The 53610-nt window shown below is 37.1% G+C and carries 48 protein-coding genes and 2 tRNA genes; 13 read left to right on the forward strand and 37 right to left on the reverse strand.

The genetic code is table 11. From position 1 onward, the window contains the following. Positions 1 to 129 precede the first annotated feature (129 nt). On the forward strand, positions 130 to 972 hold the full coding sequence (nadC, locus tag O2942_10655) for a carboxylating nicotinate-nucleotide diphosphorylase (GenBank protein MDA0782709.1): 843 nt from the start codon (positions 130 to 132) through the stop codon (positions 970 to 972). Here the strand turns inward: nadC and O2942_10660 are convergent. After that, complete coding sequence (locus O2942_10660; GenBank protein ID MDA0782710.1) at positions 969 to 1268, reverse strand: helix-turn-helix transcriptional regulator; 300 nt, start codon at positions 1266 to 1268, stop codon at positions 969 to 971. The two genes, nadC and O2942_10660, sit on opposite strands and share 4 nt — an antisense overlap. A 163-nt stretch (positions 1269 to 1431) precedes the next feature. Between O2942_10660 and rpe the strand changes: the two genes are divergently transcribed. Further along, complete coding sequence (rpe, locus tag O2942_10665; protein ID MDA0782711.1) at positions 1432 to 2091, forward strand: ribulose-phosphate 3-epimerase; 660 nt, start codon at positions 1432 to 1434, stop codon at positions 2089 to 2091. 65 nt (positions 2092 to 2156) lie between these two features. On the opposite strand, the gene O2942_10670 is transcribed toward rpe, so the two are convergent. Beyond that, entirely contained in the window at positions 2157 to 2363 is a 207-nt protein-coding gene (locus tag O2942_10670) for a SlyX family protein (GenBank protein ID MDA0782712.1), read from the reverse strand. Positions 2364 to 2366: 3 nt separating this feature from the next. Beyond that, entirely contained in the window at positions 2367 to 3470 is a 1104-nt protein-coding gene (locus O2942_10675) for a glycosyltransferase (GenBank protein MDA0782713.1), read from the reverse strand. A gap of 180 nt (positions 3471 to 3650) precedes the next feature. Here O2942_10675 and O2942_10680 point away from each other — a divergent pair. Beyond that, positions 3651 to 3727 (forward strand) — tRNA-Asp (locus O2942_10680). Here the strand turns inward: O2942_10680 and O2942_10685 are convergent. The 17 genes from O2942_10685 to metE form a co-directional block, all read right to left on the reverse strand. Continuing rightward, on the reverse strand, positions 3716 to 5206 hold the full coding sequence (locus O2942_10685) for a recombinase family protein (protein MDA0782714.1): 1491 nt from the start codon (positions 5204 to 5206) through the stop codon (positions 3716 to 3718). The two genes, O2942_10680 and O2942_10685, sit on opposite strands and share 12 nt — an antisense overlap. A gap of 11 nt (positions 5207 to 5217) precedes the next feature. Beyond that, complete coding sequence (locus O2942_10690; protein MDA0782715.1) at positions 5218 to 5532, reverse strand: HigA family addiction module antitoxin; 315 nt, start codon at positions 5530 to 5532, stop codon at positions 5218 to 5220. 27 nt (positions 5533 to 5559) lie between these two features. Continuing rightward, a complete protein-coding gene (locus O2942_10695) occupies positions 5560 to 5841 on the reverse strand; it encodes a type II toxin-antitoxin system RelE/ParE family toxin (GenBank protein ID MDA0782716.1) in 282 nt (93 codons plus the stop codon). 58 nt (positions 5842 to 5899) lie between these two features. Further along, positions 5900 to 7042, reverse strand: coding sequence for a hypothetical protein (locus O2942_10700; protein ID MDA0782717.1), 1143 nt, complete (start codon positions 7040 to 7042; stop codon positions 5900 to 5902). Positions 7043 to 7111: 69 nt separating this feature from the next. Next, a complete protein-coding gene (locus tag O2942_10705) occupies positions 7112 to 8251 on the reverse strand; it encodes a hypothetical protein (GenBank protein ID MDA0782718.1) in 1140 nt (379 codons plus the stop codon). A 195-nt stretch (positions 8252 to 8446) separates the two neighbouring features. Continuing rightward, positions 8447 to 11005 carry a hypothetical protein gene (locus O2942_10710; protein ID MDA0782719.1) on the reverse strand — a complete coding sequence of 853 codons (2559 nt, stop codon included), beginning with the start codon at positions 11003 to 11005 and terminating at the stop codon, positions 8447 to 8449. Between the two features lie 279 nt (positions 11006 to 11284). Further along, positions 11285 to 12592, reverse strand: coding sequence for a hypothetical protein (locus O2942_10715; GenBank protein ID MDA0782720.1), 1308 nt, complete (start codon positions 12590 to 12592; stop codon positions 11285 to 11287). Then, positions 12585 to 13772, reverse strand: a complete 1188-nt coding sequence (locus tag O2942_10720; protein MDA0782721.1) for a hypothetical protein — start codon at positions 13770 to 13772, stop codon at positions 12585 to 12587. Before O2942_10720 ends, O2942_10715 begins: the two co-directional genes overlap by 8 nt. Positions 13773 to 14219: 447 nt before the next feature. Further along, complete coding sequence (locus O2942_10725) at positions 14220 to 15938, reverse strand: hypothetical protein (GenBank protein ID MDA0782722.1); 1719 nt, start codon at positions 15936 to 15938, stop codon at positions 14220 to 14222. A gap of 327 nt (positions 15939 to 16265) precedes the next feature. After that, positions 16266 to 17264, reverse strand: a complete 999-nt coding sequence (locus O2942_10730) for a hypothetical protein (protein MDA0782723.1) — start codon at positions 17262 to 17264, stop codon at positions 16266 to 16268. Positions 17265 to 17533: 269 nt separating this feature from the next. Beyond that, a complete protein-coding gene (locus tag O2942_10735; GenBank protein MDA0782724.1) occupies positions 17534 to 18349 on the reverse strand; it encodes a hypothetical protein in 816 nt (271 codons plus the stop codon). 8 nt (positions 18350 to 18357) lie between these two features. Beyond that, positions 18358 to 19311, reverse strand: a complete 954-nt coding sequence (locus O2942_10740) for a DUF488 domain-containing protein (GenBank protein ID MDA0782725.1) — start codon at positions 19309 to 19311, stop codon at positions 18358 to 18360. A gap of 180 nt (positions 19312 to 19491) precedes the next feature. Further along, complete coding sequence (gene fliS / locus O2942_10745; protein MDA0782726.1) at positions 19492 to 19986, reverse strand: flagellar export chaperone FliS; 495 nt, start codon at positions 19984 to 19986, stop codon at positions 19492 to 19494. A gap of 12 nt (positions 19987 to 19998) precedes the next feature. Continuing rightward, positions 19999 to 23526 (reverse strand): flagellar filament capping protein FliD, encoded by a 3528-nt coding sequence (gene fliD, locus O2942_10750; protein ID MDA0782727.1) that lies wholly within the window; start codon positions 23524 to 23526, stop codon positions 19999 to 20001. Between the two features lie 120 nt (positions 23527 to 23646). Then, positions 23647 to 26946, reverse strand: a complete 3300-nt coding sequence (locus O2942_10755; GenBank protein MDA0782728.1) for a flagellin — start codon at positions 26944 to 26946, stop codon at positions 23647 to 23649. 159 nt (positions 26947 to 27105) lie between these two features. Then, positions 27106 to 28083 (reverse strand): KpsF/GutQ family sugar-phosphate isomerase, encoded by a 978-nt coding sequence (locus O2942_10760; GenBank protein MDA0782729.1) that lies wholly within the window; start codon positions 28081 to 28083, stop codon positions 27106 to 27108. A gap of 117 nt (positions 28084 to 28200) precedes the next feature. Next, on the reverse strand, positions 28201 to 30522 hold the full coding sequence (gene metE / locus O2942_10765) for a 5-methyltetrahydropteroyltriglutamate--homocysteine S-methyltransferase (GenBank protein ID MDA0782730.1): 2322 nt from the start codon (positions 30520 to 30522) through the stop codon (positions 28201 to 28203). Positions 30523 to 31106: 584 nt separating this feature from the next. Here metE and O2942_10770 point away from each other — a divergent pair. Together O2942_10770 and O2942_10775 are read left to right on the forward strand one after the other, a co-directional pair. Beyond that, complete coding sequence (locus O2942_10770) at positions 31107 to 32930, forward strand: ribonucleoside-diphosphate reductase subunit alpha (protein ID MDA0782731.1); 1824 nt, start codon at positions 31107 to 31109, stop codon at positions 32928 to 32930. 27 nt (positions 32931 to 32957) lie between these two features. Beyond that, entirely contained in the window at positions 32958 to 33968 is a 1011-nt protein-coding gene (locus O2942_10775) for a ribonucleotide-diphosphate reductase subunit beta (protein MDA0782732.1), read from the forward strand. Between the two features lie 118 nt (positions 33969 to 34086). Here O2942_10775 and O2942_10780 read toward each other — a convergent pair whose 3' ends face one another. Further along, a complete protein-coding gene (locus O2942_10780) occupies positions 34087 to 35391 on the reverse strand; it encodes a citrate synthase (protein MDA0782733.1) in 1305 nt (434 codons plus the stop codon). Between the two features lie 322 nt (positions 35392 to 35713). Between O2942_10780 and O2942_10785 the strand changes: the two genes are divergently transcribed. Then, positions 35714 to 36477 (forward strand): IS5 family transposase gene (locus O2942_10785; protein MDA0782734.1). Its coding sequence is split into 2 segments (ribosomal slippage): positions 35714 to 36056 and positions 36056 to 36477, totalling 765 coding nucleotides; the frame shifts between segments, so codons are not numbered across the junction. Between the two features lie 51 nt (positions 36478 to 36528). On the opposite strand, the gene O2942_10790 is transcribed toward O2942_10785, so the two are convergent. The 3 genes from O2942_10790 to guaB form a co-directional block, all read right to left on the reverse strand. Beyond that, the gene (locus O2942_10790; protein ID MDA0782735.1) at positions 36529 to 36984 is read right to left on the reverse strand and encodes a polymer-forming cytoskeletal protein; all 456 of its coding nucleotides are present in this window, start codon (positions 36982 to 36984) and stop codon (positions 36529 to 36531) included. 28 nt (positions 36985 to 37012) lie between these two features. Continuing rightward, entirely contained in the window at positions 37013 to 38134 is a 1122-nt protein-coding gene (locus O2942_10795; GenBank protein MDA0782736.1) for a M23 family metallopeptidase, read from the reverse strand. A 162-nt stretch (positions 38135 to 38296) separates the two neighbouring features. Next, entirely contained in the window at positions 38297 to 39769 is a 1473-nt protein-coding gene (guaB, locus tag O2942_10800; protein ID MDA0782737.1) for an IMP dehydrogenase, read from the reverse strand. Between the two features lie 322 nt (positions 39770 to 40091). Between guaB and O2942_10805 the strand changes: the two genes are divergently transcribed. Then, positions 40092 to 40589, forward strand: coding sequence for a hypothetical protein (locus tag O2942_10805; protein ID MDA0782738.1), 498 nt, complete (start codon positions 40092 to 40094; stop codon positions 40587 to 40589). On the opposite strand, the gene O2942_10810 is transcribed toward O2942_10805, so the two are convergent. Beyond that, complete coding sequence (locus O2942_10810) at positions 40580 to 41287, reverse strand: SprT family zinc-dependent metalloprotease (protein ID MDA0782739.1); 708 nt, start codon at positions 41285 to 41287, stop codon at positions 40580 to 40582. The genes O2942_10805 and O2942_10810 overlap by 10 nt on opposite strands. A 69-nt stretch (positions 41288 to 41356) precedes the next feature. Between O2942_10810 and O2942_10815 the strand changes: the two genes are divergently transcribed. The 6 genes from O2942_10815 (at position 41357) to O2942_10840 (ending at position 45453) form a co-directional block, all read left to right on the forward strand. Next, complete coding sequence (locus O2942_10815) at positions 41357 to 41668, forward strand: divalent-cation tolerance protein CutA (GenBank protein MDA0782740.1); 312 nt, start codon at positions 41357 to 41359, stop codon at positions 41666 to 41668. Positions 41669 to 41803: 135 nt separating this feature from the next. Further along, entirely contained in the window at positions 41804 to 42373 is a 570-nt protein-coding gene (locus tag O2942_10820) for a hypothetical protein (GenBank protein MDA0782741.1), read from the forward strand. Then, on the forward strand, positions 42358 to 42585 hold the full coding sequence (locus tag O2942_10825; protein ID MDA0782742.1) for a hypothetical protein: 228 nt from the start codon (positions 42358 to 42360) through the stop codon (positions 42583 to 42585). Before O2942_10820 ends, O2942_10825 begins: the two co-directional genes overlap by 16 nt. A 105-nt stretch (positions 42586 to 42690) precedes the next feature. Then, positions 42691 to 42764 (forward strand) — tRNA-Gln (locus O2942_10830). Positions 42765 to 44088: 1324 nt separating this feature from the next. After that, on the forward strand, positions 44089 to 44241 hold the full coding sequence (locus tag O2942_10835; protein MDA0782743.1) for a hypothetical protein: 153 nt from the start codon (positions 44089 to 44091) through the stop codon (positions 44239 to 44241). 1086 nt (positions 44242 to 45327) lie between these two features. Beyond that, on the forward strand, positions 45328 to 45453 hold the full coding sequence (locus O2942_10840) for a hypothetical protein (protein MDA0782744.1): 126 nt from the start codon (positions 45328 to 45330) through the stop codon (positions 45451 to 45453). A gap of 1517 nt (positions 45454 to 46970) precedes the next feature. Here the strand turns inward: O2942_10840 and O2942_10845 are convergent. From O2942_10845 to O2942_10900, 12 genes are all read right to left on the reverse strand, one after another. Beyond that, a complete protein-coding gene (locus O2942_10845; GenBank protein ID MDA0782745.1) occupies positions 46971 to 47912 on the reverse strand; it encodes a tetratricopeptide repeat protein in 942 nt (313 codons plus the stop codon). Further along, a complete protein-coding gene (locus O2942_10850; GenBank protein ID MDA0782746.1) occupies positions 47905 to 48537 on the reverse strand; it encodes a hypothetical protein in 633 nt (210 codons plus the stop codon). The genes O2942_10845 and O2942_10850 overlap by 8 nt, the downstream gene beginning before the upstream one ends. Positions 48538 to 48574: 37 nt before the next feature. Further along, complete coding sequence (locus tag O2942_10855) at positions 48575 to 49432, reverse strand: hypothetical protein (protein MDA0782747.1); 858 nt, start codon at positions 49430 to 49432, stop codon at positions 48575 to 48577. 70 nt (positions 49433 to 49502) lie between these two features. Further along, positions 49503 to 50117, reverse strand: coding sequence for a hypothetical protein (locus O2942_10860; GenBank protein MDA0782748.1), 615 nt, complete (start codon positions 50115 to 50117; stop codon positions 49503 to 49505). A gap of 14 nt (positions 50118 to 50131) precedes the next feature. After that, the gene (locus O2942_10865; protein ID MDA0782749.1) at positions 50132 to 50884 is read right to left on the reverse strand and encodes a hypothetical protein; all 753 of its coding nucleotides are present in this window, start codon (positions 50882 to 50884) and stop codon (positions 50132 to 50134) included. 16 nt (positions 50885 to 50900) lie between these two features. Then, a complete protein-coding gene (locus O2942_10870) occupies positions 50901 to 51083 on the reverse strand; it encodes a hypothetical protein (GenBank protein ID MDA0782750.1) in 183 nt (60 codons plus the stop codon). 1 nt (position 51084) lies between these two features. Beyond that, positions 51085 to 51900, reverse strand: a complete 816-nt coding sequence (locus O2942_10875) for a hypothetical protein (GenBank protein MDA0782751.1) — start codon at positions 51898 to 51900, stop codon at positions 51085 to 51087. A gap of 88 nt (positions 51901 to 51988) precedes the next feature. Continuing rightward, on the reverse strand, positions 51989 to 52501 hold the full coding sequence (locus O2942_10880; protein ID MDA0782752.1) for a toxin-activating lysine-acyltransferase: 513 nt from the start codon (positions 52499 to 52501) through the stop codon (positions 51989 to 51991). A 98-nt stretch (positions 52502 to 52599) separates the two neighbouring features. Then, positions 52600 to 52860: a helix-turn-helix transcriptional regulator gene (locus O2942_10885; protein ID MDA0782753.1), complete on the reverse strand. Its 261-nt coding sequence runs from the start codon at positions 52858 to 52860 to the stop codon at positions 52600 to 52602. 3 nt (positions 52861 to 52863) lie between these two features. Beyond that, complete coding sequence (locus O2942_10890; GenBank protein ID MDA0782754.1) at positions 52864 to 53025, reverse strand: hypothetical protein; 162 nt, start codon at positions 53023 to 53025, stop codon at positions 52864 to 52866. Between the two features lie 8 nt (positions 53026 to 53033). Continuing rightward, positions 53034 to 53309, reverse strand: a complete 276-nt coding sequence (locus O2942_10895; protein MDA0782755.1) for a hypothetical protein — start codon at positions 53307 to 53309, stop codon at positions 53034 to 53036. Further along, positions 53306 to 53542: a hypothetical protein gene (locus tag O2942_10900; GenBank protein MDA0782756.1), complete on the reverse strand. Its 237-nt coding sequence runs from the start codon at positions 53540 to 53542 to the stop codon at positions 53306 to 53308. Before O2942_10900 ends, O2942_10895 begins: the two co-directional genes overlap by 4 nt. Positions 53543 to 53610 lie beyond the last annotated feature (68 nt).

Raw genomic sequence — 53610 nt, forward strand, 5'->3', positions numbered from 1 at the left:
GGCGAAATACTTTATAAAAATAATTAAGTAAACTTATTATTTTTATTTCGTATTTTCGGGTAATGACGAGCTTTATTTGCATTATGCAGAGGTCTTAAAAACTTTTTTCAGTAACAAATTTTATTTAAAATGCAACCGGACACAAAAGAAATTAACAGGATAATATCCATGTCGCTATCCGAAGATATCGGAAAAGGCGACATTACATCAAAAATCACTGTTCCTGAAGATAAAAACACAAAATTCGTAATCCGTGCAAGGGAAAAAATGGTGGTATGCGGAATACCGATAGCCATGGAGGTATTTAAAACTCTTTCAAACAAAATAGAACTTCAAAGCCGATATAATGACGGCGATATCATAAAACAGGGCGATATAATCCTGCAAGGAGAAGGTAACGCCATAAAAATACTTGAAGCCGAAAGGGTAGCACTAAACCTTTTACGCCAAATGTGCGGAACGGCAACGCTAACACGTAAGTTCGTCGACTTAACAAAAGGAACTAAAGCAAAAATACTCGATACCAGAAAAACCATACCGGGGCTACGCTCTATTCAAAAATATGCCGTCACCAAAGGAGGCGGTTATAACCATAGATTCTGCCTTGATGATGCCATACTGATAAAAGATAACCATATTAGCGTATGTGGCTCTGTTCAAAATACTTTGAATAAGGCGAAACAGAACCGCCCTGACAGCATGAAAATACAAATAGAATGCGATACTATAAAGCAGGTAATCGAGGCTCTTGAAAATGGTGCGGATATTATCCTGCTTGACAACATGGATAATGAAACCCTCGCAAGAGCGGTGAAAATAACGGCAGGAAAAATTCCCTTAGAAGCATCAGGCAATGTAAGCCTAAAAACAGTAAGAGGCATAGCAGAAACAGGCGTAGACTTCATATCGGTCGGAGCTATAACTAACTCACCTACAAGTGTCGATATAGGACTTGATATGGATTTTGACTAGGAGAAAACCACCTCTTCATTACCCTCAAATGCAGAAGAAGCCGCCGTATAATCATCGCTATAGAAATAATCAATGCTGATACCCATTACACTTGAAAGCATGAACAGGTCACTTGCAGGAACAGCTTCAAGCCCGTTCTCATATTCTGCTATAGTTTCTTCAGATATGCCCGTCAAACGTGCAAGTTCGGATCTTTTTATGTCCATTTTTGTACGTAACCTATATAGCTTTGAGGCTATAACCTTGTCTTCAGGACTGACTAGACCGTCAACATTCAGTATTTCGTTATTTACCATGATTATTCTCCTAGAGTGTAAGTTCAATATAATCGAAAGCATATTAATACATTCAGAATATTAACAAATCGTTAACGAACAATATAAAAACTAAAAAAATATTAATGACTGGAAAAATTTCTCAAAATCATCTACATTAATTAAAAAAAAATTAGGGTTTTAAATGCAGCAAAATACAAAAATAGCCCCCTCAATTCTTTCCGCTGATTTTTCAGAACTCGGAAAAGCCGTTGCGGACGTAACAAATGCAGGGGCGGATTATATCCATATTGATGTGATGGACGGTCATTTTGTACCTAATATAACTATAGGGGCATGTGTTGTTAAGGACTTAAGAAAAACAAGCGATTTACCGTTCGATGTTCACTTGATGATAGAAAATCCCGATAATTACATTGAAGAGTTTGCACAAGCAGGTTCGGATATAATAACGGTTCATCAGGAGGCTTGTATCCATCTTGACAGAACCGTACAGTTAATAAAGTCATTCGGCAAAAAAGCAGGCGTATCATTAGTTCCGACTACACCTCCTGACGTTCTTGATTATATATTACCTGAGCTTGACCTTGTTTTAGTTATGTCGGTTAACCCTGGCTTCGGCGGACAAAAATTCCTTCACTCCCAACTGGAGAAAATAAGGATAATCCGCCAAAAAATCGACGCTACAGGCAAACAGATAGATTTACAAGTCGATGGCGGCATTAATACGGAAACCGCAAAGTTAGTAGTTCAAGCCGGAGCCGATGTGTTAGTTGCCGGCTCCGCAACTTTTGCAGGCGGCTCGGAAAAATATAAAGATAATATAAAAACCCTGCGTGGTTAACTAAAACAAACTACTCTCCCCTTGAGGGAGAGTTAAAACACGAAGTGTTTTACAAGGAGTACAATTTAATAATGCGGTGGCGGCGACTCCTCATCTATACTTCTTATCCCCGAATCACCGCCATGCTCTTTTATTTTAGATTCAAGTTTTTGCAGTTTTTCCTTTAGCATATTTATTTCCTTTTGCTGAATATATATTTCAACACTTAACTTCTCAATGTCACTTGCCTGATGGGCTGCCATTTCCTGTAGTTCGATAATTTCATCTTCCATTACTTAAAAAACCTTTTTGATTGCATTTATATATTCGGGTAAAACATTCTCAGGAGAAAATTTTTCTACCGTTAGCGATACTTTTTTATAATCCCATTTTTTTTGCAGAGCCTTATCAATTAAAGATACAAGTTCTTCATCATTTTCATAATCTGCTAAATAGCCGTTCTCACCGTTTATGATTATCTCCGAAGGTCCGACAGGGCAATCAACCGCAACGGCAGGAGTTCCACAAGCAATAGCTTCGGCAACAACCATTCCGAACCCTTCATAACGTGAGGTCAGCACAAGCAGCTTCGCTTTTTGCATATATGGCACGACATTATCCCTCGCCCCTTCAAATATAACCCTATTTTTTATTCCAAGCTCTTCGGACATATATTTTAAAGAGTCAATCAACTCACCCTCACCGATTACTCTTAATTTAACATCTTTATCTTTTATTTTGGAAAACACATTTAACATCCGTTCAGGATTTTTTTGTTCGGCAAGCCTTCCTACAAAAACAATTTCATTTTGTTTATGTTCCGCTATTTCAAGACCGAAAAATTTCTTTGATAACGCAGGATATGCAACATTCAACTTTTCTTTATTTATTGCAAAAACCTCAACCAACTCATTCACCATACCCGTTGACTGAGCTATAATATGGTCGGCACGGTTTAAAAAGGTTTTATATATTTTCTTATGGATTACCGCTGTGGAGAATCTTTTATTATTTTCTAAATGCGATGAGATACTTATTGCATTAACACCTATAATTTTTGCATTAACCCCAAACAAACACCTGATAAAAACAGCAACAGAAGTAAACTCCTTTCCCCATACTAACAGATTTTCTGCCCTCCTAGCTTTAATATATTTTCGCAAAGCAATTATCGACTGCACTAAATACCTGATTTTACCTAAAGCTCCCTTCCCTCGCTTTACATTCAAGAAGGTTACGTTAATTCTTTCATCAATATTATATGGGGACTCGCACCTCTGTCCGATTACAACTAATTCGGATTTATATCCTTTATCGACCAAACCGTTAGCCATCATCACGGCAGCATGCACCAAACCGCTATGGTTTAACGTATGAATAAAAATATGAATGGTTTTCATAATAATTACATTTATATAATAAAATATCTCATACCCCTTACCGCAGAGGGGAACTATATATGCATTTTTGTTCAAAATCCATTACCAACACAAAAAAAATGCATATAGTATGCTTTAATACTTGATTTGTTGCCAAAGATAATTTATATCTGCCTCTCCCCACGTAAGAATTTCTTATACGGGGGTGTAGCTCAGCTGGTTAGAGCGCTGCCCTGTCACGGCAGAGGTCGCGGGTTCGAATCCCGTCACTCCCGCCATTCCTTGTTTTTGGCTATATTTAGCAGTTCATCAAACGGTTTTCTCAAGGAATAACAAAGGATTCCATCTTTAATTTGCAGGTTCGCAAGTACAAAAGACATAAGTTTGCGTTTTTGCTCTATTTGCGAACTTTCAAAAACTTCATAAGAGTTAGAACATAGTGCCAGCAACGATTTAAGGGTAATTTGGAATACCTTATCATCTTCAACATGCCCGTCTATTTTATTGCTGATTTCATGCTGCCTTTGCTGAAGCTCCTGCATTTTTTTGTCGTATATGTCTTGTGTAATACTCTGCACTTCATCACGAAGCAGTAAATCAAGTAACCTAGATTTTTGGCGTTCAATGTCTTTATATTCTTTTGTTAGGGCTTCAAACTCGCTTAACTGATAATCAGCATGTCCTTCGCAAATTTGCTTTATTCCTGCTTTCATTTCTTCTAGTAAAGCTGGCGGTATATACAAAGCCTTAAAAATGCCCTTAATGGTTTGCAATGCCTGCTCTTCTTTGATAGGCTTGCAATCACATTCGCCTTTTGATTTTGTCGGTCTTAAATAAACATGCCCTTTCTTTTCATAGCTTGAGAACGAACAACCGCATTTAGCACACGAAACCATACCACGAAATAAAAACGGCTTAGCAGCATATTTAAAGGGCATTTTATTAGCCTTTGCAAGCACAGCTTGGCATTTATGGAATATAACTTCATCAATAAGCCTAGGATAAGGGTGCGTTACTTCAATGCCTCTTGGTTTTGAAATGCCAATATAAAACTTATTGTTTACAATGTTATGTATCTGCGACTTACTAATCTTACCTTTTTGCACTGTTTTATTACGCAATCCCCAACCTTCAGCCATTTTTGTTATATCGCCAAGTGAATAAGTACCAGTTGAGTATTCTTGAAAGATTTTTTTAATGAAAAAACAACATTCTTCATCAATTTTAACATCACTTTTGCCATGCTCATTTTTATAGTTCTTATAGCCAAGTGGTGCTTTTGTGATGATTTCGCCTTTTTTAATCTTGTGGTCAATGCTACGTTTCACATGCTCTTTCATTACATCGATGTTAACTTGAGCAAAAACAATGCCCATATTAAACATCGCCTTTTCCATCGAACCACTTTCTTTTGATATAATAGAGTTATCGCCAACAATATGAATTTCCATCATATCATTTTCGATAAGGCGACTTATTTCAGGATAGTGGTTAAAATTACGCATTAAGCGGTCTATCTTATCAATGGTAAGTACAACACGCTTTCCGCTTTTCTTACTTGCAGCTCCAACATATTCAAGCATATGTTTAAATTGTTTTCGCTCGCCAACAGTTGAGCTTTCAGTAACCTGATATGTTTTTGCAATGTCATAGCCTAAACGCTCGCAATACGCCTTTAGCTTGACTGTTTGTGCATCTATTGAATGACCTGTTTCCTGGTCTTTGCTAGAAACACGAGAAAATATTACTGCTTTCATTTTGTTACTACTTATATATGTGTATGATTATCAGTGTTATATTGATAAGGCTGGATTTGTTCTATTTTGTTTTTAAGTTTGCGTTTAGCTTCCCTTGTGTCATATAAAATTTGCAAACGTTGGAAGAAGCCTTCAGACATGCCGAAAAACTTACATAAACGCAAGTCGGTATCTGCTGTAATATCACGAGTGCCGTTAACTATTGCGTGGATACGGTTAGCAGGCACGCCGATAGATTTTGCCAGTGCGTTTTGGCTCATGTTCAATTCGTCTAAAAACTCATATTTTAATATATCGCCAGGGTGCGGATTTTTTAATTTTGCCATTTTACAACCTTCCTTTATTTTACATTTTCAGTGATAATCAACAATTTCAACTTCTGTTACTTCGCCATCATCCCAAACAAAACATATACGCCATTGATTGTTAATTCTTATGCTCATTTGTCCTTTTCTATTGCCCTGCAAGCCTTCTAAATTATTGCCCGGAGGGTTCTTCAAGTCATCAATTGCCATTGCAGAATCAATAATACTTAGCTTTCTTAATGCCCTGTCCTGAATATTAGAAGGAAACTTCTTTGACCTTGTTTCATTCCATATTTTTTCAGTTTCTTTACACTTGAATGATTTAATCATTTATCATTACCTTTTTACTTTATCATATTACGTTATACGTATCAAGTATAATTAGTTATTATTTCTTTGTAGTTATCGGGATATATAAGTCCCTTTCAAGTGCTTCATATACATTTCTTTTAGATTTTAGGATATTTCCCCAAAATTGTTCATATAAAAAATGTACTTTTGAAATTTTAATGATTCTGTTATCCGAACCAGAAGGTTTTATATCATATTCAGAAAAAAAACTTCTAACTTTCCTATCACAAGTTAGTCCATCATCGTAGTTCGTATATAATACATTTTTAAATAAACCCTTGTTATTCAGTGAGTTTTTTAAATCAAGAGTCTGATTATTAAACTCGTCAAATGCATACCCTAAGAAATATACATAATTTGCTTCTTTTAAGAATTTTATAGCATCTACATTTATTTCATCAGACTTATTAACGCCTATTATTTTAATTTCATTTCCTTTAGATTTTTGGAATATTTTTAGTGCTAGTCGTTCTTCTATGTCAAATCTTTGACATTCATAGTTCTCGTCAATTGGATTACCATTATCATCTCTTTGAACAACCTTGCCATAAACGTGAACTATGTTTTCTTTAAAGAAAGTATTAAACAAATAATCCCTTATATCAGCAAATTTACTCGGTTGAAAATATCTCCATAAAGCTTGTTCAAAGGATAAGTCATAATTAAATGTTACAATAGATATATTTTTCAATTCTTCTTTTATTTCATCCGTATCTTTACAATGAACTACTATCTTATGATGTATAAACTTTACCCAGTTACTTGCTGGAAAATAATTTTTATTAAATCGAGGCTCTAAGCATTCATTATGTCGCTCGCTAAATCCATTTTCACCACCATATTTACGACCCCTTCTCCACCACTTTGCTAAGTCACCATTTTTTTCGAAAGCTTCTATACCTTGGCTATACAATATAACAGCCTCTATAAGCTTCTTAGCTATTTGCTCTTTATCTGGATGGTTGTGTAAATAATAGTCTATATTTAATGGGTTGTATGATTTTATATCGATTAAAAATTCAAGTGCATCATTAAAATCGGCTTCATTATAACTTGAATGTTTTTGTTCTATAATATCTTTTAACTTTTCCATAGCCTCAACCAACTCATTACCAAGCGGATAACCAAAATGAGAACTTGCACCAGCACCGAGTACAAAACAGAACTTGTCATTTGCCATAATCACTACAACCTTATAATTTACATTCTTAAGCCAAAACATAATCAATAACCTTGTTTTAATAAACTCTTAAATCTCATAGTCCTTCAACTTCAAAGGCTCAAACTTATCAATAGCCTTGCCGATATTAGCAAGGGCAGTAAATTTAGTCTTATTTGACAACTGCAAGCTATCTATATCCTTTTTTAACCGTTGCCATGTTTTTACATCCGCATTTTTTTCTATTAAACTTCTTGCACCCCTTATTCCCAATTCTTGCACCATTTTTATCGCTCCGAAAAGTTGCATGGTTTTTGCAGGCTTATAACCTGTCTGGCTTTGAATTTGTCGGTATGTATCAGCTACATCATCATTTGCCATAAGTGGAATTTTCAAATCATGCCAGATAATTTGCCAGTAATGCTGTAAAACTTTCTTGGATACATCCCTGTCAAACAGGCGTGAAAATGTCAGTTTCTTTTCAATGCCGAGTTTTTCAAAAACCTGCTTAATCTTTTGCCTGTTACCAAGCCTAACTTCCATACGCAACACATCAAATTGTTTAGAAAACTTACGCCCTGAAAATAAATCAGATTGCATAAAACTATCTTTTTCAATAGCACGTTTTTCACTTGTTTTTGCTTGCTGTAAATCTTTTATTTTATCGTAAAAAGCAATTTCAAAACTATTTGTATGATAGCGGATTGCCTGCCCGTTATTACGATAGTCTGAAGCTGCCAAATCAAGCTTTTTGTTGAGGTCAATCTTGTGCAACTCGTTAATAATCATAGAACAATTTGAATAATCTATAAGCGGTATGTTTTTTGAATAATGAATTGCTGATATTTCAGAATCTGCCAACCTTTCATAATCGGTATGAACTCCCATGCTTTCAAGCCTTTTTAGTAAAGTTTGAATGACATTATCAAAATCAGTATCAATTAATTCATCGAAATTGTTACCAAGTATCAGCTTTGGGGCTGAAAATTCAATACGAAGCATTATAGCGAAACCGCCTTGACGCATACGTTTGGTAAGAGTCAGGCGTGGTTTATATATACCGTTTTTGGCATCGGTGTTTGTCGGGTTCTGATAGCAAGAAAAATTAGCACGTCCGCCAAGTTTATAATATGGAGGCTTAAATAACCCAATCGCTGAAGGTGCGAATCTGTCATAATCTAAAATCTGGAACTGGCTTTCATTCATAGTTATTACTATCGTATCCAACATGTTGCTTACTCGTTACATCTTTAAGTTTGTTCATTACGGCTTTTTCGATAGCAAAACTGCTTGTCTTATTTATCGGGTGATAAATATTCATCTCAATGTTATTTATCAGCTTTGTCGGATAGGTAAGACGGTAAAGTTGTCGTTTTTCGATTTTTGTTGTCGTAGTTATGAAAAGTTATTATCTTGAGCTTTCAACTAAGATCGTCCTACTGGACTCTTTTTTTGAGATTCTTGCGAATGATATGCTTGCTTTACTGAGCCACTTTTAGATTCTTCTATACCTGATTTTGTTAGGCTCATTCCAATATCTTTTGCCTGTTCTAAAGCATCTTTACGTGCTTCTTTTTTAGGATTAGGAGTTGACTCATTCCTTTGACTAGATTTGTCTTTAGATGTTGCAAAAGACAATTCATCCTTGTTTTTGTTAACTGATGCTCCTTTGTCGACACCTTTAAATTGTGATAGTTGATCATCTTCTTTTACCTTTATATCAATTCCGTATCTCTCACTCTTTTGAGCTAATAGTTCTTTTAAAGGCTCAGAAAGGCTTACACTTATTGCTGTATCCATAATATTTTTTTTGTCGTCTTCATTTAATTTGACTTTAAGTTCCATATTTAGTTTTAAGTTTTCAACAGTTCCAATACTATCACCAAATTTCTCGCCTTTTTCATCGACTGTAAAAACATTCCTATCCTTTAGTTCCTTCTTTTCATCATCTTCAATTTTAACTTTCTCGACACTGCCAGCATCTTTTTTTCTAATAGTGCTAATTTCCATTTGTTCTTCAGATACCCCAGCTTTTGTAAGGTCTTCTTGAAAAGTTTTTGCCCATTTTCCATTCTCATCAATAGGAATACCTCTATCTACATAACTTGATTCACCTTTATCATTTTCATCAATTTCTTCAAATGTCGCATAACTTCCTGTAGTAAGTCTTTTTAAAGCACTTTCTGGTGTTAATTTATCTTTAGGTATAGCCACCATAATTGCATCTGGTTTTTTACCTGATTCCATTAGTTGTGTTACAGCTAGATCAATATTGTTTAGACGCGTTTCATCTGAGGTTATAACCGCTACTTTACCAGATGCGTCAATAGCATCTTTAGTGCCTGCGGTGTGACGCATTGTTTTTTGGTCAATAAATATTGCATCATGCTTACCATCGTTTAATTCTTTTTTTTCTGGTTTTTTGTCGTTTAATTTCTCTCTAGAATGGCGTTCGGAAGCATAATATGTAGCTCTTGTTTGATCTGATGATTGCCTTTTAAACGATAAGTCAAAGGTGCCATCGTCTTGTTTGCTTATTTTAGTCGGAGCCTGATTTGCTATTGTTTTATCAACACCGGGACCATGTCCAAATGTATCTTTATTATCTGTTAAGAGGATAGGAATATCGGAGTTTTTAATAAAATCTGTTAACCCATCGGATTTTGACATATCAACAGGTTCAAAATTCTGGTCAGACTCCTTTTTTTTATAGTTTACACGTCCAAACACAATAGCTTTAACATTATCTAATAAACCAGCTTCTTGTGATTGCTTCAGCATCTTTGCCATATCATCAGGAGAATCAATCGATTCAATTGCCAGTATTGAAGGTTTGTCAAGATGAAACGGTATTTGTGTTCCAGCTGTTAAAGCCATTCTGGAAAGTTCTGTTGCATGTATAGGAAGCTCTTGTTTTGAAATGTTATCAAGTTCGTTTTTTACGCCTTCTTTTTGTACATTTGGTTGTTTTAAACCTTTGTAGGTCGTTTCACTATCTGGGTTAGTCAGCGTTTCTGTAACATCACTTATTCCCTTGTCTGCTGTTGTCTCAGCAGGGTTGCCGTAATATGTTCTTGCAATGCCTCTTTGTTCTATGAAGTTAGTAATAACTGAGCCATCACTGAATCCAACTAAAGCAACATCATCTCTTTTTGGCAGACCGTGCTTTTTTCCTGTGGAATCGCTGTATTTAGCTTGATCAAGAGTTTCTTTGCCAGAAATTTTCGTATTTTCATCATCACCACGAGGATAAAAAAAATCATTTGGAAGCTCTTTGCCTTCATTTCGTTTTTCTTTCTTCCAAGCTTCGGTTATTTTCTTTTCTGTAGCTTTGGGATCGTTATCATACTCATTTAGTACATTCGCAACATCAAAAGCACCGCCCCCACCGTTCGCAACTATCATTCCATTGGTTTTAGGGTCATTAAGTGCATTTATAATTGCTCTGGCACGCTCTTCAACAGTGTTAGAGCGCCCATTTCCGTCAATCGGTGGGTGCATACTATCGTCTGTACGATAAAGATTAAAGCCTTCTCCATTAATCGTTTTTTTATACTCTTTATTTTGACCTGCCTTTTTATCGTCTTTTTCTTTAGGTGTATCAAATTTTGATGTCACTACTCCCCAATGAGAAGGGGCTATAACTGCAACATTTGAACCTTTCTCAGGTTCGTCCTTGTTGCTGGTTAAAGGTTTCATACTAAAAGTTTCTTCGTCCAATGAGCTAACTTGTGATGATTCCTGAGGTTTAACAAGGTCTTGGTAATAAGAATTTTGTTCTTTCATTTGTCGTTGTGTTGCCTTGAACAACTTACTCATAGATGAGGTGGAAAAGGTGGGGCGGTCTGGCTTTATTCCTAAAAAACGTTCTGGTGTGGATAATGATGTACTAGATTTATTCTTATCATATTTTTGAGTTCCTGCTAGATTAGAGAGAATCTTAGCAAATTCGGTAATGGCTCCCAGTGGGAATCTTGGTGGCATAGTCGCAGGCTCCTTAACTTCCTTAATGACCTGTTAGTGTAACATAGAGCTGTATTTTTAACAAGGTTAAAAAACCTATATAACCCCAACTATGTTTAAGGTTGAAGCAAAAAAGCCTTAATTTGGGGTTTATCGGTTTTATAAGTGTAAGCGATGAGACAAGCTAAAATACTAACGAAAGCATTGATTGATGACCTATGCCTTAAATGTTTAAGGTTAAAGTCTGTTTTCATCACACCAACGTTCGTTTCTATAATAAACCGTTTTCGAAGTAGTGTTTTATCGATAAACGGCATCAAGTTGTTTTTCATATTTCTTCGGATTCCCGTGATTAAATGTAGTCTGCCATTTATAATCTTTATCAGGGGTATATTTGCAAACATGCCCTGTGGCAATATGGGCTTTAAGATGTAGCGATAATTCGGGATTTTCTTTGCCAATGTTTTTAAGTGCCGTTCTGATGGCATTTGAAACTGCATCTAACACCTTTTTATTACTATTGCTAAACTTACGGCTCTTGCCTTTGTTATTGCTGTTTTTTCTTATAAATTCTTCTATTTGATTTTTTTGTATTTTTAGCTGATTTGCCTTTTCAGTCATCCCTTTACTTTTAGCTTCTTCAATTTGTTTATCTATAGTTTTCAAACTATTCTTTAAATCTTGCAGTCCTTTGTGGTCAAGAATTTCAATAGTATTATCAGAAAATGAACTTAAACACTCTTTCTGCAGTTCCTCTTCCGTCATGGTTTCATAATCTTCATTAGGTAATTCTGATTTATCAACAATAGCCTGTAAACTGCTTGCTTTAATGTCTTTATTCGGATTATTAAGCAGCTCTGCAATATAATAACAACCTTTGGTATGTTTTACCCAAACTTGTTTACCATAAAAGCTAACTTGCCAGTTTTCGCCTTCTTTATTAAACACGTTCCTAGAAGTTATATCCTCTTTGTAAATAGATGTCATTGCATCATAGAAAATTCCAAAACTTCCGTTCTTATCAATATAAATAACATTATCAATTACAACGCATGGAAGGGGTGCTTTACTGCCAATTTCATTGATTGATATTATCACAGGTTTGACGGCGTTTTTATATTCTTTGTTATTTATTATCTTGGTTTCATCTTCTAAGTAAACCGCCAGAAAAACAGTATATCCGCTTCCATCTATTAAGCATCTGCCTATTTTATAGAACATATCAGGAATTAAAGTTGTAGCTTCATCATGTGATTGCATGACTTGAGATAATGAATTGCAAAAAGCCAGAAGATTAAACTTGTGCGGTCTTACTTCGCTTGCATCAAGCTCAACCAATCCGATATTTTCTTTCTTATCGCAATCTACGATATATACAAGTGTGTTATCATGTTTGCGTATCGACTCAACAGGCATATAGCAATTTTCTTCACAACCACTACAAAAAACATTATCAACCGCATTTGCCGACTTGGTTATAAATGGCTGGTTACAAAGAAAAGTCCACAGCCTTTTTTCAACCTGCTTTTCAAACAACAAGTTATTTGTCAAATATGGATTATTTACATTACGCATTAAATCGCAAAACAAAGAAGAAATATCAGGCAACTTTTAATTCCTGTTTTTGCGTAACAATGCTTTCAATTCCCCAATCAATAATCATCTGCCTCAAAAGCAAGTCATTTTCATCATTATAGTTAAGCCTGCTTATACTATCTTTACTAATAGTAAACTCTTTGGTTTTAAAGCCTCTGCGATTATTTGCCTCTAAGGTTGCAACTATAGTTATCTGGTCAATGCAATCAGATGATAAATTAATGTCTTGCCGATTCTTTTTAATGTCATCAATCATTGCCTGCACTGATTCTTTAGGGCAATGCTCTGTAACATCAATTTTACGAAGTTTTGTATTAAATCTTAAAGATTGTATCATCACTTTTTTTATTTTGGAATCAGCAGGAACGACAAATTCAAATGCAGGGCTTTTTATTATATCAATATTATAAGAAGTTTCTTCAATTTCTGGTATGTCATCAATACCTAAAACTTTATCTAAAAATATTTTCTTCAATTTTGTATCGGTTTTTTTCTGTCCGTCAAAATAAGAATCAAGAGTTTCACTTGTTGCATCATAAACAAAAATTACTTCAAACGCTGGATTTGTAACCCTTTTAGCAAATACGCCTTTTTCCCAAGATAATTCAGATTTAGAATAATCTTCAGGATAGCAAAAGTAATAATGCAGGTTGCCTTGTGTATAATGGTCTGCTTTACAGGATTTGCCACGTCCTTCAGTTTTTCTAAAATATTGGCTGATTCCAGATTCCAACTCTTTAGTTTTTTTCTCATAATTTGGCTGATTGGCAGGTCTTACATTTTGAATTTTTCGCCAGTATGTTTTCTTTAAGTAATCAGTGCAAGCAAATCTATGTGCATCTTCAAATAATTTACGATGAGTTATAAAAACGTAAAACACCTTCTCATAAAATCCGTTCATCTTTTCAAAAACTGGTTGCAAGTCCAATCCTGCATAGTTGGCACTTTGCAATATTTTCTTAAAACCGCCCTCATAAGACATTTGAAAAATACTTTGAAAGTCACTATCAATCATTTTTCGACAGTGGTCATCTTCAATAGAAGTGATGGCGTTAAATAAAGGCTCTATCTTTGTTGCAGTGAGTTTCTCAAAATCAACATCATGTTCGATAGTATTATCATTCATGTATTGTTTTAGCATATAGTTTGGTGCAAGCCTCAAAAAATCCCTAATGGAATAAATACGACTCATTCTTACATCCTTCTCTTAAATTACTGTTTTGATAGGGTATTATACAACTGAAGGTTTATTGTTACAACTCATTAATAAGATGCTTAATAAATTTTCTACATGAATGATTAATATTTATGAAGTGCTACAATTCATAAGTCTGAAATTGATTTACTTGAGTACTAAATAGCAATATTTCACTCTTAAATCTGGTTCGCAAACCGTCAAGTTTGTCCCGCCAATCCCCCGTTTTACACAGTCCCAACAAGTCCAAAAAAGCTAGACTTTACAACGATTTTCTGGTAACGATTGTCCGTTTAGGTTTAATCACGTCCAGTCGCATCTGGGGGTACTAGGGGGTATCACTGGGGGTATCTGGATACAAAATTCAGGGAGATACCCTACTATTTTTCGGGTACATTAACGGGTACAAATCTCTTTGGATTAATAATTTAGCAAAGCAACGCCTCACGGCTTTAGGTCTACAGCCTCAACTTCAACAGTATCCTTAATTTCAAATTTATTTATCCTAAGTTTATTTAATTCGCTTTCAGATCCTATTTTTCTAACGGCAGCTTCTGTATTTGTTACTATCAGATTATATTTTTCTTGCTCATGGGAGTTTGTAACCCTTCTAAATTGTAGGCACGCTCTGATGTAATTAGTAAGATCATTACTTTTTTTAGATTTAAATAAGTTATAGTAGTCTTCTTCACTTGAATTCGCCAACACTTCCACATCGTCCATACTCCAGCCACTTGTTGAAATAAGGCGTTCAAGAACTTCTATAAGTGTTTTTTGAGGACGTTTTTTTCTATATTCTTCTGCAAACCTATCAAGCATTTTTTGATCTTCCACACGATGTCTAAATGTATAGTGGTTGATGTTAAAATACTCGGGATCGTTATTTGATGATATAGCCAGCTCAATAAGTTCATCAGCTTTTTTATCCGCACCTAAGTCCCTAAGTAGCTTAATCGATGCCGATAAGTTTGATTGCGATATATGTTTCGCATGATTTTTGACAGCCTCATACATTTTTTTAACAACCTCTTCATGGTTATCATCAAAACTATAGTGATATAGATTCCAGGCATCGGTAAGAGATTTATCTTTTTTGTTAATTATTATATTATCGTCGTATTTCTTGATTTCTTTAGTTATATTTTCCTCTATAAAATATCCACGCTCTACAGAGTTTGCTATTTCGATGTCTAGCTCATCTGAATTGCTATATCCGTAATCCTCAAGGATACTTCTCCACTGAATAATCTTCTTTTCTTCGGGTGTATCTTCAATTTGCTTTTCCTTATTACCCATCTGTTTAATAATCATGAAAGATATAAAGTCTACGTTTTGCTTCTTTATAAAATCAACCTCAGGAAATTTATCGCTTTTTTTATACAAAGCATATGTAAAAAGAACTAAAGACGAAAGTGCATTATGCTTTGTTTCTTCTTCTTTGTTTTCTAAAAATGGCTTTAAATCTTTGGCTAGTTGCTGAATTTTCTTTAATATTCTTATATTTGTGATGCCTAGTTTACAGCATCGCTCTTGTAGCTTTTCTGAATATTGTTCGTTAGTTTTGCTAAAAACAATTTCAGCAGACTCTTGAGCGGTTGGTAGGAAGTTAAATTCCTTATCGATAACCTTCTCTTTGTATGTATCGTATTTTGCTTTTGCATCATCAGATAACCCTTCATCATTAAAAATAAGAACTATTTTGCATAATTTTTGTTCTTTTAATTCAGATATTAAGCCCAACACATCTTGTGCATCAAGACGCATACGTTCAAAATCATCAAAACAAATTATTGCCTTTTTTACAGATAGAAATGACAACGCTCGGCTCATCAAAGCATCAGCCCTAATAACCTTACTAACATCTTCTATAAATGGAATACAATTTTTCACAAACGTTTTTAATTCTGGCTTTTCACCAATTAGTTTTTTATCTATGCTTTTCTCAAAAATAGCAAACTTGAGTGCATCAAGCGAATTAACTCCAAACAGTGAAACATACGCATATCTATCAAGTGCTATTTCACTCTTTTTTTGTGCTTCTTTTAGATAAGTTTCCCAAGCGTAAGTTTTACCGACTCCCCAAGCTCCACGAATGGCAATCACCTCTGGAGTATCAGATTTTAAAAAACGATAAATTTGCTCTTCTATTATTTTGATAGACATGAAAAATCCCTGCAAGTTACAAAGATACATATGTGTATGAAATAGTGGTTTTGCAAGTGATTAATATTTATTTATCAACTTGTATCGTGGCTAAAAGCGAAAGATAAATATATTTCATATTGATTATCACCGATGGTATGCACTTGTAACAGGCAGAGCCGAAAGAGATATTTCGACAGATTTAAAAGGAGCTTTAAAAACTCAAAAAGTAAACCATGTAAATAGATTAGATGAAGAAGACCTACCAGAATTTTTACAAAAGTTATCAAGATATGACACCGATAACGAAGGCGACCTTCAGTTATATAGGTTTGCGGACAAGTAGCTTTACAATAGCTGATTTATAGTAGGAAAATCAGTGTTAGCGACAGCCGAAAGCCTTCTTATGTTAAGACGTAATATTTTTAGAAACCGGTCTATGTTATCTTCATTAGTATTTGTAGAGGTGACTAATGTTGCATTCACACCGAGTGAAACTATATTGTCAATACGAGTTTTTTGATAGTCGCCTGATTTTTCCAGATCATTAATGTCAAACTTCGAGAAGTCAACCAAATGTATGTAATCTTTTTGCAGCAGGTCTCTCATATGTTCCTGAGGTTTTGCCGTAACAAAAATCCACATATCTATATTATTGTTCTCAAATTGAGATAAGGCTTTATCCATCGGTAAATTACGTATTTCTATTTTGTTACTAGCAATTTTAGTGTGTTGAGTAATAAATTTAATAAGCTTACCGGACAGCAATTGCGATCCCCCGCTATTTTCGCCTACATTAATTATGAGTTTGCGCCCTTCTGTAAAATGTGATGCAATGTCAAATCTGGCAAGTTTTTCAATTTTTTCGGGTTTATACAAAAACCCGTATTTGGTTAGCCTTAAATCAGGCGGAAAAGAGTATTTTGCCGATGAATACATAAAGAAAACCTTCTCTAGGAATAAAGGCGATCCTTCCGGTATAATCTTTAGTTGCTCCTTTTTTTCAGGCGGCAGGTTATTAATAACATCATATTGTGCTATACCGAATGAATTAACGTTGTTGATTACCTCATTTATACTATTATAAGATCCGCTTGTTTCGTGATTCTTAATGTTAGAGCCAATTGCGTTGAAAGCACCGAAGCTATAATAAAACCCGTCTTTATTACCGGTAAAGAAATCAATATTTTTCGGTACGGGTATAACTTTAGATACAGGTTTGGGTATCGATTTGTTATAATTATTTATTATTAAAAAGAATGAAGCAATTAATAATCCGCATAATATAGTTATTATTACGGTAGAAAATAGTCCGAGCCTAAATGTTAAAGAATCTTTTTGTGTCATAATAACTTCCGATTGTATCTATAAGTTGCAAATTGATAAATAAATACGTGCGTTATATATATTATCTTATGTAGCACTTCAAGATGTTTTAAATGTTATTTTAAGGAAGCGCTCAATAATCATACAATTTATAATGCTAAATTTATTTCAGCATCTGCTTTGTCATGTTAGAGGCACCAAAATAAGTTCAAGCGTGGCGAAAACTATGTTTAGGAAGCATTGCCTCAATTTACTGAGGGCGTGTTGTATTGAGATATTGAAAGTGTATGTTATAATATAAAAGAGTCTTGCTTTTCTATTGGTGGATAAAAAACACCAATAATTACAAAAGGATTTCTGGCTTTTCGTATATGCCATTTGTAGGTTGTGCCAAGAAAAAGATATAGATCTTTTTTGGTAGTGAACTCTTCCATATATCGTTGTTCAACTTTCTCCAGAGCTTCCTGTTCTCCGTATTTTTTAACACAATTCAAGTAAAGTTGACCAATCTCCCAGTCTTCAATCATTAATGTACTAGACTTTCCTTTTTCATCACGAAACTCATAGTAAAACCTATATGGCAGCTCAGGCATAGCTATAAATTCTTCGGACTCATCTTCAAATAGGTTTGCCTGCTTAAAACTATCCAAAACAGCCTTTAATTTTGCTCCGGAATCTTTCTGAGGAGCCTTTTTAACTCTAAACTTATCTATACTCGTAGGCTTAAATACCGCCAAAGACCTTGTATCATTATGAGCATCACTAATTAATTCAGATAAATCAGTTTTTATTTCTGCTTTATCAAGAATTAATCGTTTTCTAGCCTCCCAGTTTCGCTCACGTGAAACCTCTTCTTGTATAGATATAGTATCACGATTAACTTTATAACTCTCAGGTCTTGGGTCGGCTTTGTTTCTTTCAATATCAGCTTCTATCCACTGATATTTTTTATATTGCTTATCGCCTTCTAACAAGCGGAATGGTATAGGATAGAGACGTATCCACGAACCATCCTCACGAAAACCAGCTGTACAAGCAAGCTCTCTATATTTTCCTGAAAGTGCAGGATATGTTTTTACTGCAATAAGAACTCTTTCTCTTGGCATTAGTTTCCTTAAATATGCTCGACAGGATATTCCCAATCTTCCATTTTAACTAATTTTTTAGCAACACGACCACGGTGACATTGACATGGATCCGCCTCAAAGCAGGTAATTGCCACACGCTTATGCCTATCAATTAGTGAACACAATTTTATCAAAGCATCTTGGTTTTCTTTAAGTGTTGTTTTTTCGTACTCATAAAATAATCGGTCATAATCTGATTGGGTTTTAAGTTGTTGGCGTTTTTCTGAAACGATACCCAATTCGGGTATATGAACATACTCAATTCCTAACTTCTTTAGGCTATCGCTTAGTGTAGACTTTGAAAAACCATATTTGCGGCTTAATGGATTCCGCCTCACATCACAAAGCAGCTTAATATTATTACTTATTAATCTATTAAGATAATTTTCAAAGCTCTGACCTTCGTAACCGATTGTAAAAAAACATGGCTCTGCTTGACAAGGGCGTTTTTCTTCAATTTTTTCTATTTCTTCTTTACTCATCAGTCGATTAGCTATTTCACTATTGATAGCATAATAAGGATAATCGCGGTACACTTCTTTAATCAGAGAATTTCCTGATAAATGTTCATAGTACTTTTTGAATAATACAATTTTTTGTGCATCATCTTTTTTAAGCTGTTTTATATAACCACTTTCATTTAACGTCCAATCGTCACCTTTTGCCAAATGACCAGATTCAGTTAAATTTCTACGATCTGCGTAAGATTGAAATGAGAAGCAGCCATATTTATAAGGCACAAATTCGTAGCTTTTTTCTTGCTGACATTTTTGTGTAAACAAAAACAGATACTTCTGTAGGTCACGACTTTTTAAAGTACCCCCAAAAGCCTCAATCAATGCTAGCAATACTTTTTGTCTATAAAACATAGTTCTTTTCCTCTCAATCTCATCATAACTTGATAAAATCTTTTTGTAAAAGACTATCCAGAAAAAATCCATTATCTACGAAAAATCATCCTAGAACTATTATTAGCAGTTATGGTTAATGCGTAGGGCAGTGTTCATTAAGATATATTTGTAATAGGTGAATTTATTTGTAGTATCTTTATGCAAGGCTACAAGATGCTGAAATAAATTCAGCATGACATGAATTTATGTTAATTCAACAATGCAAGCGAATTAAACAGTTATCTGAATATCCTTCAGCGTTCCCAAGTCATTAATAGGCTTTGATTTTACTTCCTTTTTTAACTGTTTTTGACTTACCTCATGCGAGTCGGCATCGTCTGTTTCCGACATAGTGCTTTCTTCAACATCACGCCATGCATCTAGCATTACACGCAAATCACCGATAACACCGTCACATTCTTTGATGCTATCATTCGTATTTATATAAAGAAGACGCATATCAAGTGATTGGTAATACTCATCTAAGGCGGTCGCTACCTCGCTGGTCTCGTCATTAAACTCAAGGCAGGAATTAAGCCCTGTAACTATTGCTATTGCTTTATTTATTAAATTATACCTTTTTTCATAATTTTGCTCTTGTATGGCTTCTTTTGCCTGTTCGATAAAATTTATTGCCCCTTCATACAGCATTATAACCTGTCTGACTTCACTTACGGTTTCGCTAGCCCTTTGGTAAGCATTAAAATGATTTTTGTTATAAGCCATAAATTTCCCCCTTTAGCCTCTATTATCCGAATTAGCCTGACGTTGAGCATCAATAAAGCTTAAAGTGCTGTTTGCCGCACTTATAACCGCTTCTAATCTGGTAAACTGCTCGACAAGTAAACGCCTTTCAATCTCAAGTGTAATATTATCTCTTTCAATTCTTTCCAGCAGCCTGTCATTCTCCGTTTTGAACGAATCAACCGCATCATCTATAAAGCCGTCATCTTTTAAATATCCGTCTAAAAGATTATATAAACTGTCGGTTATTCCCGAAGTCTGGCTTACGGTTATAATATCGCTTCCATCACCGGTATATACCAAAACCAGTCCCTCTAAGGACGTTCCGGCTATCCCCTTTATAGTTCCGCCTGCCAATGTGGCGTTAAATAAGAAACTATTATCTACAGCACTTAAAACCCTTACCTTATCTCCATCTGCCCTTGTATTATCAATATCAAGAATATAATCATTAAGCGTCGTTTTGTTGGTATGAGAAAACACACTTAAATCAGGAGAGTTTGAAACAAAATTAAACGCAAATACATTACGTACAGCCTCAAAGTTTGCGGCTAATGCAGCATCAAACTTATCCTCATCAATGACAAAAATGTCTTTAGTTTCAGGGGTTTCATCGTTACCCGGAAAATCTATCAGATCTATACCAACTTCAAATAACGAGCTAAAACCACCTGCCGATATACCCGCAATAGTTCTCGTAATCTGACTATCTATCGCACTTAACACATCACGCAAAATAGGCTCGTCACCCAATGTCGCAGTTTCTACCAACACATTATTTTCATCACGCTCAGTCTGCTCCGATATAAATAACTTTAAATCGTTATATGCCGTCAAAAAGTCCGATATCCCTGTTTTAATAAGGTCGTTATCACTTTGGACATCAAGCGTAATAGTTGGAGGAGATGAAACCGGTGTATCTGCCTTTAGAGTAAATGTCAGCCCTTCCAAAACATCATTTATAGCATTGCTAGAACGAGTAATAGTTTGCCCGTCAAGATCAAATGAAGCGTCCGCAGCCGCTATAGACTGTGTGAATGTTACATTATCCAAACCTATCTGTATAGTACCCGTTGGTCCGTCACCTGCGTCGCCGTCAGAAAATTCAAATATCTTATTTTCAACGCCGGTATTTTTAGCTTTTAATACAAGGCTGAAGTTGTTTTCGCTTATTTGTACTACGTCAGCCAGAACCCCGCTCAAAGAAGAAACAGCGTTAATTTTCGACTTAATAACCTGAAGGTTATCACCTTCACTTAAAGTAATATTAACTCCACCAAGATTAAAAGTCCCTGCCCTAAACTCTGGAACTGTCGGAGACTGAGTTATAGTAATGCTATTAGTTACATTTAAGAATGTATTTATTTCAGTGGCATATGTAGTTGCCTCAGCGGCATTATCTATTATTTTCTCATCGCCAACTACAAGCTGGAAGGTCACATCCTTAGTGCCGTCCGTAGTTTCCGTATCGGTATCTTTTACAAACGTAATAACGGTTCCCGCAGGTATCCTGTTACCAAGACCGTTATCACCGTCACCACCTGCATTAATACTTCCGCCGTCTAGCCTTATAGGCTTTGATGTATATGTAACACCGCCAACCGTTGCTTTTAATTCCACCATGTTCGATGTGAAAGTATCTGCCGCACTTGCTCCGGCTATGTAAGTTGCACCATTAATCGTAACCGCACCTGACAGGGTAGATATATGTGTTGTAGAAGCATCGGTAATTGAGGTTTGGTCAACACCGTCCGTACCCAACGCCGCCAGCGTTCCTCCGGCAGGATTGTTTGCGGCAGCCTGACTTCCGATAGCTATAGTGTTAGCAGTATCCGCACCTAATGAAAAATCGGCATTAATCGCAAGAGTCGCACCGCTTCCGTAAGTTTCAGATGTTACGGTAATAGTATCTACACCGTTATTCTCGAACTTATAGCCTGATACCGTTGATGTTGTAAGATTATTAAAGAAATTTGAAATATTGTCCAAAGTTTCGGCTAATGACGCACCAACCGTAATGTCAACACCGAACGTAGCTGTTGTATTACCAAAAGTAATCGTATCATTAGTATCAATATTATTGTTGGCTATCACAATATCTATAGTAGCCTTGGTAGCCGCCGCATATCCGTCAACACCGTTTTGGCTTACACTACCGCTAACAAGACCGTTACTAGCCGCCACACTTCCCGCAACTGAACCGTTATTTTTGTAGTTCCTTCCGATTTGCACGGTTTGGGTTTCGTTCGTATCACCTTTTGAAAAATCGGCAGATACATTTATATCATTACCTGTACTGGCTATAGTTCCCGCGGTATCCTGCGTTATGGTCAAAACACCGGTACTGTTCCTTGAATATGTGTATGTGCTTTCAGTTCCGCTTGCCACAGTGTTCATATATGTCACGATGGCATCTATTTTTTGATCCAAAGTAGAAGCACCGGAAATATCTATGTCCGATCCTCCTGTTCCGCCAAAAGTAATGGTAGTACCGCCAATTATCAGCTCATCGGTAGCATCAAATGAGTTTTGCGTACCGAATATTACCTCTAAAACCGCATTTGTCGCAACCGTCCCCTGATCGCCGTCAGTACCTAGCGAATTAAGGTCGCCGCCTGCCGGATTATTTGAAGCCGCCTGACTGCCTATAGCTATAGTCTGGTTAGTGCTGCCGTTTGAAAGATTAGCTCCTATTGTAAGGCTTGTATCTACTTCGGAGTTACTGCCCTCAACGTCCCTTGTGACAGTGATTGTTGAGCCGCTCGTAGAATAAGTGTATCTTGATTCCTCACCCGTAGTTACGGAATTCATGTAATTTACTATATTTGTCAGCGTGTCGGACAGGCTCGCCCCAACTGCTACATCAGCACCACCGCCACCACCGAAAGTTATTGCCGTAGAGCCTATATCTATTTGATCCAAGGCATCAAATTCATTATCATCGCTGAATACTAGGTCAATCGTTGCTTTATTTCCCTGAACATCATTTGAAAATGTTATAGGTGTAAATTGATTAAGTACGCTTCCTGATACGGTTCCGGTATTTACCTGATAATTATCTGCGACAGAAGCGTTACCTACCACGCTAACACTATCACTTGTAAAACCGCTTTTTCTTATTTGATGAGCCGTTGCAAGAGAGATATTTTCAATTGAATAATTATTAAGGGTGGCTCCGGGTTCACTTGTTACCGACATATAAGTCGATGCCGCAACTGAGCCGGACGATGTAAGGTTTGTAATAGTATGCTTAAAAAAATCATTGCTTTCGTTAAAAACACCCGGAGGAGAACGTAAAAAATTAGAAGTGGTTTTTAACCTATCCAATAATGTTTGTAATTCACCGATTGCTGATATTTTACTTTTATTTAGATCAACAGTTCCCTGAGTTTCCTCAATTTTTGCCTGCTGAGAGGAAAGTATAGCTTCAATAAGTGCATCGCCGTCCAGATTGGACAAAAACCCAAGTGCGGTAGTGCTACCGTTACTTGTATTAAATCCTCCTAAGTTAATACTGGACATTTTATTTTCCCACGCCTTACCTATGCAACTGTTAGTTTATTATATCACAACTTAATCAACATTAAAAGATAAAAAGGAGGCAGTTGCCTGCCCCCTTTAAATTAGCTTATCCTTAAACTATTACTGCTGTAGAAGCCCTAATAAGTTCTGGATTCTTGAGTTAACCTGAGTTAACACGGCTGTTGCAGCATCAACCCTAACTCTTGACTCGGCAAAACGAGTAGATTCCTGAGTATAGTCAGTATCTAGTAGTTTTGACCTTGCAGCGTCAGCGTTTTGAATCGAAGCCTGATTGTTTTGAATCGCCGAGTTAAATGCTGTAATCTTAGCTGAAATATCAGATATCAAGGATACAACATTGTTAATAGCGTTATCAATAATATCACCGGCAGCGATTGCCTGTTGGCTTGTAGCAACCGAAAGCGTCTGAGTATCACCATCATCATCTTTATAGATGGTAGTAGTTTTCGCACTACCGATTGACACACCGATCGTATCCGATGCAGAAGCACCAACCTGAAATGATAATGAATCATTTGCAGAAACACCAAGTGCTGCGTTAAGAGCGTCTGCTAATGCTCTTTCACCATCTGCCGTGCTGATATCGATTTGTGCGGTTTGCGACTTAACGTTACCAAGATCAATCTCAAACACACGACCGTCCGTCGTACTATCACTGAAAAAGTGTAGCTTAGCCGAACTTTGACCGGTATTACCGTCATCAAGGTCAATGATCTTGTTAGTAGAATCATATGAACCTTCGTTTGCATTGCCGTTAAGATCGACACCGAACGCTCTAACTCCACCGGTCGTAGGAGCGGTTACACTATTTAGGTAAGCAGTGTACGTCTCACCGTCAATAGTGGTAGTGATCGTATCGGTTAAACGGTCAACCGTGAATGACTCGATGCTGCCTAATGTACCGACCGAGCTGAATCCGTCAGTAATAAAACGGACATCACCCTCGTTATAGTCATTAGTACCCGAACCGATAACATCCAGACCTTCAAGACCGTCAAGTAACGTTCCAACCGCAGATGCAATACGGAAGTCACTTGAAGATGAATCAACAAGATCAAAACCTTGAGTTCTTGCCTGATTCACGGTTATTGAATCAAGCTGAGTTTTTAGGTTAGTAGCAATGGTATCCAATGAATCCTGAGCTTTTGAGATTGTAGAAGTGTCAGCTAAAGATATAGCAGCAGTTCCTACATTTAATACAAAGCCGTTATCAGACAACACGTCACTTGCGTTACGTTTACCGTCAGCATCATAAAAAACTATTTTCTCATTGGCACGTATGAGGTTACCGGCAGCTCCAATAGTGCTTGCGGTGCCAACACCATGCAGGAAAACAGGTTCAGATATATAAGTAGTATCACCTATTTTTGCTGTAAATGTAACGCTGTTACGATTAAGACCGTCAGTACTTCCGGCATTGAACGTGGCTTTTAGCTCGTCAATCTGACCTATTATATTTTGGTCATAAGTTAACTGAGCGTCCGTTACCGTTCTATCCGCACCGACTGTAGTTGCGGTTACGGCATCGGCAGTATCTAAGGCTATAGCACCGGCAACAGCGTTACCACCACCTAACGTGGCTGCTGTGATACCTGTAGCAGTAGTAAACTGGAACGTTAAACCGGCAACAGAGCTTGTAATATTTGCGGTACCTCCACCTGTATCGTCAGCAGTTAAAGCATCAAGTATCTTCTGCTGATTTGTTGTACTAGCGGTTCCTCCTATAGAGGCCGCAGTACCTGTAATAACACCAGTTGCACTGCCTGTATTAATAATTGTAGCTAAGTTTGCAATCTCTTCTGCAACTGTCGAGCTACCGTCTGTTGTATAGCTTATAGTTACGGTTTGACCGGCTGTTGCTATATTTCCGGCAACATCCACTATGGTAAGCACTACGGCACCAGAGTTCGCAACAGCCGTTACCGCAAGTGCTTCGGTAAAGAGTTGGGTCGCTGTCGTACCAAAGGTTCCTACACTTGCGTTACCGTTTACAGTAGCGGCTAATGTATCGGAATCCGTTGCGTTAGCAACATGGAAACTTACATTATTAAGATTGGTAGCACCATTATCGGCAGCAGTTACTTTTATAGCCGTAGCTATATCTGTCGGACCATCAAGTTCAAATACAAAGCTTCTAAGCAGATTCACTCTTTCCGTTGCATCAGCAGTACCACCGATAGACAAGCTACTACCATATGGCAATGAAGCCGAGGCAGTACCGTCATTCAATGCGGCAAGCAAGTCTCTTATTTGCTCGTTAGCGGACGTACCACCGTCTGCCGTAAAAGAAATAACAACACTTTCACCTGCACCGGCCACAACACCATCATTATCCACAATAGTAAATTGAATAACTTCTGAGTTAGAAGCTGCGGTAGTTATTGCAATAGTCGCCTCTGCTCGTGTTTCACCTATTCTGTTTGCATCAACAAATGAAGCGATTCCATCAACACCTACGGTAGATGTAGTCGCAGACGAAATTGACTCTACCGATCCCGCACCCGTAGTATCAATGTTATCACCACCGATAGTAACGCTATTTGCCGATATATTACCAAGCGTCGTAATACCTATTGTAACACTGTTTGCATTTGCATTTGCCTCTCTTGTACGTATGATAACACTGCCATCACCCGTATCGGTAAATGTAAAGTTCCTCACAAGGTCATCGGTAGAAGCTTTTGCAGCAGTAACAAACGCCGCTGCAAATGTTGTATTTGTTGTTGCGGCACTAGTTGTAACACTTAAAGTATGAGTGCCGGTATCACCGGGCTTCGCAAAAGTAAATGTAGTTGTGCCTGCGGCAATAGCATCGTCAGTATCAGCGAAAGTTAAAACAACCTCACCTCTAACACCGCTTACGTTAAGTAAGTCACCCGTTGCTATAGTATCGGTACCGGAAGTAGATGTGCTATATTGTGCTGCCGATATTAACGAGTAGTTATCTGTTGACAAAGTAGTGCTTGTATCGATTCCCGCACTTCCGCTAATCGAACCGTCTAGCAAAGCCTTACCGTTAAAGTTTGCGTTCTCTGAAATACGGTTAATCTCTGAAACGATTGCCTGAAACTCCTGATTCAAGAATCCCCTTTCGTTATCAGTCAGAGAGTCGTCTGCCGATTTCACCGCTAAGTTTTTTTGTTGTTGTAAAAGTGACAATACCGTATCTAATGCACCTTTTGCTGTTTCCAACAAAGATTTTGCCTGACCGGCGTTACCTACGGTTACCCTAAGTGTACTTACACGAGTCGCTAATATCGTACCGACTGAAAGGTCGGCAACGTTTGCATCTCTTTTTGTACCACTCACTAAGTTTGAGACTGACGCTGTTACCGTTCTCGACGCAATACCCACTTGGTCTTGCGCAAAACGTGCGTCAATACTTGAAATTGTAGTCATATCGTATCTCCTACTTGGATTGATAAAATTGTTAAACCAGAGCTACATGCCCAAAATTTAATATCTAATCGTAAGATACAAACAACTCTATGTCAACCATTTTTTGCGACTGTCCCATATTAATACAATCTGTAGTTACAGTTCCAATTTTGGAACAAATTATACAACTCCCGCTTTAAGAATATCGTGAATATGCAGCACCCCAACCGGCATTCCATTCTCTACAACAAAAAGGTTAGTTATGGATTTCCCCTCCATAACACTTAACGCTTTGGAAGCAAGGTCTGTTTTTTTTGCAACCAGAGGGTTTTTAGTCATAACATCATTGACTTTAGCACTAGACAGATTCATTGATATATGCCTGCGCAAATCCCCATCGGTAATTATACCCGTTAAGTTGCCCTCTCCATCAATAATACCGACACACCCCAATTTTTTTTCCGTAATTATATTCAGGGCATCTGACATCAAAGTACCGTCTTTTACTATAGGGATAGCGTCACCGGTATGCATCAGGTTTTCAACCTTTATAAATGCCGAGCCAAGCTTTCCACCGGGGTGGAATACATTAAACTCCTCACTTGAAAACCCTCTCCTTTCCAATAATGCAACGGCAAGTATGTCACCTAAGGCAAGCATCATAGTGGTGGAGGTGGTCGGAGCATTAACGCTACACGCCTCCGGAACCTCCGGAAGAATAAGTGCAACGGTTGCCGCATCTGCCAATATCGATGTTTTCCTTCTAACAACACCGACAATAGGAATATCGAACCTTTGGCAATATACGATAATATCTTTTAGCTCCACCGTCTCACCGGAATTTGAAAGCAACATCACCACATCACTTTGTGTAACCATTCCCAAATCACCATGGCTTGCCTCCCCCGGATGTACAAAAAGAGCCGGAGTTCCGGTTGAAGCCATTGTTGCGGCTATCTTCCTTGCTATATGACCGCTTTTGCCCATACCGCTTAATATAACACGCCCCTTTGCATCGCTAAGTAAATTAACGGCTTTTATATAATCCTCGCCCAGCCAATCCTCAATAGCCCTTAACCCTTCTATCTCTTTTTCAAGGACGGCGATTGCAACTTTTATATCATTATTATTATCCATATTTTCCTGTTTTATTTTCATATTCATACCAACGGCAAAGTAATAAGTTCCATTCTTACACCCGGAAAATTTTTGTGCAAGCAAAAAGGGACGCAATATTTTGCGTCCCTTTTTACACTTTTATTATTAATCATGCTTTCAAGAAGCCTGAGCTATCGCTCCGGACTCAATATCGGCTCTAACAGCCTTAGTCGCAGCCACCATCGCTTTTAAAGCAGGCTCAACCTCTTTCCAGCCACGGGTTTTAAGACCGCAGTCAGGGTTAACCCATAACTGTTCGACAGTAAGGTTTTTCAAAGCCAGACGCAACAATTCTTCCATTTCCTGCTGACTAGGAACGCGAGGGCTATGAATATCATATACGCCCGGTCCTATTTCATTAGGATATTTAAAGCTTGCAAAAGCATCAAGCAGTTCCATTTGCGAACGGGAAGTTTCAACAGATATAACATCTGCGTCCATTTCACCGATTGACTTAATGATGTCATTGAACTCGGAGTAGCACATATGAGTGTGTATCTGAGTACCGTCTTTAACACCCGAAGCACTAAGCCTGAAAGCCTCAACAGCCCATTTCAGATATTCGTTCCACTCACTTTTACGCAAAGGCAGACCTTCACGCAAAGCGGCTTCATCTATCTGGATTATCTTAATACCGGCAGATTCAAGGTCAACCACCTCATCACGTATCGCCAAACCTATCTGCTTACAGGTTTCAGAGCGAGGCTGATCATCACGCACGAAACTCCACTGCAATATAGTAACCGGTCCTGTTAACATGCCTTTCATATATTTATCGGTTTGTTCCTGAGAGAATTTAGCCCAATCTACGGTCATAGGCTTGTCACGAGAAACATCGCCGAAGATTACCGGAGGCTTCACACAACGTGAGCCATAGCTTTGCACCCAGCCAAACTTAGTGAAAGCAAAACCGTTCAACTGCTCTCCGAAATATTCCACCATGTCGTTTCTTTCAAACTCACCGTGAACAAGGATATCAATTCCGCACTTCTCTTGGAATCTGATACAACGAACAGTCTCCTCTCTAAGGAATTTGTCATATTGTTCAGATGTTAGCTCGCCGCTCTTAAACTTAGCACGCTGCGCCCTCACCTCTTGAGTTTGAGGGAAAGAGCCTATAGTTGTCGTAGGCAATACGGGCATATCTATTTCTTTACGCTGTACTTTAGCACGTTCCTTATAAGGGGACTTGCGGGAGAACATGGCTTGCGTTACTGACGATGCACGTTTTTTAACCTCATCATTATGAATACGTTTAGAAGTTTTTCTGTTCTGATGGGCTTTAGCGTTTTCTTCTAAAATCGCACATACCGAATCTTCACCCTCATTAACAGCTTTTGTAAGTACGGATATTTCTTTCACTTTCTGACGGGCAAACGATAGCCATGACTTTATCTCTTCGTCTAACTCAACTTCGCTATCAAGGTCAACCGGAGAATGTAGCAATGAACAGCTAGGAGCAATAATTACATTCTCACTACCTACTTTTTCTACAGCTTTATTAATGATTTTAAGTGACTGTGCAAAATTATTTTTCCAGATATTGCGTCCGTCAACTACACCTAAAGATATCTTAACGTTTTTGCCTATTTTTGTCAGAACATCATCTAACTGCTCGGGAGAACGCACAAGATCAATATGTAAAGAGTTCACAGGAAGTTTAACCGCTATATCAAGATTATCCTTCAACCCGCCGAAATAAGTAGTAAGTTGCGTTTCAATTCCGGCAGAAGATGCAGCAGAAGCTATTGCTGCAAATGCCGTTTTATATGCATCACGCACATTATCTTCCAAATCAAGAACAAGGCAAGGTTCGTCAATTTGAATCCAATCCGCACCAAGCTCACCCAATTTTGAAATGATGGCCTCGTAGACAGGAAGGAGCTTAGGTAGCAAATCAATCCGGTCGAAGCCTTCGTCATGAGTTTTACCGAGCACAAGAAAAGAAACAGGCCCAAGAATAACGGGACGTGTTTGAATTCCTAACGCTTTAGCTTCTTTATATTCATCAAATATCTTAGACGAAGACAATGCGAACTCCTGCCCTTTAGAAAATTCAGGCACTATATAGTGGTAGTTTGTGTCAAACCACTTAGTCATTTCCATGGCTTTAACGTCCAGACCGTCCTTTTGAGCTCCTCTTGCCATTGCAAAATACGTATTAAGGCTTACATCACCGCCGTTATGTTTATACCTTTGAGGAACCGCACCTACCAGTGCTATCATGTCAAGCACCTGATCATATAACGAAAAATCATTTGAAGGTATCACATCAAGACCCGACTGTTTTTGATACTCCCAATTTTCCGAACGGATATCCGAAGCAGCAGCTTTCAGTTCTTCCTGATTTAGCTCACCTTTCCAATATGCCTCTACGGCTTTTTTCAATTCTCTTTTAGCTCCGATTCTTGGAAAACCAAGATTTGCCGATATAGCCATTATTCTCTCCTAAAACTTAATTACCATCCTTCAACAATTCCCCATAGTCTACAAGGGGATACAACTTTATATAGGCTTTTTAGAAAATTACCAGAAATAAATAAGAAAACTACAAGATTTTAATTACAAAAAGCAGCAAGAAACCTCACAAAACGGCTATTTCCATGAAGTTAAAAACTTATCCACAACATATTCAAAACGCACCGGCAAAAACTCTTTCATTAATAACATCTCGGGTATAGTCTTATGTCCCCCGAAGATATCGGATTTGGAGATACGAAGCTCATGTAAAAAACTTCAACATGAAGTTTTTAGAGCAACTTGGACTTTTCCACTAAGACTATTAAGCATAAAATGTGCGTAAACCACTTAAAAAAAACAATATGTAGTATGGTCAAGGTTTTTTTTACACAAAATGTGCATTTTTATAGTAGACAATAGATGCGTTTTTGCTAGAATATCTTCAGTAGCAAAATACGACATGTAGTCATTATAAACCTAAATGTACACTATATGCTGTATCGTCTGTTATTAATTTTTTTAGGTAGCTAAGGTAAAAAAGGATGAGGGATATGGGCGTAGAAATTAATTCAATCTGCATAGATAATTCTAAAGACAACAACCTTACGGAGTTTGGAAAGGCCGTTCTTGCCGACCGTTATTTATTGCCGGGAGAGACTTACCAGACATTATTCGCACGTGTTTCGGCATATTACGGTGATGACAAAGAGCACGCTCAAAGATTATATGATTATATGAGCGACCTGTGGTTTATGCCTGCAACCCCTATACTTAGCAACGGCGGTACGAAAAGAGGTTTGCCTATTTCGTGCTTTTTAAATGAAACCGAAGACAGCCTGAACGGCATAGTAGACCTGTGGAATGAAAATGTATGGCTGGCGGCTCGTGGCGGCGGCATAGGAAGCTACTGGGGCAATCTGAGGGCAATCGGTGAAACGGTGCGGGGCAACGGCAAAACATCGGGTGTTGTGCCGTTTATAAGAGTGCAGGACTCCCTTACTCTGGCAATTTCGCAAGGCTCTTTAAGAAGGGGAAGCTCTGCCGTTTATCTGCCGGTATGGCACCCTGAAATAGAAGAATTTATTGATATAAGAAGACCTACGGGCGGCGACCCCAACAGAAAAGCATTGAACATTCACCATGCGGTTGTAATACCTGATGATTTCATGAAGGCCGTAGAGCGTGACGATATATGGGAGCTTCGCAGCCCTAAAGATCACTCGGTAATTTCTATTATGAAAGCCCGTGACCTTTGGATAAAGATACTTACCGCAAGATTAGAAACCGGTGAGCCTTACCTGCTATTTATAGATAATGTTAATAAAAACGTTCCGGAGTCGTATAAGAGGCTTGGTCTGAAAGTAAAAACATCTAACTTATGCAGCGAGATAACTTTAGCGACAGGTTATGACCACCACGAAAAGGAGCGCACTGCAGTTTGCTGCCTTTCTTCGCTGAATCTTGAAAGATATGACGAGTGGTGTGACAATACTTTATTTATCACAGACATTATGAGAATGCTCGATAACGTTCTACAGGACTTTATTGACACGGCTCCCCCGTCTATGTACAAAGCCTCTTACTCTGCCTCTCGTGAACGCAGCATAGGACTTGGCGTTATGGGCTTTCACTCTTTCCTTCAGGCAAAGAGCATACCTATGGAATCTGTAATGGCAAAAGTCTGGAATAGCAAGATGTTCAAACACATACGAGCAGAAGCTGATAAAGCATCTGAACTTCTAGCGGAAGAGCGCGGTGCTTGCCCTGATGCCGAAGAAGTCGGTCTGATGGAGCGTTTTACTCATAAACTTTCCATAGCCCCTACAGCTTCCATATCGATTATTTGCGGCAACTCCTCACCGGGTATTGAGCCTTATGCGGCAAATAGCTTTACGCAAAAAACGCTTACCGGCTCTTTTGTAGTGAGGAATAAAAACCTTAAAAAGCTTTTAGGAGAAAAGGGGCAGGATAATGATGAAACATGGTCTTCAATAGCTACGCATGAAGGCTCGGTACAGCAACTTGACTTCCTGACCGATGAGGAAAAAGATGTTTACAAAACATCTGTTGAGGTTGACCAGCGTTGGGTAATAGAACACGCGGCAGATAGAACGCCTTATATTTGTCAGGCACAGTCGGTTAACGTTTTCCTGCCGGGTGACGTGCATAAAAGCGAGTTGCACGATATCCACTATCAGGCGTGGAAGAAGGGATTAAAAAGCCTTTATTATTGTCGCTCCACATCAATTCAGCGTGCCGAGAAGGTTTCTCACAAAGTTCCTGATATTGCGGCAATGGTGGCAGCAGCCGTCGGAGTTGAAATTGAGAACGATGTCGAGCAAAAAAGTAATAAAATGGAATATGATGAGTGCTTGGCTTGTCAGTAAAACTTCAGAATCTGAAAGGTAATAACGATGTCCCTATTAAATGCAAAACCTATATATAAACCGTTTCAATATCCATGGGCATATGAGGCTTGGCATACGCAACAAAAAATTCACTGGTTGCCGGAAGAAATTCCGATGGGTGACGATGTAAAAGACTGGCGTTACAATATAACGGAAACCGAGCGTCACTTGCTGACCCAGATATTCCGTTTTTTCACTCAGGCTGATATTGAAGTGAATAACTGCTATATGAAGCACTACTCACAGGTTTTCCAGCCGACTGAAATTCAGATGATGCTTTCTGCATTTTCAAATATGGAAACAATACATATTGCCGCCTACTCTCACCTGTTGGACACAATCGGTATGCCTGAGGCAGAATATATGGCTTTCATGAAATATAAGGAAATGAAAGACAAATACGACTATATGCAGGAATTTAATGTAAGCAGCAAAAAAGACATTGCAAAAACTCTGGCGGTTTTCGGTGCGTTCACGGAAGGATTACAGCTTTTTGCATCATTTGCTATCCTGCTTAATTTCCCTCGTCATAACAAAATGAAAGGCATGGGGCAAGTTGTTACATGGTCTGTACGTGATGAAAGTTTGCACTGCAACTCTATAATACGCTTATTCAAAACATTTTTAGACGAAAATCCGGAGGTTTGGACAGAAGACTTAAAGCGAGAACTTTATGTTGCATGTTCCACTATTATCTCACATGAGGACGCTTTTATCGACCTTGCATTTGAAATGGGCGATATTGAAGGACTAACCGCTGATGATGTAAAAAAATATATCCGATATATTGGTGATAGGAGATTATTACAATTAGGCTTACAGTCTATGCATAAAATCGAAAAGAACCCTCTTCCTTGGATTGATGAAATATTAAACGGCGTTGAACATGCTAATTTCTTTGAAAACAGAGTGACCGAATACACAAAGGCAGCCACTCGGGGAACATGGGAAGATGCTTTTTCAGGAATTGATTCCCAAAATGCGAGTAATAAAGAACTAAAGACTGAAGACGCTTAATAAATTTATACAAATTTAAACCCCTCGCTCGCATGTGGGCAAGGGGTTTAAAAATAAAGAACATTTGAGAACTTTACGCCCTTTACAAAACACTTTGTGTTTTATCTCTCCTTCACCTTTATCTGCTACTTATCGCTTTATATTTTCTAAGCTTAGCACCTGTATATAGCTGCCTTGGACGACCGATTTTCTGAGACGGGTCTTCGACCATTTCTTTCCACTGAGCAACCCAGCCTGCGGTTCTGGCTATTGCGAACATAACCGTAAACATGGCAGATGGAATCCCCATGGCCTTATAGATAATGCCGGAATAGAAATCCACGTTAGGATATAGCTTTCTATCAATAAAATATTTATCGGTAAGAGCGATTTCCTCTAGTTTTTGGGCAATATCCAGCATAGGAGTATCTTTTCTGCCTAGCTCTTTTAGCACTTCATGACACGCTTTTCTTAACACCGATGCACGCGGATCATAATTTTTATACACCCTGTGACCGAAGCCCATAAGCCTGAAAGGATCGTCCTTATCTTTCGCACGCTTAATGAACTCGGGAATATTTTTCATATCGCCGATTTCTTCAAGCATATTTATCACCGCCTCGTTAGCCCCCCCGTGGGCAGGTCCCCAAAGTGACGCTATACCGGCTCCGACACAGGCAAAAGGGTTAGCTCCCGATGAACCTGCAAGCCTTACCGTTGAGGTAGAAGCATTTTGCTCATGATCGGCATGTAAAATAAATATCATATCCATAGCCTTAGCCAAAACAGGATTTATCTGATATTTCTCCGCCGGAACCGCAAATAGCATATTTAAGAAGTTTGCAGAAAAATCCAAATCATTTCTAGGGTATATAAACGGCTGTCCGATAGAGTATTTATAAGCCATTGCAGCCAATGTCGGTATCTTGGCTATCATACGGTGTGCCGCTATATCACGCTGTTCGGGATCAAATATATCTATTGAATCGTGGTAAAACGCAGAAAGAGATGAGAACGCCCCCGACATAATAGCCATAGGGTGGGCAGCTCTCGGATAGCCCCGATACATGAATTGCAACTGTTCATGTACCATTGTATGTTCTGTTATTTTTCTTGAAAATTCCTTAAATTGCTTTTTATCAGGTAGCTCACCGTATAATAGTAGGTAACACACTTCAAGATAGTTACTTTTTGATGCCAGTTCGGATATCTCGTAGCCTCTGTACCTTAATATTCCTTTTTCACCGTCAATATATGTAATTTTTGACTGGCACGAGGCGGTAGACATAAATCCCGGATCGTACGTAAATACATCAGCCTCTTTGTACAATGAAGCCACATCAATAACGCTAGGTCCTTCAGTACCCTTTAGAACCGGGAATTCTAACTCCTTTTTCGTACCTGAGATGATTAATTTTGCCGTCTTAGCTGTCTTAGTAGTCATGACCTTTCCTATTGTTGCATTGCGATACATTCACTTTGTACAACAAACGCCATCATGAGTCTATAGTCAACAACAAATAAAAAAAAATACGGTAACCGGATAATTTTTTATGAAGCATTCGCCAATTGCCAAAGGTAATTACAGGGTAATTTCATAGAGATCGCCCTATAATTTGCCTCGCAAATTCGGGCGATGACGTAAATGAATTTGGAATTTTTTATAGATAATAAGGCAAAAAAAAGACCCTTTATTAGATAGTGTAGTCACGAGATAAAATTTATGTTATATTGTTTTCCTATAAATCCAAGTAGGAGAAATTTTTATGATACTTGCCCATCGTCGACATGATATATCTGATAGAGTATGGAGTCTTCTGGAGCCCAACCTACCCGGCCGCAAAGGCACGTGGGGTGGAATTGCCAAGGATAATCGCCAGTTTATAAATTCTGTATTTTGGATACTTCGTACAGGATCGCCTTGGCGCGATCTTCCGCCAGATTACGGCAACCGGAGCAATGTACATCGCCGTTTTATACGCTGGCGTGACGCCGGAATCTGGGAGAAATTACTTGAGCAACTGGTTGAATCCCCTGATTTTGAATGGCTAATGGTTGATGCCAGCCACATAAAAGTGCATCCACATGCAGCAGGAGCAAGGGGCGGAAATCAGGAAATGAGCCGCACAAAAGGGGGCTCAACACAAAGCTACACTTGGCCGTGGATGCGCTTGGTATGCCGGTCAGAATTATTATTACGCAAGGTACCACAGCAGATTGCACGCAAGCTGGTCGCCTAATTGAGGGAATAAATGCGGAGTATTTATTTGCGGACAAGGCTTATGATACCAATGAAATTCTGGAAATAGCCGGAAAGCATGGCATCAAGCTAGTAATTCCGCCTAAATCAAACCGAAAAATCCAGAGGGAGTATGACGAAGAGCTCTATAAATTACGCCACCTTGTCGAAAACGCCTTCCTGCATCTTAAGCGTTGGTGCGGTATTGCAACAAGATATGCCAAAAACTCAGCGTCATTCCTTGCTGCCGTGCAAATTAGATGTATCGCTCTCTGGGTGCAAATCTCGTGACTACACTATCTAGTAAAGGATCTTTTTAAACAAAACATACAAAAACTTACTTTAAGCCGTAACTTCTTCTTTTCGTTTATCATTCACAAAATTTAACGATCCCGACATATTATCCTCAATTGCGTTACTATCGGTAACATCAAGAGTTTCAACATTACCTCTATGGAGGTTATCGGCACTTTTACACTGACCGTCAATATACGCACCGTCTTTAACCGATAGTGACTCGTACATAATTACACCGGTAACCTTGCCGCTTTCAGAAAGTACGATATCTTTTCCCTTAACCAGACCGTTTATTTCGCCATCGACCTGTATGGAATCGGCAGTAACATCGCCTTTTATGGCACCGGTTCTTCTAATGGTAGCACTACCGCAGGTAACGTTACCTTCGATTTCACCTTCAATTTCAATTGAGCCGCCACACATCAAGTTACCTACGATTTTAAGATCTGCGGCTATTATAGAGGGTACTTCCCCCTTATTTTCTTTTGTAGTTGTAGTCACCGGTACACTCCCATCTGATATTTTTTGTTTAGAAAACATATTTACCTGCCTTTAAAAAATTCTTCGGATTCAACGTCTTGTCATTATAACGAACTTCGTAGTGTAAGTGATCCCCGGTACTTCTTCCCGAAGAACCCTGAACACCGACAGCATCGCCTCGTCCGACAGTTTCTCCTTTTTTTACAAGTATTTTACTTAAATGTCCATAGCGAGTTGCAACACCGTTTCCATGGTCTATCTCAACCATCTCTCCGTAAGCACCATAACTACCGGCTTTTACTACAACACCGGGTGCAGAACTAAATATTTTAGACTTGTATCTTCCTACCATATCCATACCGGCATGAATAGCCGCACGTTTACGGAACGGATCCACCCTTTTACCATAGCCGCTAGATATCCAGTATTTTTCCATCGGCTGACCTATAGGCAGGGAATGAACCATTTCCTCTAATTTTAACAAATACTCAATTTCACCGTTAAATTCGGAAGGTCTGACGGACTCAAAAGAAGAGGCTTCTTCAAAAGGTATGAACGGCCCGCCCTGATGGCTATTATCATGTGTCTTTGCCTTATCTTTATCGTTATTATTGGTTGCTACCTCTTCAACTTGCAGCCCCGTCATTTCAATTATTGTTTCAAGGCTATCTATCCTCTCTAAAACTTTCGAACGAATATTAGATATAACACCCTGAACCTCATCGCCTTGCGATGAACCTGCATCAGCTACCTTTAAAGAACCGTTTTTTTCAAATATATTTTTCTGAGCTAACTGGTCATATTTTCTTATATTGTCAAAATATCTGTTTAACTCCACAAGATTATTATGTAAATCGGCTACCTTATACTGCAAATCTTCATTTACATTATTGGTGTTCCATATCTCGAGTTCTTTTTCAGACAGGATACTGTCATATGAGAAATATTTATCGGTAGAATAAGATACCCACAACATTACCGCTATAACTAAGAAGCAGAAACTAAGCTGCAAACGGAAACTTATAGGAATATTAACTATACCGTTTTGAGAAATAATAACTATCTTCTTTTCACACAGTTTTTTATGTACAAAATCAGACACTTCTTTTGCCACTTTCGTAGCAAACAGAGAAAAACTATTCCATATATGTTTTAGAGCGTTTTTTATCACTACTATCCCGATTAGTGTTTTATTTTAAAACAAACCTTCAAATATAACTTAACTAATAATAGTTAATCAATTCTTAATAAACAACCATAATTTTATCATAAGAATAAAATATAAGGCAAGTGCAAAAACGCAACTTAGCACAAAACAGTTACAAATAAAAGATTAATTTTCACTAAAGCCATAATTCGGAGCCTCACGTGTAATAGTAATGTCATGTGCATGACTCTCTTTTAAACCGGCATTAGTTATTCTGACAAACTCACAGCCGCCCTTCATATCAGGTATATTTTTGTTACCCGTATAACCCATGGCAGCCTTAAGACCGCCTACCATCTGATGCAGAACTCCGGAAACATGCCCCTTGAACGGCACAAGCCCTTCAACTCCTTCCGGCACTAATTTTAAAGAGTCCTTTATTTCCTGTTGGAAGTATCTGTCGGCAGAGCCACGTGCCATAGCACCGACCGACCCCATACCTCTGTAAGACTTATAAGAACGCCCCTGATACAAAACTACCTCTCCGGGAGCTTCCTCCGTACCGGCAAGTAATGACCCCATCATTACGCAATCTGCACCGGCAGCTATCGCCTTTGCTAAATCTCCCGAGAATTTTATACCTCCATCGGCAATAACTTTAATATTGTTCTTTTCACACACCTTGGCAACATTCATAATGGCGGTAAGCTGAGGAACGCCAACACCCGCAACTATCCTTGTCGTGCATATGGAACCGGGACCAATACCCACCTTAACCGTATCCACACCGGCATCAATCAAAGCCTGAGCAGCATCTGCCGTTGCCACATTGCCCCCTACCAGACCGAATCTGCCTTTTATTTTTCTTATCCTGCTAACGGCGTTCAATACACCTTGCGAATGCCCGTGTGCGGTATCGACTATAATCAAATCGGCTCCCGCCTCCACCAATGCCGTTACACGTTCTTCACAATCCGCACCCGTACCTACTGCAGCCGCAACCCTTAAACGTCCCATATCATCACGGCACGAATTAGGGTATTTTTCCGATTTTTCAATATCATTTACCGTTATAAGCCCGACGCATTTATAACCGTCATCTACTACCAGTAATTTTTCTATACGGTGTTTATGTAATAGTTTTTTTGCCTCTTCCCTACTCACCCCTTCTTTTACGGTAACCAGATTATCCTTGGTCATGAGTTCGGAAACTTTCTTGCTTTCATCGTTAACAAAACGCACATCACGGTTGCTTAACATGCCTACCAGCTTGCCGTTACTGTTTTCAACGACAGGAATACCGGAAATATTATTTTTTTGTGCAAGTTCAATTGCATCTTTGAGCGTTGCGTCGGGGCTGATAGTTACGGGGTTAATAACCATTCCCGATTCAAATTTCTTTACCTTACGGACTTCATCACTTTGTTCGGCTATAGACAAGTTTTTATGAATACACCCTATTCCGCCGCTTTGTGCCATAGCTATTGCAAGGCGTGATTCGGTAACCGTATCCATCGCCGATGACATCAAGGGAATGCCGAGCCTGATATCTTTTGTTATATAAGTATTTACATCAACCTGTGAGGGCAACACTTCAGAAAAAGCGGGAGTAAGTAAAACATCATCAAATGTGAGGGCTTCGGGGAATTTTATAGACATATGCAAACCATATAAGTATGTGTTGTGATTTGCAAACGCAGCATACATAATTTTATTTATTTAGCAAGGTTTTTGTTTTTTATAAAACATGAGGATTCGATAACGATAGAATTTTTTACGGACTAATTTATCCTGTCATTCGCCGATTTAATCGGCGAATCCAATGCTTGATATTCATAGATTCGCCGGTCAAGCCGTCGAATGACAGTAGTAAGTGTATCGTTGGCTTGTTAAATATACCACACCCTTTATTCACATAATTTATTGACTTTAATTCAAAATACTTTTAATTTACCTTATTAATTATTAGTATGGATTTATAATGCTTGAACTTAATTTAACGCTTGAAAATGACGACATGGCTATAAATACTATATTAAAAAGTATTAAGTCTGATATACAACAAGCAATAGAAGAACCCTATTTTGTAGACTTACCCGAGACAGAATTGAGTTTATTTCGCTCTTTCCTTGATTACTGCAACAACATGCCTGAAAGAATTGACCGAAGAATTAAACTTACTAAGAAGGCTGCTAAAAATTTCTTACTACATGTAAAATCATTAGCGTCCTCTATACTTGTTTCAATAAAAACTTCATTAAGAAAGATGGCGGATATACTTCATGAAATAATTGATACAATGAAAACATACGTAATTTCAATTGCCTGCAAAATATGGAGTATATTTTGCTTAATATTTAAATCACTAAAAGAACTTAATTTTGAAATTTATTTTGATAGTTTATTTCACGGTGCGTTTGGCGGTAAGGTTGGAATGGTTTTCGACAATCCTTTAAACAAACGATACAATCAACCATAAGTATGCAACATAACCCCATTATCTTTAAGCCACTTTCTCGCTTGCGGGTGAGAAGGAAAGATGCTTTCTACCAACTCCCAGAAATTTTTGCTATGGTTCATTTCAATAAGGTGGGCAATTTCATGTGCTACCACATATTCTAAAACATCTCTTGGAGCCATGATAAGCCTCCATGAAAAAGAAAGGTTTTTCTTACGTGAACAGCTGCCCCATCTGCTACTTGTATCCCGAACGGTTATCCTACTGTAATCCACGCCCAGCTTGTTCGATTCTATTTCAGCCCTTGCCGATATCTCTTTTTTTGCTAAATCCTGTAGGAAGCTTCTTACCCTGCCTGCGATTACCCCTTTTTCACCGCAAACTATAAGCCTGTCGCCCTCCAATCTGGTTTTGCCTCGAATAGTCCCGCTATATTCAATTGTATAAACTTCCCCCCGAATAGGAACTTTAGCCCCGTCTTCAAATCGGGTTCTGGTCTTAATGCCTATCTCTTTGCTTTTTGTGATTATCCAGTCCTGCTTGCCATAAAGGAAATTCATCGCCTGTTTTTCGCTTACATGTTTAGGCACAATAAGCTCTACCCCATTATGACCCGTTATCTTTATGCTGATTTTTTTAGCTCTGGGACTAAATCTGGTAGAAACTTCCACCGAGTCACAATCACACCCCAAGCATAATGTTCTTTCATTTTTTATCATAAAATATTACTTTATAAAAAATACAAACCTTCCGAATTGTAACGAAAAATAATTAAAATACTATTAACCATGCATATTATATATATTACAGCTCCATCAAAAGAAGAAGCCTTAAAAATATCTCATAGCTTGATTACAGAAAAATTAGTTGCCTGCTGCAATATAATTGACGGTGTAACCTCGGTATATGAGTGGGAAGGAGAAATAAAACAAGACCCTGAATGCATTATAATTGCCAAGACTTCTTCAGGGCTAGTTGATAATATTATAGAATATGTAAAATATATTCACCCTTATGAATGCCCATGCGTGATATCCGTTAAAACAGATAAATCCGATAACGAATTTAGTAAATGGGTTGAGTCTTGCTGCCACAACTAAGCGTAAAAAGATGATTATTTTATTCTTTCCTTGAACCGCTTCATTTTATGCTCTAGTCTGTAACGCATGAGAAAATGTAACATAATAGTCTCACTTCTATTGACCCTCGCAAGCAATATTTCAATTGCTCAAGCTATGCCGGAACCTGTTACGGATAACGACAGGATTTTAGAAAGACCTCTGATGGAACGATACGTACTAGATGAATTGAAGGCATTGCGTAATGAAAAAAACATATTACAAGTTGAACTAACTGAAAAAGTTGCCGAAGCAAAACTTGAAGCATCTGACAGAGCTATACGTTATATGGCAGACACTACCAACAATATTTTTTATATAATAACCGCAGCCGCCTCTTTGATAGTGCTGCTTGGATGGCGTTCGATACAAGATGTTAAAGGACATATAGAGTCTATTACCTCGGCAAAAATAGCGAAACTGATAGAAAGTTATGAAAAAAGGCTGGAAGAAGTTGAAAATAACGTAAAGATACGTTCCGACCAGTTAATTGCGACTCAGGAGGAGATTTCAAACACAAACAAGCTGCATTCTTTATGGATGCGTGCGGCTATCGAGAAAAACACTGAGGAAAAGATAAATCTATATGACGAAATTCTGGAAATGCAGCCTGATGACACCGAGGCACTTACATATAAGGCTGATACGTTGTTAGATATAGGTGAATCAAAATGGGCATATCACTAACCGAACAGGATAATAACTACTCCATGGCATATTGGCAAAGAGCTTGTTCACAGGCTGATTTAGGAAATTTTTCCGATGCTATAGACGATTTAGAAAATTATATAAACCTATCCTCAATTAATATTACTGAAAAAGTGCTGGAAGAAGAGCCGTTCTTTAAAGAACTAAGAAAGGATGAACGCTACCGCCAAATGGTAACTAAATATATATAACCGGCAATATCGCTAATAAATTTTCAAATATTATTAATATAATCCATAAAAATTGTTGAAACTTGTATAAAATTGCCTTATTAAGATGCTTCGCATTAAAAATGTTGGGGTATGGCCAAGCGGTAAGGCATCGGTTTTTGGTATCGACATCCCAGGTTCGAATCCTGGTACCCCAGCCATCTAGAGCACTTAGCCTTATCTAGGAACAGTTCATACGGCTTTTTCAAGGCATGCTCTACCTTTCCGCCCGTCAAAGATAAGTTCTGGAACACTAGGTTAATTAACTTGCGTTTTTGCTCAAGGTTAGAACTTCTAAATAACAGCCCTGCGTTCTGAGTGAGGTCTAGCAACAGTTTAAGGCTAGTTGTGAACTCTTCGTCTGCACCATCAAAGTTTGCAAGTTGCTTGTTTATTTGCTGCTGCCTTTGCTTTAGCTCATACGACTTTTTGTCATGTTCATCACGTGTAATACCCGTATAATCGGCAATATCATCGCCACGGCCACCGTCTAACACATCTGCTCCGGCACCTCCTGCCAATACATCATCACCACGACCACCATGCAGGGCATTATTTGCACTATTGCCTGTAATTTTATCGTCACCATCACCTGTGTAGACATTCTCGATAACAGTGCCATTTGCAACGTTTAGTTCACGGCCAGCTATCAGGCTGGTTTCACCTTCGCGTAAATCTATTTTTGTATCTGTCGTAACGGCTGCGGCGTTTATAGTGTCCGTACCTTCGCTATCTTCCAGCACACCCCTTGTTTCATAAGCCTCGGAGATGAACCTGCCATATTCATTTGTGTAGATATAGACATCGTCATTGGTGATCTCATCGCCATATAAATGCAGTTTCCAGCTGTTTAATACCGCCTTGTCGCCACTATCTTTATCAACAATATGCAGCGTCCACATGCCGACCCCAAGCTCACCTATAAAGTGACCGGAGGAAAGTGTCCACTTAACCACGCCATTGCCCTGCAGTGATGCATTATCCATCAATATGCTCTGCGTTCCGTCAGGTGAGATCAACGTTACCTGCAAATCACGCAAGTCCGTATCAAGCATATCAAGCTCTACCTCGATCTGATCAATACGCACACCGGAAGTAATTTCAATCTGGCTATAAATCCCTTCTTCATTATTAGGGACTGTCTGGCTTATGGTATTTTCGCCATCAACAACAATTTCATTTGCGCTTGTGGCAGCATCCTTGCCCCATGTTTCCGCTAAACGAACAGCAGCTAACGCATCTACCATGCCAAAGCCGTAATCATGGCTGTAATGCAGGCCGCCACCGTTCCAGTTATCAGCAGCATTCGCTCTCCATCCTGCATGACCTGCATCTGAATTTACTGCCGAATATGCCAATATCTCCTTAACATCACGCCAGCCAAGATCAGGGTTGGCCTCCAGTATCAAAGCAACCACACCGGCTACGATCGGCGTAGAGAAACTCGTTCCCTGTCCGTTAAAATAATCCGAACCGAGCGCAGTATTGCCATCGGGGTCATTTGAGTATCCACCACCATTTTCAATATCGGTTGAGGTAATATCCGAACCGGGTGCCACCACATGCACATTAGCACCGGGCGTTGAAAACGGCAGGAATTTACCCAAACTATCCGCCGCGCCAACAGTTATTGCATAACGTGAATTCATCAGCTCAAAATAGTTGGTGTTCTCACCCGCACCTCTTGCATTACCGGCAGATGCGACAACCACAGTACCCTTGCCATCACGGCCATTTTGTACGGCATCTTCCAGTTCCTCGGTCACATGTCCGAACTCCTGCCCTGAATAAACAGTCGGACCCGATCCGGGATTATACATCCAGCTATTTGTTGCAACGTCCATATCGTATAGGTTATTGCTGTCATCTCTCATACGGAAAGCTTTATCACCATAAGCAATATAAGCAGTTAGATCCGAACCATGAGCAACTCCGACAATTCCATCATTAGCACCTGCATCATCTCGTCTGGCAGCAATTAATCCTGCTAAGAATGTGCCATGTATCCCTTCATCGCCAAGGAAGCTCTCGGAAGTTTGATCAACATAATCCATTTTTACAACGTCATTTACGACATCAACATCTAAGTCAGTATGCTCAGTAATTCCGTCATCAACAATTCCTATTTTTACACCTTCTCCGGTATAATCATCCCAAACTGATATAGCATTTATGGCTTTTAAATACCACTGATCTTCAAATAATTCATCGGTAGGTAAATCCGGTAAGATGTTAATTTCAGCTGTTCCAGTTGCAACGCCTCCATGACCATCTTCAACCGTATAGTCAAAACTTGCTTTTCCTGTATAACCGTCTTCCGGTGTAAATACTACGTTGCCATCTTTATCAATAGATGCACTTCCATGCTCAATATTACCTATAGATATTACCGATAAATAATCGCCGTCAATGTCGGTTGCGGTATTTAAAAGCTCTCTAGATGTAATTGAAAGCTCCGCATTACCACGAACAGTCATTTCCCCACCAACCACGATAGGGTTGTTGTTTGTGCCATCAGTGTGAATTACTTGATCATCAAAGCGGATACGTTCTATACCTGTTAAAGTGTCAGTACCATTATCATGACCATCATTTGTAATATTATCTGTAACTGTCCAAATATTACCGTTCTGAGAAATTGTATAATCATCGTTTAACCCTTGATAGTATACTAAATCAAGACCGTCATTACCATCAATTGTGTCATCGCCCTCACTTCCATGTATGAAATCATTTCCAGCACCTGATATAATATTATCATTTCCACCTGCTGCATTTATTACTATTGATTCATTAGAATTAACCGTTACCGTATCGTTGCTATCGCCCGATATGAATGCATCAACTTGAGATACATTTACAGTACTATCCTCATTACCATCCTTTACGGCCAAACTGCTACTATCCCCTTGAGATGTATAGTAAGATACCTCTCCATCAACATTATCTTTTGTATAAAGCTCAGAGTCAGCTAGAAAATCAATAGCCTGTGCGATTAATTCTGTATCATTACCGTCATCAAGAACAACTGTTGTCTTAGCTCGTATAATATTACCATTTAAATCAACTAATCCAGTTGTATCAGCCGTAGAAATATTAATTTGTTTAATATTATGATACGAAATACTGTTTAACTCTCCAGAATCTGTAATACCGTTTGAATTGCTGTCCACCCAAATTTGCAACTGATTAAACTGGTCGTCAAGATTATTTAATATTCCATCATTGTTTGTATCTAAAAATTTTAGTGCATCCATCGTTGATTTTATGTTATCTGCAAATCCCTCTGAAACAACCTCACTAAAATCTGTTATTAAGTTATCAGAATTTTTATCTAATACTAATAGCCCCTCAGTTGTACCAAACCATGCAATATTATTAAGATTACCATCATTATTTCCGTCAAAATACACTCGTGAATTTTGCAATCCTATTAATTCTATTTTTCCATCATTATTTAAATCTATTACAAATGGATCATTCCATTTAAATCTTTGACCATAATCATATTTAAAATAATCTTCTGCGTAAGAATTTGCTTTCGCTACCGTATCTGTTGCATTATTGAATGGTGCTTTTATATAATTTGAATACACGCCTTTACTTGCATCACCACTTAATCCACCAGCAACCTCAGATACAATGTATACTAAGGCAACAGTCGGCCATGTAATAACATCATCCGGTGTTGGAGCTAATATAAATCCACCAACAAGAGCACCAGCACCATAAGCCCCTATTTGCCCAATAATTTCTGTATCAATACTACTACCTTTGTTAATGATATTATCAGTTCCATCATAAGCAATATTTGAATATTCCCATGTCTTGCTAATATTTTTAAATTTATTTGGGATAATGATATCCCCAGCAGATTTAATAAGAAATTTCTCTCCAACTCCAAGTCCTGGTGCTTGGTTTTGAATTTGAATTTGTCTTTGCTCGTCTAAATTGGTAAAGATTCTTTGAAATTCTAAGTCCAAATATAACTGTGTGTCGGACTTCACACCAACCCCAATGTCGCCAAATACAAAAACACCCTCTAAATCAACGCTTTGCGGCTTGTAATCAAAGTCCAGAAATAGGTCTATAGGGCTACTTTCTAGATTTTCAGGACTGAAAGCAAAATTAAGTGAAGAATAATAGTTACTTTCATTAGCTTTTCTCCATTCAGCTTCATAACTATTATAAAAACTAACTGGAGCGTCACCATTTTGAAAAATAGTTTGGATTATTATATTTTTTTTACTCATTGCAACGCCTTTTAAATAACTTTATTCATAATTTATTTTAAAAATACTCTTAATGGACACCTTGATAGTCCTTTATAACATATCATCTTGACCTTCTATCTAACGATGAAAATTCTACCTAACAGCCAATCTTTTATTAAATTCATCATTATTACTTAACCACTTTTCAGCAAGTTTTTTACCTAACAATCTTTGTTCATTTGTTACCTCTTTATCTATAAAAATAAAATCATCATCATACTTATTCTTGCTTACAGAAGTTTTTGCCCTAGACATCATTGTAGAAATATAAATCCATTTGTAACTCTCTGCATAATCTATAGATACTCCTTCACCTTTATAATACATTATACCAATACTACGCTGTGCTTCTTCATTACCCTGTTCAGCAGATTTTAAGAAATAATCTATAGCCTTGTTATAATCTTGCGTTACTCCCTCACCATTAAAATACATTTTACCAAGATAATATTGTCCCATATGTTCCCCATTATCTGCAGCTTCTAAATTCCATTTCAAGGCCTCACCTAAGTTTTTTTCTACTCCCTCACCTTTATAATACATTCTACCAATTGAGCTTTTCGCTTTATAATTTCCTAATTTTTCAGACTCTAAGTACCAATTCATTGCTTTTTTGTAATTTACATCAACACCCATTCCAAAATTGTACATTAATCCAAGAAAATACATAGCCTCCATATCTCCTGCTTTCGCAGCTTCCATGTACCATTTATAAGATTTTGTAAAATCTTGCTTTGTATCTTCACCAATAAAATACTTAGAAGCCAATATTAATTGAGACTGAGTATGACCACGCTCAGCGGCGTTTTTACAAAAACTTAAGGACTCAGCCTTTGTATTATTTCTATCCGCTCCAACACATGCATGGATTTCTTTATCGCCAGAGTTTTTGTTGGTATCTGTTTCAATAAAAGCTTTTGACGCTGCTTGTGAAAAATTCTTGTTTTGTAAGAAATAAGAAAAACAAAAGACCAGTGATAAAAAGAACAGCTTTAATAAAAAACTGTAATAACATTTATTATCTTTTTTAGACATATCTTTTTCCTTTCAGGATATTATTTGTTAATCGCCAGTGAATATTTATTAGCTTTAAAGATTGATCCGTTAATAAAATTATTGACATAAATACTAGGCATATTTTAACAGGTATCATCAATTCCAGCCTTCCTAAATTTACATATCCCATATTCTCAAATCCTAAAATTGTGATATGCCAAGATAGGATTGAAAAAAATAAAAAGAACGTAAAAAAAGTATATGATTTGAGAAATAACTTAAATGTGAGTTTGTATCCTCTATGCAAACTTCGATAAATATATATCTTCAACCGATCTCTAAAATACCACAACAAAAATACCACTAATATTGCATAGAAAAACCATATCATCCCATAAAGATGGATAAATACCATAGATTTAGGAAGTCCATTTACTTGAGCAAATTGATATGCATAAGTTCCTATGGCAGGTATTAATTCATAAAAAAAGTTTGTAAATGGCTCCATTATAGACATCCACACTATTATAGAATATCTTAATGACTCAGATTCAACGCAATAATAAAGAACATTCCAGTATAACCAACTTGGGAAGATTAACGCCCCTAACCAAAAAATAATTAAATTTAAGTAAGGATTTATTTTGCTATTTTTTTTAGACATGTATTTTTCTCTTAATTAATTCCTTTAACTATCGTATTTAAAATCTTTTATGAACAACATTATTAACAAAAATCAGGACAACTAAGCTTAATAAGAAGCCTGTCATGAACACTAATTGTGGAACATGCACCAATAAGATAATTCCACTTTCCATCCCTTTCAAATCTTGTATATCTCTAAAAAATGATTGATTTAAAAAAAGACTTATTAATCCCATGAAAAATAAAAAAAAGAATATTTGTTTTGCATGCAAACTCTTGTTGCCAAAATAATTTTCTCTTGTTTCCCAGTGCTTTATATTGGCTGTTAATATTATTAATTTGTAAGAATAATATGGAATTAGCATTAACACAAAGAACCATGAAACAGAAAATAAATGACTCATTTTTCTTGATAATTCCAAATAGCCGTCTTGTTTTCCAAATTCATTTATCTTATTAACCAGAGGAACAATAGAAGCTACTTTTATTGATAGTACATTTGTAAACTCAATCCACCTTACAACAAAATTGTTTCCAGAAAATTGAATAAACGCACTGTAAAAAAAGAGCAAAACTAACACGCTGCCTGACATTAAAAATATAAATTTAATGTAGTCTTGAAAAAGAAATGAAGACTCATACTTTTTGTATACCTCGTCTTTTTCTGAATATAGCTGTCTCTTTTTTAAGATTTTGTTGTCATAACAGTCTAAGAATACACCAAATAATGTACATAAAATTCCAATTGATAATCCAAAAAGAGTAATGCCTATTAAGCTATACAGAATTGAATACTTTATATAAGAAATACTTTTCTTTCCTTTATTATTTCTTAAGTTTTTGTTGAATATAATGAACGGTCTAATATCAAACTTAATTTCATCATTCTCCATGACACTTGCCTCTTCATTCATAATGCTACCTTTTTAAATTAGAACTTTAATTAAATTTAAGTAATTTTATAAGAATATTAAAAACTCATACTCAAAACATAATACTGTTCCCTGCAGAAGTTACTTGTATGAATGTTTCTTTAGATTTATCTTCTGCAGAAGCTATTGCAAGGGGAGCCAAAACATACCCAGCGGTACCTAAATTATCACCAAAGAATTTTGCTCCAGGAATTTTAGCAGTAAAAGTATCAACAGCTGCATCAAATTTCTCATAATAATATGCTGTCTGATTAAAACCGTTCGATTGAAGAAGATTAACTGAGGTAGACCTAACCTTATCATTTGTTATTGTTTCAATAAACGCATCTGCTATAGTTATATTAGTTTGTAAATCTCGAATATCTTGATTAAAAATACTTTTTGAGCTTTCATCACCTTCGGCAAGCCAATTATAAACAACATTATTATCCAAGCTAAAATATGAAGGTTCGTCAACATAACCTATATTATTACTTCCTACAGGAATATTAACTTCTAAATCTGAAATATTAATAATATTAGAGCTGTCGTATCCAGTTAAATTATGAATATCAAAATAAGGCGTAAAGTCGCCAGAAGTAGAGTTAAATCCCGAAGAATTACCTGCAACAATATTTAACGTTGGGTTTGTAACGATTGTTGGAATAATTATATATTTTTTAGACATTATTTATCCTTTAGTCATACTTTTTTAATTAATGGTTTTATTTTACGGTAATGAATTCTTACTAAAGCTATCATCATAGGTACACTCAAGAATAAAAATAAAAATACACCTAGTGGATTTATAGCAATAAACCTCTCCAATCTCCTGTATGAATCATTGCTTATATCAATTGAGTCATTATAGCCTGCAAAAAGAGACCAAATTGACAAAAAGGATATCATGCCAAATAGAAAAAAATTTAAATACATAATTACCAAGCGTCTAAATTTTTCGTCATTTTTAGTTCTATAGTATCTTTGGGTAATATACTTTGCAAACCTACAAGAATCCTTAAACAAAAGTGGTGATGTTATTATACAAATAAACCACAAAACTCCATATAAATGCCTAACTCTATCAACTCTCCAAGAATCCCCACGGTCTAATATTTGGCGTGTAATATTATCTATTACAGGTATATATTCCGCCATTTTGTCGGTTAGTGGCTTTGAAGAATTTATCCACGCGTGTATTAAGTTATAGTCTGATGTTTCTGATGTAAAAATAACAATTATAAAAACATATAAAAAAGAAAAGGGAAATATAATTCCAAACCATATTAAACTGGTTGTAAATGGTTGATTAGTAGGGTTTTTGAGTGGTCTCAACAACCTATCAATAATAATACCAAAAAAACCTGTTAAAACAGCAAAAAAACTGCCTAATAAAAACCAGCCACCTAGCCAAAAAATTAAAAAATATTTATGATCTTTAAAATATCTAAACATTAACCACCCCATTTTTTTAATAAGTATCTAATAAAACAATTATTCCAGTTAATACTTTTTGTCCAACAGGAAAAATAGTATCGGGGATTATATCAAAATCATTTAAACTTAAATTAAAACCAGAATTAGATGTTGATGAACTACCGTAAATAGGATCATCTAAAAGAATTGTTGGTATTATTACATTTTTCTTGGACATATTATTTATTCCTTTCCAAAGACTTGCCTGAAATAGATTTTATTACGAATTGATAATTTATTATTATAAAAGCTGTTATTACAGCAATTGTGCCATGCAGTAGAAAATAGAAGCCTACAGTAGATAGAGGTATTAATAGCTCAAATTTTCTAGTGCCGTATTCTATAGTTGAACCAAAGAAAATTGGTTGTAAGCAAAGATAAATTAAAATAAACGATAAACATATTCCAAATAATAATTTGAAACATTGTTTAAACCAAACGCAGATATAACAATCTGAATTATCTTTTTTAATATCCGAATAAAATTTTTCGGTAACACGTCTAACTCTGTTCCTAAAATCAAACGGAAGTATAATGGCAAAAATAGTGTTAGCAATTAATAATACTGTACATAAATTTGTTAATCGTCCTATCCTCCATTCTTGCCCAATTTCGGTAAGGTTTTTAACGTAATGATTAATTGCAGGAATATAATCGGATGTTATTTTTATAAGAGGTTGAGTAAAATTAATCCAACTATCAATTAAAGTGCTATGACCATTTGCTCCTGTACCAATGCAAATTACAATAGTATAGAAGATAGAAAAACCTAAAGAAATTATAGACCATACAACTAATGCTTGTTTAGAAAGAATAACATTGTTTTTATTTATTTCACCTTTCTTAAGCTCTTTCCTATAAATAATAAAAATATCAACAATTATACCTATTATGGCTAGTGATATTCCAGTTTCATAACCAAAAAATAAGCCACCTAATATTAAGGATAACGATGCAAATTTGTATTTGTTAAGTTCTTTTCTAAATTTACTCATAATGCAATACCCGATTTAGTAATTAGAATTACTATAAATAGCAAAAACCATAATGATACTTTTGGTAAATTTCTATAATTAACAATTATTATTTATCTTCCTTATCTCCACCTTCTTTTAAAAGATCATTCAGCAATATTCCCTCCAGACCTTTACCATCCTTAGTAGGTCTAAGTACATTTGCTTTCTTTCCTTTAAATTCAGTCTCATTCAGCTTCTGAAGAAGCTGTTTTGAACCTCCGAAAGGTGCTATTACATCAATAATCCAAAGTCTGTCACCCTGAGTCCACTCTGTAGGTTTTAATTTTATCATTCCTTTTTTTACACGTTCTTCTGTTTCTTCATCTAAATAAGCCCAGCTGATATATGCAATAGGAGTATTTCCCTGACGTATCACTCTAAACTGCTTGCTTTGTAATGCAGGCATTACTAGCCATTCATAATCAGAAATGAACATATGCCTATGTGCCGGAGAATGAAGCATTAGCCAACTTATGCTGCCAAATATGCTTTCCATCGTAGCAGGAATTTGCGTCTTGATATTATCATTTATTACTTCTGTTTCATCTTGTTTATTATCAATTTTCTTATTTTTACTCATAACACATTCCAAACAAATTAACTTTTATTAATAATTGAACTAATACACAGCAAAACTCAAAAAACAAGAAAAAGTGCATTTCGCGTTAAGCATTCTACTTATTGGCGATTTTTGCGACTCGCATCCGTGACATGCGGTTTAAAATCCTCAAAAAACCAGTCGAGTTTTCTGTTACATAAGATTGCTATATTATATAAAACAATCGCAGGTATCCTATTTTTGCCCTTCTCGAATTTATATAGCTGGCTTGATGATATTGATAACTTTCTAGCTAAATCAACTTGTGTGTATAAGGTATCTCGTCTTGCTCTGCAAACACGCTTTCCAAGAATTTCATCTTCTGTTAATAAATACCCCACAACCTACTCATCTAATATAATATATAAATCCAGCATTGAATCCCACAGTTCTGGAAAACTTGATTTTATTTTCATCGGCTCATCCATTGACTTGTTCAAATATTTAAATACCTTCCTTATTTTTTCTTCTTCATCATGACATTTCACATTTAAATTTAATGACATTTCATCCCTTATTTTATTTTCCTGAATAAATTTATTGCTTCCTTTATCAAAAACACCTGATATAGCTTTGGTGTTTCAACACCTGGTACTTTTCCAGAATTTTCTTCCCAATATTCCTTATAAAATTTCTTTATGAATTTTGCAGATGTTAAATCCATTGATTCATAAACTATTTTAAATTCTTTAAATTCATTCTCATTTTTTAGTACATTGGGATATTTCTCTGAGAACGATTTGTAATCAGGCAATTCATAGTGCTTAATTTCCCTTGTATTTTTTTTCATATATGTTTTGCTGATTTTATTGAATTTGAAATACTGCAAAGAAACTCAATATTATCATCTTCAAAATATAAAGGAGTTGTCATATCATCTATCTGGGATACCAACTCATTCATTCTTTTACCAAATGATTCTTTATCAATAATCCTGTTTTTTGACTGCATAATCAGCTTCCCATAGTCTCTTTCAAAAGAGGTTATAATTGCTTCCTGCTCCTTTCTGGACAATAAACTCATATTAACACCCATCCGTTTACGTTATTATTTAGCTGGTATTATCATCCTAAAATTGTGCTGTCAATAAA

This window comes from Pseudomonadota bacterium (assembly GCA_027620075.1).
In the GTDB taxonomy this organism is placed as follows: Bacteria; Pseudomonadota; Alphaproteobacteria; order Rickettsiales; family UBA6187; genus 1-14-0-20-39-49.

Excerpts from the sequence above, each read along its gene's own strand:
- O2942_10670 (MDA0782712.1), bottom strand. The coding sequence starts at position 2,363 with ATGGAAGATGAAATTATCGAACTACAGGAAATGGCAGCCCATCAGGCA.
- O2942_10815 (MDA0782740.1), top strand. The coding sequence starts at position 41,357 with ATGCATATTATATATATTACAGCTCCATCAAAAGAAGAAGCCTTAAAA.
- metE (MDA0782730.1), bottom strand. The coding sequence starts at position 30,522 with ATGGCTATATCGGCAAATCTTGGTTTTCCAAGAATCGGAGCTAAAAGA.
- O2942_10855 (MDA0782747.1), bottom strand. The coding sequence starts at position 49,432 with ATGAATGAAGAGGCAAGTGTCATGGAGAATGATGAAATTAAGTTTGAT.
- fliD (MDA0782727.1), bottom strand. The coding sequence starts at position 23,526 with ATGTCCAGTATTAACTTAGGAGGATTTAATACAAGTAACGGTAGCACT.
- O2942_10705 (MDA0782718.1), bottom strand. The coding sequence starts at position 8,251 with ATGTTGGATACGATAGTAATAACTATGAATGAAAGCCAGTTCCAGATT.
- O2942_10730 (MDA0782723.1), bottom strand. The coding sequence starts at position 17,264 with ATGACACAAAAAGATTCTTTAACATTTAGGCTCGGACTATTTTCTACC.
- O2942_10890 (MDA0782754.1), bottom strand. The coding sequence starts at position 53,025 with ATGTCATTAAATTTAAATGTGAAATGTCATGATGAAGAAGAAAAAATA.
- O2942_10695 (MDA0782716.1), bottom strand. The coding sequence starts at position 5,841 with ATGATTAAATCATTCAAGTGTAAAGAAACTGAAAAAATATGGAATGAA.
- O2942_10805 (MDA0782738.1), top strand. The coding sequence starts at position 40,092 with ATGCTTGAACTTAATTTAACGCTTGAAAATGACGACATGGCTATAAAT.
- O2942_10840 (MDA0782744.1), top strand. The coding sequence starts at position 45,328 with ATGAAATCATTTCCAGCACCTGATATAATATTATCATTTCCACCTGCT.
- O2942_10820 (MDA0782741.1), top strand. The coding sequence starts at position 41,804 with ATGCCGGAACCTGTTACGGATAACGACAGGATTTTAGAAAGACCTCTG.
- O2942_10900 (MDA0782756.1), bottom strand. The coding sequence starts at position 53,542 with ATGAGTTTATTGTCCAGAAAGGAGCAGGAAGCAATTATAACCTCTTTT.
- O2942_10660 (MDA0782710.1), bottom strand. The coding sequence starts at position 1,268 with ATGGTAAATAACGAAATACTGAATGTTGACGGTCTAGTCAGTCCTGAA.
- O2942_10735 (MDA0782724.1), bottom strand. The coding sequence starts at position 18,349 with ATGCCAAGAGAAAGAGTTCTTATTGCAGTAAAAACATATCCTGCACTT.
- O2942_10775 (MDA0782732.1), top strand. The coding sequence starts at position 32,958 with ATGTCCCTATTAAATGCAAAACCTATATATAAACCGTTTCAATATCCA.
- guaB (MDA0782737.1), bottom strand. The coding sequence starts at position 39,769 with ATGTCTATAAAATTCCCCGAAGCCCTCACATTTGATGATGTTTTACTT.
- O2942_10710 (MDA0782719.1), bottom strand. The coding sequence starts at position 11,005 with ATGCCACCAAGATTCCCACTGGGAGCCATTACCGAATTTGCTAAGATT.
- O2942_10825 (MDA0782742.1), top strand. The coding sequence starts at position 42,358 with ATGGGCATATCACTAACCGAACAGGATAATAACTACTCCATGGCATAT.
- O2942_10675 (MDA0782713.1), bottom strand. The coding sequence starts at position 3,470 with ATGAAAACCATTCATATTTTTATTCATACGTTAAACCATAGCGGTTTG.
- O2942_10690 (MDA0782715.1), bottom strand. The coding sequence starts at position 5,532 with ATGGCAAAATTAAAAAATCCGCACCCTGGCGATATATTAAAATATGAG.
- rpe (MDA0782711.1), top strand. The coding sequence starts at position 1,432 with ATGCAGCAAAATACAAAAATAGCCCCCTCAATTCTTTCCGCTGATTTT.
- O2942_10850 (MDA0782746.1), bottom strand. The coding sequence starts at position 48,537 with ATGTCTAAAAAAAATAGCAAAATAAATCCTTACTTAAATTTAATTATT.
- O2942_10720 (MDA0782721.1), bottom strand. The coding sequence starts at position 13,772 with ATGAGTCGTATTTATTCCATTAGGGATTTTTTGAGGCTTGCACCAAAC.
- O2942_10725 (MDA0782722.1), bottom strand. The coding sequence starts at position 15,938 with ATGTCTATCAAAATAATAGAAGAGCAAATTTATCGTTTTTTAAAATCT.
- O2942_10895 (MDA0782755.1), bottom strand. The coding sequence starts at position 53,309 with ATGAAAAAAAATACAAGGGAAATTAAGCACTATGAATTGCCTGATTAC.
- O2942_10880 (MDA0782752.1), bottom strand. The coding sequence starts at position 52,501 with ATGAGTAAAAATAAGAAAATTGATAATAAACAAGATGAAACAGAAGTA.
- O2942_10810 (MDA0782739.1), bottom strand. The coding sequence starts at position 41,287 with ATGATAAAAAATGAAAGAACATTATGCTTGGGGTGTGATTGTGACTCG.
- fliS (MDA0782726.1), bottom strand. The coding sequence starts at position 19,986 with ATGGCTTATAACAAAAATCATTTTAATGCTTACCAAAGGGCTAGCGAA.
- O2942_10860 (MDA0782748.1), bottom strand. The coding sequence starts at position 50,117 with ATGTCTAAAAAATATATAATTATTCCAACAATCGTTACAAACCCAACG.
- O2942_10845 (MDA0782745.1), bottom strand. The coding sequence starts at position 47,912 with ATGTCTAAAAAAGATAATAAATGTTATTACAGTTTTTTATTAAAGCTG.
- O2942_10700 (MDA0782717.1), bottom strand. The coding sequence starts at position 7,042 with ATGGCAAATGACAAGTTCTGTTTTGTACTCGGTGCTGGTGCAAGTTCT.
- O2942_10740 (MDA0782725.1), bottom strand. The coding sequence starts at position 19,311 with ATGGATTTTTTCTGGATAGTCTTTTACAAAAAGATTTTATCAAGTTAT.
- O2942_10870 (MDA0782750.1), bottom strand. The coding sequence starts at position 51,083 with ATGTCCAAGAAAAATGTAATAATACCAACAATTCTTTTAGATGATCCT.
- O2942_10760 (MDA0782729.1), bottom strand. The coding sequence starts at position 28,083 with ATGAAAATAAAACAGGAAAATATGGATAATAATAATGATATAAAAGTT.
- O2942_10755 (MDA0782728.1), bottom strand. The coding sequence starts at position 26,946 with ATGACTACAATTTCAAGTATTGACGCACGTTTTGCGCAAGACCAAGTG.
- O2942_10865 (MDA0782749.1), bottom strand. The coding sequence starts at position 50,884 with ATGTTTAGATATTTTAAAGATCATAAATATTTTTTAATTTTTTGGCTA.
- O2942_10685 (MDA0782714.1), bottom strand. The coding sequence starts at position 5,206 with ATGAAAGCAGTAATATTTTCTCGTGTTTCTAGCAAAGACCAGGAAACA.
- O2942_10780 (MDA0782733.1), bottom strand. The coding sequence starts at position 35,391 with ATGACTACTAAGACAGCTAAGACGGCAAAATTAATCATCTCAGGTACG.
- nadC (MDA0782709.1), top strand. The coding sequence starts at position 130 with ATGCAACCGGACACAAAAGAAATTAACAGGATAATATCCATGTCGCTA.
- O2942_10875 (MDA0782751.1), bottom strand. The coding sequence starts at position 51,900 with ATGAGTAAATTTAGAAAAGAACTTAACAAATACAAATTTGCATCGTTA.